Origin of the sequence: Myroides sp. ZB35 (genome assembly GCF_001865835.1) — a bacterium.
GTDB lineage: Bacteria > Bacteroidota > Bacteroidia > Flavobacteriales > Flavobacteriaceae > Flavobacterium > Flavobacterium odoratimimum.
This window is the reverse complement of the sequence record NZ_CP017769.1, coordinates 403,701-461,371: the sequence shown is the minus strand read 5'-3', so window position 1 is coordinate 461,371 and position 57,671 is coordinate 403,701. Positions and strand designations below refer to the sequence as shown.

The window sequence follows — 57,671 nt, the reverse complement described above, 5'->3', positions numbered from 1 at the left end:
TCAAAGCTTTAGAAATAGCATAACCTTTTTTCTCATAATAAATACAACTGTATAGCAGAAGAATAGCATTCTTTATCAACTTAGAATAAAGAATGCTATCCTAGCTAATACGTTTTAGTACCTTATTTATTGCATCGCTTATTGATTTGTGACTTTAGCTGCTTTATATCATTTTTGGATTAACTCTATAGGTGCGTGATATACACTAGTACTATGCATAGCACGATTAGCAGATTTCCACACACTCCAGAAGTGAATAGTACCCGTCTGCCAATTAGCAGGAAGCTCAAAATGAGTGTATTTATCGGCTCTTTTGCCGATATTCTCAGCGATATAGAAGGTGTTTAGCTCATCGTTAAAAGCAATCATCGTCAATTGATCATCAGTGTTCGTCAACGAATTAATGAATGAATCATCCCATTTGACTTTTACCTTATTATCTTTTAAAAAACTAATCTTCTGTATCGCTGCAGGAGTTAGTACCCCTATGGATAGCAATACACGCTGAGGAATAATATGAATCATATTATCAATCAGCAATACTCCGTTCTTCATAATCTCAGATCGAATCTGATCATAGCCCGTTTTAGTCTTATCCTCTGTCTCCAAAACAGGGTAATGCATATTGACGAAGCCCTTTATCTCTTTCAAGAATTTGACCACTACCGTTAATTTACTTCGCTGTATAATTTGTTTCTCGCTAGCCTCCTTTTTACTTTTTGGCGCTAAGCTCCTGATTATATTCTTTCCTCTGTACTTATACCCAACTACTGTACCTACCTTACCCTGTACACCACCTAGGATACCTTCTTTAATTTCTGCCATAATTATCGTTTTTTAGTTTTATACAAGGTATAGATAATCAGTTGTTTATAAAATAAAGAAATCAAATATATTATCTGTAAATAAGGAGGATATATCGCTTTAAAAATTTGATTTGTGATACTATCGTATGTGTAGAAAACTTCTTATTTCTTCAACACTTCGTCAATACTTCCTCAAGATTCCTTCAACAAACTACCTCTCTCCTAGAGCAATCTTGGGGTATTGTTGAAGAAGTGTTGAAGAACTTCACTTAAAGCTAGATACACTCTGCCTTCATCTATACATAACTGCTTAGTATAAAAGAACGTATTATTTATGTAATATTTTGATATGGTGAAAGGTAGGGTGTTTTTTTGAAGAATAAAATAGGGTGTAATTTTTGAATGGGTGGGAGGGAGTTGATGTTGGTTATAGTTTTTATAGGTAGTTAGTGTTGATAATTGATATGCTTTTTTATAGTGATTACGGAAAACCGTATTAGGTAGATTTAGAGATTGGTTATATTTGTGTAGATTACAAAATCATGAGGACAAACTTATTTGAATTACAATTTTTTGAGACATATTATTATGCTAATATTATTTCTAACATTTTACATAATACAGAGCCATATCTTAGAGGGTTAGATAATTTCTGTATGACTGATAACTTTTGTGTTCCATTTCCTAAAGAATCTTATTTTAAGAGCTTTATAGTATTTATTATAGATTATATCGTTTTTGAGGATTTAGAAAACATAGATGTTAAAAATGTTTTAAGTCAAAATAAAAAATTGTGGATTGAGTTTGCTTTTGATGATTATGGATTACCATACACATCTTTTCAAAATTGGGTAAAAGAACAAGAAATAGAAAAAGATAGTGAACATGTATTGGATGATAGTTTATATAGATATTTTGAAGAATTGTTTTTTTATGGTTCTTATCAAGAATTACTAGATAAAATGTCAGATGAGATTTTCTTTATATTATTTAATAACCTAGACGTTCTTTTTAAATTTAATTATGTAATTTCAAATAGTATAAATTTTAGTAAAATACAATATCATGAGGTAGAAAATCAGGGATATTTCAAGAAGGATGGAGTACTAAAGAGAAAAACTATACCAAAGTGGGTAAGAAAAAGTGTTTTCTTTCGTGATAGAGGAAAATGTCGCTGTTGTAATAAAGATTTAAGCGGCTTACTTAGTCTTGATAATACAGAGAATTTTGATCATATTATTCCTTTGTATGAAGGAGGTATAAATGATGTTACTAATATTCAATTATTATGTGAAATTTGTAACAAAAAGAAAGGTAAAAAGGTTATAAAATATAATTATAAGTATGAAAAGTGGTTTTAACTTTTAAAAGTTTAAATAATATGGATGATAGTAATAATATAGAAGCAAGTACAATAAAAGATGGTTTTTATAAAATAAGACCTGCAGCAAGAATTGTTCATACAATAGGAGGGGATTTAATAGGAGACTCATATTCAGCATTAATAGAATTGGTGAAAAACTCTTATGATGCTGATGCAGAAAATGTTAAAATTATATTCGATTATAGTGAGGGAATTAATAATCTAAAGATAACGGTTAGCGATGATGGTCATGGGATGAGTTTTGATACAATTGTAAATAAATGGCTTGTACCTGCGACTAATGATAAATTAGAAAGAAAATATAGTATATATAAAAAGCGACCTTTACAAGGAAGAAAAGGTATAGGAAGATTTGCAGCTTCTATTTTAGGACAAGAAATGACAATGACTTCCGTTAGTAAGGATAAAGAAAAATCAACTATTGTTATAGACTGGAGACTTTTTAATTCAAATGACTATTTAGAAAATATTGATTTACTTGTAGAGTCAAGGTTTACTGATGAAATGAGTGGGACTACATTAATCATGTCTGCAGTTAATGATATTGATGATCTTAAAGTATCTGTGTGGGATCAGACAACAATTAAGCTGTTACTTCAAGAGCTGAGTAAATTATTATCTCCATTTGAAAAATTTACGGATGATAAGTTTGAAATTGTTGTAGATTTTATTAGTAGCCCTTTTCAAGATTTTACTCAAGAAATGAAAATATTATCATCTTCTATAATAGACTTTTATGATTATAGGATAAGTGGAGTTGTTGATAATATAGGGAGAATGAAGTTGGAGTTTATAGATAATACAAATCCAGATGCACAACAAGTTGAGAAAATTGAAAAGCAGATAGTATTACAAGAGAATGGTAAATATTGTGGAAATATAACTTTTGATTATCGTGTTTTTGATAGAGAACCTGATGCTATAGAAAATTTAATTAGTAAAGGACTTATTGATAGAAATACTGGAAGAGGTATAGGTAAGCAGGAAGCTCGCAGACTATTAAATGAAATTTATGGTGTTAATATATATAAGAATTCTTTTAGAATTAGACCTTATGGTAACAAAGGAGTGGATTGGTTAGATCTTGATAAAGATAGAATTCAAAATATGACACAAAAATTGAGTAATAATCAAGTTGTCGGATTTGTAATTATTGAATCAGAAGAATTATCTGGATTGGAAGAAAAAAGTGCACGTGATGGATTGAAAGAAAATAAGAATTATCAAGGATTAAAAGAAATTTCTAAAAAAGTATTGGCAGAATTAGAGATCAGAAGATTTAGTATAAGAACTAAAAGTAAAAAAAGTAGAAATACCAATGTTAATGATAAAATTAAAGATTTATTTAGTTTAAATGATGTAAAGACCACAATAGGGGCTAAATTAAAAGAATTAAACGTTTCAAAAGAGACAATAGATGAGATTAATACAATTCTTGATAATGAAGAGCAATCAAAAGAAAAACTTAGACAAGAAGTAGAGAATATTGTAGCGATTTATCAAGGACAAGCAACTTTAGGAAAGATTGTAACATTTATCATACATGAGGGAAGAAAACCATTACAGTTTTTTAATTCAGAGTATAAAAATATTGATACTTTAATTAACTATTTTAAAAAGACTAAAGACGATAGTGTTTTAGATCGTTTAGTTGTTAGTGTTAATAATTTTAAAGTTAATAGTAAAAGAATTAGTAATCTTTTTAATAGAGTAAGTCCTTTAGCAAGATATAAAAGAGGTGTAAATCAAAACTTTAAAGTGATAAGTATTATTGAGGACGCGATCTCAATTTTTCATAATTCTTTGGACGAATCTAAGATCAAAGTTAATATTAGTTGTGATGCATCTTTAGAGTTATTTGGGCAAAGTGAAGATCTATTTATAGCTTTAACAAATTTATTGGAGAATAGTTTGTATTGGTTAGGGGTAAGTACCCAGTCTGAAAAATTTATTATTATAGATGTATTTGAGAAAGAGGGTAGTATTGTTATTGATTATAAAGATAATGGACCAGGTTTAACAAAAGATGAAGTAAAAAGTAATATAATTTTTGAACCCGGGTATACTAAAAAACTAAATGGTACTGGATTAGGACTTGCTATTTCAGGAGAAGCAGTTGATAGGTTAAATGGTAAGTTGATAGCAATAAATAATGATTTAGGAGTTTATTTTAGAATCGAAATAAAAGTAAAAAATGAGTAGTCAAAAGAAGTGTTTAGATTTGTTAATCGTAGAGGATGACATCACAGTTCAAGATGTTTATAAACAAAGGATAGAATATTTTAATCAGTATGGAGAGTCAAATATAGAAATAAATCTTACAATAGAGTCGGATAAAGATAATGCGTTAAATCTACTAAGTAATACTAATAGAATTTTTGATGGAGCAATAGTTGATTTAGATTTGAAAAATTCAGGTGGAAATGATTCTTCAGGTAATGAGGTTATTAGAGAAATTAAACAAAATTTACGTTTTCCTATATTTGTAATATCAGGGACTACTCATAATCTTGATTCGGATTTGCATGGAGATACTGCTTTTTTTAAGGTTCGAAAAAGAGATGATGATGAATTTGATTTTTGCGAAGAATTTGTTAACATATATAATACAGGTATTACTAATATTTTGAATAGAAAAGGAATGATAGAGCAACATATCAATAAAATATTTTGGAATCATTTATCAAATTCAATGGATTTATGGATTGGTGACACTAAAAGAACTCCTGAACAAAAGCAGAATACATTGTTACGTTTCTTTTTATTACATGTCCAAGAGTATTTAGAATTAACTACAGAATCGGATTTTGAAAAATATCATGCAGCAGAATTCTATATAACTCCTCCAATAAAGGGTAAGGTTTATACTGGAGATGTAATAATAGAAAAGGGAACAGAAAAACGATATATAGTTTTAACACCATCGTGTGATTTAGCTCAGTCAAAGGCAAAAGAAGTTTTGTTAGCAGAAATTGAGTCTAAAGATAAGGACGGTATTTTGAAGAACTTTATTAATATTATACACAAAGATGATAAAATAGATTCTCTATATTTAAATGCAGAGGCAGATTTAAAAAAAATAATTTCTAATTCCTATTCTAATAAATATCATTATTTACCAAAATATCAAGATATTTGCGATGGGCTTATTAATTTTCAAAAATTGAAAACAGTAAAAAATAAAGATTTTTGTGAAGGTACTTTATTATTTGAACGAATAGCGTCAGTAAATAGCAGTTTTACTAAAGATATTGTAGCAAGGTTTTCATATTATTATTCAAGACAAGGATCTCCTGATTTTGATGTTGATGAAATTTATGAGTCTTTAATTGATAAGTAATTTTTTATGAATTATATTGATTTGTTTGCTGGCGCAGGGGGACTCTCAGAAGGATTTATGAGAAAGGGGTTTGTACCTATAGCTCATGTTGAAATGAATAAAGACGCTTCTGATACATTAAAGACAAGAGCAGCATATTATTATTTGCGAAGAGTTGGTAATGAAGCTTTGTATAGAAAGTATTTATTAGATGAAAATAGAGTAAAGGAAGAGTTTTGGAATGAGATTCCTGATGAAGTTATTGATTCTGTTATTAATAAGGAGATCTCAAAAGATAGTTTAGAATATATTTACGAGAAGATAGATAAAAGATTAGAATGGTTAAACATTACTGAAGTAGATGTAGTTATAGGAGGACCTCCTTGTCAGGCTTATTCTGTTGCTGGAAGAGCAAGAGATCCAGAAAAGATGAAGAAAGATCCACGTAATTTTCTTTATAAATACTATGTTGAGTTTTTGAAAAGATATAAACCAAAGATGTTTGTTTTTGAGAATGTACCAGGTATATTATCTGCTAAAAATGGTATTCATTTAGAGAATATTATTAAAGCGATAGAGAAAGCAGGTTATAAGTGGGATATGCCACAGAATGATAAAAAAGTTCTAAACTCCAAAGATTTTGGTGTATTACAAGATCGAAAGAGAGTTATTATTATTGGTTGGAGAGAAGATTTACCATTTAAGTATCCTGATTTTGATTCTAATGAATATTCTTATGAAGTATTAAAAGACTTGTTTCAAGACTTACCTATAATGAGTCAAGGAAAAGGAACTATGAATGCTGTAAAATATAAGAGTGAAGCGACAGATTATTTACATTGGGCTAAGATTAGAAACAAAGAATGGGATATTTTAACTCATCATTTGGTTCGCCCAAATAATAAAATAGATTTGGAAATCTATCAGACGGCCGTTAGTTTGTGGAATAAAGGAAAAAGACTAAATTATACAGAGTTACCTGAAAGATTGATAACACATAAGAATTTAAAGTCTTTTACAAATCGCTTTCAAGTTGTAAATGGTAAAGGTATATCTCATACAGTTGTTGCACATATAGCAATGGATGGACATTATTATATTCACCCGGATATAAAACAAAATAGGTCTCTTAGTGTTAGGGAGGCAGCAAGAATACAATCATTTCCTGATGATTATTTTTTTGAAGGAAGTAGAACAGCTATTTTTAAACAGATAGGTAATGCAGTCCCTCCTTTAATGGCAGAATGCATAGCTGAAAAGATATATGCGATGATTGATTCGGTTGAAAAGAAAGATTGATTAGAAGGTAAAAAGTAGATAATGGCGAATAAGTATGTCAGTTTTGTTTCAGATGAGCATTTATTAGGTTGTATAGCAGCATTACATCAGGCGTATGTTAAGGCAAAGGGCAATGTGTCTAAGCAGAGTTTTTATAAGAATAAGGTAGATACTTTTAAGTTGACTTTTGACGCACACTTTAATGAGATGAATGAAGTAGACCTAATACAGTCAGAGATATTGCGTCAGGTAGATAAGTCTATTAATAATTCTATCGGTACATTTCACGAGCAAGTATTGGGTGGAATAAAGGGGTATCAAGTAGGGAAGTTAAGTGGTTTTGATATAAAAGCAGATGACGATACGCTATTCGCAGATATAAAGAATAAACACAATACGATGAATAGTAGCTCTTCTGAGGCGCTATTTCAGAAGTTGGCACGATATGCAGATGATTATAAAAAGGCGAACTGTTATTGGGTACAGATATTAGCTAAAGACAGCTTTAATGAACACTGGAAAGGAGATATTAATGGTAAAGAATACAGTCACAGTAGAGTGTATAAAATATCGGGAGATCAGTTCTATGCTTTATTAACTGGAGAAGAAGATGCTTTGTATCAATTATATACTGCTTTGCCTCGTGTGATTAAAGATTATAAAAATTCGCTAAGTGTAGCTGATAACGATGAGTCTAATTCTGCTTTAGAGGAAATAAAGAAAGATATTAAGGAAAGTAAGCGAAGTATCTTAGATCAGATTACTTCAGATAACTATAAGTATTACAACGGTTTTGATAAACTATAAAACAAAAGAGAGGAATTAATTCCTCTCTTTTGTTTTATAGTATCTGTTTAAGAAATTGATGATAGAGTATCCTACCTCTTTTGCTAAGTTGACAGGTACTGCATTACCGATTTGTTTGTACTGCTGTGCCATAGAGCCTGCGAATTGCCATTCGTCAGGGAAGGTTTGGATTCGGGCATACTCACGTACTGTGAATGGTCTAGTCTCATCAGGATGACAGCGTTCTGTTTGTTTCTGAGCTGGACTACACGTTAGCGTAAGACAAGGTTCGTCCCATCCGATACGTCTTGCCATACCTGTTTTACCTCCACCAAGGTAGAAACTACCTCCCATATATTCCTTTTGAATCTCTAAAGGCAGATCACGCCAGTACCCTTTAGGAGGTACTAAGTCTAATACTTCTTTTTTGCTTTGTGGATATTTTACTCCATTAGAAGTAGGAACATCTGTATCGAATAGTTCTCCCTTCTTTAAAGCATCCGTTAAAGTATATATTTTCTTAGAGGCTGTTGGGTAGTGATAGGGCAGAGGGATATCTTTGCGTATTCCGACTAAGATTAGGCGTTCTCTCTTTTGAGGAACGTTGTAGTGAATAGCTTTTAATACCTCAACAGGGACAACATTATACCCTATCTCGTCTAAGATAGACATCATGCCTTCAAGGGTTTTTCCTTTGTCATGATTTAATAAGCCTTTTACATTCTCCCCAATGCAGATAGCAGGTTGTACTTCTTGTACTGCACGTGCAAACTCATAGAATAGTGTTCCTCTTGCATCTTCTAAACCAAGACGTTTACCTGCATAGCTAAATGCCTGGCATGGAAACCCACCAGTGACTACATCTACTTGACCTTGGTATGCTGCAAAAGAAAAGTTTTTGATATCTCCTTCTAATACATTCCAGTGTGGTCTGTTTAAACGTAAAGTCTGACAAGCATATTTGTCTATTTCGTTTAAAGCAACGCATTTAAAACCTGCTTTCTCCATGCCGATAGCTAAACCACCTGCACCTGCAAATAGTTCTAATACTTTGTAGGTGTGATCAGGCTCTACTTGATTTAGGTTGGTAGTATCTGTCTCTGATATAAAATCTCCAAAAAGAGTAAGTATATCCGATTTTTTATATACGCGATAGTCAGTGATAGGTTCTCTAACGGCTTCTAACTTGCCATCTCTATCCCAACGTCTTAATGTTTCTTTACTCTTACCCAAAAGCTCTGCAGCTTCTGCTAATGATATATATTCTTCTGTAACCATCTTATACAACCTTATACATTGGTTACAAAAATACATTGTTTTTATCGTTAAAACCTAATGAAATCGATAAGTTGCTATGATTTATAGCATGAGGTTTAATAGCTTATTTTTTCTCAGAATATTATCTAAATAGTATACTACATGATTTTTTAGGATGAGGGATAATTCTTAACTTCGCCTGCCGAAAAGAAACAGTTCATAAGAAGGTTGTTTTGTAGTAAACAATAGGACTTAGAGGGCTGTTTAGCTATTTGTATTTTGTGATAGATAAAGGGTGTGAGATTAGAAATAGCAAGGTTGTATATGCTGAGTTTTATAAGGTAAATAGAATCAGGTATATAGATTTAAATTAATCAGTGAAGATGACTTATACAGAGGTAAAAATAAAGATAGATAACTTACAGCAACAGGTAGAGGCACTAGGAGGATTGAATAGTGAGCAATTTGTAACGCTGTCAGAGAAGTATAGATTAGAGTGTAACTATTACTCTAACGGTACAGAGGGAAATATACTGACTAAAGAAGAGATACGCAGCATGATTGCGGGAATGGTGAATGTGGAGAATAAGCCTCTTCGTGATTTGATGGAAATAAAGAAGCATGATGAGGTCTTAAAAGATATGTTAGGTGGAGGGTTAGTAGAGGTGCATCTGTCTGAGAAGTATATCAAAGAGCTTCACGCTAAGCTGATGTATGAAGAAGATGCAGAGAAGAAACTAACGACAGGGCAATGGAAACAATTTCCTAATGAGATGGTTACTTATAAGGGGGATAAATATCTTTATACGGGAGTGGCAGAGGTCAAAGCTGAGATGAAGGAGCTGATCAATCGTACGAATGAGGCTATCGATTACATACTGAAAGGAAAGAAATATGCACCGCACCCTATCGATGTGGCATTAAACTTTCATGTTGATTTCTTAAAGATTAGTCCTTTTGATAGAGGGAATAGAATTATCGCACGTATGCTGAGTAATCAGATTTTGATTGCATTCGTATATACTCCGTTTTGGATTACAGATAAGGAGAACAAAGCGTATGAACAATACCTTGCAGATGTATTATGCTATGAGGGAGCTAAAGATGATTTGTTTGGTCATATCGGTCAACAAATTCTTCGTTCGCAACAGATGGTGGTAGATATTCAAGAAGGGAAGTCTATTGAAGAATCTGAGAAGTTCTACAACCAAATAGAGATGCTTAAGCGTCAATTAAAAGCGAAAGAGGAAGAACAGAGTAAGGTGAAATCAGCTGCCTGGTTAGAGTCTATATTTACGCATTCGATACGTCCTTTATTTACAGAAGTAGAAAATAATGTAACGGAGAGTTTTGGAGACTTATTTGATGAGATCATAGGACAGTATACTTTAGATGTTTCAGAAGAGGAGTTAGAAGAATTAGTGGAGGAAGAATTACTTTCTGATACTATAGAGCACCAAGAAGATGAGTCTATGACTACTGAAGAGGAAGTAGTAGTGGAAGAGTCTATGACTAGTGAGAAAGAAGAAAGCGTTACTACTGAAGAAGAAACTAATGAGGATGAGTTATCTACAGAAGAGGATGAAGTAGAAGAAGAAAGTTCTAATGAAATAGATTTAGATAACCCAAATATTGTATGGGATAGAGCTGAAGGAATACAATCTATTATCCGTTTAGATGGATTCAAACTAATAGAAGGAGCAGAAGCTATAGAAGTAGGTTTAGCTTGTGTGTTTACTGAATTGACTTATATGATAGACTTAGGTAATGGTACAGTATTCGAAAAAGAGTATGATCAACAATTAGAAACTAAGGATATTAAAGCAATTAGCGATTATACATGTGAGTTGATTGTCAAAAAAATCAATGAGATATAAGCATTTTAAAAGATATACTAGAAGAGAAGCACTGTTTATGACAGTGCTTTTTTTGTGGATAAAAGATAATTATTTTGATATTATTCATTGATTTGGAATGTTCTTTGATGATGAATAAGTGTTTAGTTTTAAAATACTTAGTTATGGATATAGAAGCTCACTTACATCCTAATTATAGGATTTGTAGTATGTCTCCAGTGGAGATCAAAAAAGAATTGTCTACGTGGACAAGAGAAGAAATGATTGCATGGCTGTGTTGGAGTAGTCCTACAGGAATTTTTATAGATAGTGAGGCTATCGTAGAGTATGGAGATATTATCTGGAGAAATGAAGCGATAGATTTGATTATGTATAAGATAGAAATCATGCAGAAAGAAGAATAAGTAGTTAAACCCAGATTAAGCATTAGCCAAATACTACAAAGCAATTCTACTTTATATCTCTTTCATTAGCTCTAAAATCATACTATAGTATGCTTTTATCACTAATTCAGACCTCTTTTGTATAATTCCTTTTCGTTTATATGTCTATCGCTCATTCTGGGTTAAAAAAGAGTATCTTTAAATAACTAATTTATATGTAGATAGTTATGAAATACCCTTTTATTGTTTTTGGATTATTTGTATTAGTAGGATGTCAATCATCTAAAGAGAAGAATAAATATATTGAAGAACGCCAAATTAGTGAGGCGCAAGCAATAAAACAGGATAGTATTATAGCCCAATATGCTACTAATGGAGCCCATCAGTATAATTACTACTTAGATATGAATAAGTGGCAAACCAATTTAAATGAAGGGCTGAAGCAGGATAGCACAATAGCTTATCTATGGCAACAGAAAGCAATGCCTTATTTTAAAAATAGGAAGTATGAGGTAGGTATGGAATATTTAGATAAAGCTGTACGCTATGATGTGAAGCGTTATTTGCCGTATAGGGCTTTTATTAAGTGTGTATTTCTTAAGACTTATAAAGATGCAATTGCAGATTTTGAAGAATGTCTAACTCGTTGGGGAGATAGGTATGAAATGGATCATACATATACCTTTTATATCGGATTGTCCTATTTACAATTGAATGAGTTCGACACAGCAGAACAATACTTTTTAAGAGCAGTAGAGAAGCAGAAAGAAGTATTTCAAGATATACATCATGTTGATTTGTTTTATCTAGGGATTGTCAAGTATGAACAAGAATTGTATCAAGATGCAATTAACTATTTTGATATGGCGATTAAGGAGTATAAAGAGTTCTCTGATGCATACTTCTATAAGACTCTTTGTCAAGATAAGTTGAATGATAAAGGAGCAGATGCAACTTTTAAACTATTCAAGAAGTATAATAAGAAGGGATACTCTATCAATGAAGCGAATGCTATCTATGAACTATATCCTTATCAGATAAAACGACAGTATGCAAATTAGTTGTTTATAGGGATGCTGTTTAGTTGTAATAATATCTACATTTGCTGAAAATATAGAAGGTATGAAAAGAGCATTAATACTGATATGTATAGTAGCTATAACGATGAGTTGCAAACAGAATAATACAACTGAGGAGAAAGCTGTAGAACAGGCTGGTACGGAGACGACCGTATCTGTTTCTGAAAGCGAGCTAGTAAAACAGTTACAAAGTGAGTTATTGGTTCCTATGGAGATTAGTGATAAAGAGGCTAAAGAAGTGACTAAGAAGTATGGATTAGAGTTTGGAGGTAGTTGCTACGCTTGCGATGTTGCTAATATTATTATAGACGGAGAGATGATAAACTTGATGAATGCATGTGATTTGCAAACACAAATCTCTTATAAGATTACTAAAATAGAAGAGAAGGATAAAACGATAACCATATATACTCCATTAAATGAGTTCGTTTTTGAAAGAGTAGATGATTATCCTGTGTATCAATTAACTGTAAAAGGACAGGTAATCGATCAAGAACTGTATAGACCTGCAGGCTTTTATACATTAAAGAGCTTATTAGAGTCTTTTGATATTCACGATTGTGGTGATTTTGAGGGATAGGGGTAGGTTTGCAGTGTACTGTTAACAGTTCACAGTGACTAATAAAAAGATATAAAAAAAAGTCGAAGTTAGTGCTTCGACTTTTTTGTTACTGTATCGATTTAAAGAAGTTTTCGAATAAACTGATTTGGTGACTAAGTGATTTACTCCAATAAGCAGGTATATGATCGCCTGGTGATTCTGTATAGAGGTGGTAGATATGACGGTCAGTTAGGTGTTGGTGAAAGTCTCTATTCATTTCTATCATTTGCTCATCTTCTGTACCACAGTCTAAGATTAACATCTGATGTGTAGTAGCTAATACATCAATCTTGTTAAAGGTAAAATAAGCTTGATTTAATGTGTTTAATTCACCTAATACTTGATCAACTTGGTAGCCTTTATACCCTGTTCCAAAGCGGTTAAAATCTAAAGCGCCACAGCTACTACCGATAATAGAGAAGGTATTAGGGTAATGTGTGCCAATGTGAATAGCGCCATAACCTCCCATACTCCAACCTAATATTCCTCTACTGTTCTTGTCTTTAATAGTAGGGTAGTGAGCGTCTATATAGGTTACAAGTTCTTCACCAATAAAAGTTTGATATTGAGAGTCTTTTTTTAATGGGCTATCAACATACCAACTGTTGTAATTCCCATTGACTAAGATATAGATTGTATTATTCTCTATAGCTTTTTGTTGAAGATTAGGAATATCCTGTTGATAGGTACGTGTAGGATTACCACTATAACCATGAAGGATATAGACGCTTTTATACGTTTTGCTTTTCTCTACGATAGGTGTGATAATGACAGTTTCAATCTCTTTTTGCATTTTAGCGCTAAAGATATTTTCTTTTTTGAGTTGCTGCGCTTGACTATTAATAAAAGTGATTAGTAAAAATAGGTTAGATAATATTGTTGTTTTCATCTTCTTTGTTGTTTAAATAACTTTACAAAGTTGCTGTACAAAAAGATGAAAAACATTTACATATGTTGATGTTTACTAAAAATTAAGTTCTTTTCGAATACGACTCAGTTGGGTAGGTGTGATACCTAAATAAGATGCTATCTGGTGTTGTTTAAGACGATTGTATAATCTCTGGTTCTCGTATAACTTTATATAACGTTGTTTAGCAGATTCCCATTTAAGGTTTATCTCTAGAGGTTCTTTTTTAACTACCCAATTGCGTTCTAAATAATTAATTTGAAATAAAGCTAGGTCGTGATATTGGTGTACTAAATCTCTAAATTCTTGAGCTGGATAAATGATAAGGGCTGTATCCTCTAATGCAACAATGCTAAAATCACTAGGCTTATGCTCTATAATAGCTGAGGTGGAGGCAACAAAAGATTTTTCTTCAAAGAAGATTTTATAAATCGTATTGCCCTGCTCATCTATGCTGTAGTACCCTAATAGTCCTTCTCTGATATAGTAATAATATCGAGCTAAATCACCCGCTCTAAGGACGAGGTCATTCTTCTTATAATGCACAATCTTACAGATACTCAATAGTGCTTTTTGAGTTTCTTCAGAGATAGAATAGTAACTGTGAATTTGTTTTAAGAAGTCTTGCATAGAATATGTTGTAATAATGAATAAGCAATTTAAATGATTTAGTTTAATTGCTTAAAATAAATCAATAAATGTTGTTATAAAGTGTTGAATAGAATTACTTATCTTAGAGATATAATTAAAAGTATATGCTAGTTCTAGTAGGTTATTTAGTAAATATTCGTTTTAGAAAATATGTGTCTAAAGGAGACTATGTAGCTATGACGTTGATATGTGGACTCTATATAAGTACTGCTGTATTAGCCTATTTTAATTACGCTATAGTAAAAGGGATGTTTTATTTTGTGTTTTTAGATGTTATTCTGTACCACTCTAGTAGAACAGATATAGAATTATTAAAAGTATATAAACATTATCGGATAGTATTGTGGTTTGAATATCTGTTGTATAGTTTTCCTTTTTTAGTTGTGCTGATAGCGAACCGAGAGTATGTGGGAATGGGGAGTGTAGTCGTGTTATATTACCTCTTATCTTTTATCCCCAAGAAACAGTCAACTGTGGTTAAGTATCCTTTTTCTTTAGTTGATCCTTTTTGGAGGATTAGTTTTAGGAAGTTTAAATTGTTATGGATATTACCTCTGGTGATCTTGTTTAGTATAATGGGAGTGAGATACAGCAATGAAAACTTGGTTATAGGGAGTTTTGTCTTGGCAGGAATCTTAACAATGATACCAACTTTTGAAAGAGAAAGGGAAACAGAGATTATGACAAGTGTGTTAAGTGGTAGAGAGTATATGGAAGAGCAGGTAAAAGGACAGATGTTTAATTCTTTACTAGTTATAATGCCTGTTTTACTATTGGTGTTAGCAATGTCTTTTGATTGGAACTATGTGTTTTGGGGAGTATTAGTTTTAATTTTACCAATGTGTAATACAATACTAAAGTATCGTTTTTATAGAAGTGAATTAAAACATCAATTGTTTATAGCAAGTTGTCTTATAGGAATTGGCTTGCCATTATTAGCGATGCCTTTTTTGTATAAACGAGCAATTCGTCAATTAAATCAGATAAAGAATGTTGAAAGTAAATATTAAAGAAAAGAGCTATGGTAATCATCTTGTTCTAAAAGACATTCAATTTACTATAGATAAGCCTGGTATTTATGGGGTAATGGGGAAAAATGGAGAGGGAAAGACTACGCTGTTTAAATGCATGCTTGGTTTAGAAAAATATAAAGGTACTGTTGAATTAAAAGACAAGGTTCTTTCTCTGCAAGAAGTAGGCTGGTGCAGTGCCGAACCTGCTGTATATGATGAGTTAACAGCAGAGGAGTTTTATACTTTTTACCAACATTTAATACAACAAAAAGGACTGGGGAATCAATTGTTGTTTGACTTGCCTTCTGATAAGTTAATCAAGGAATTCTCTACAGGGATGAGGAAAAAGGTCTATCTCAATGCTGTACTTCAGAAAGAGTATAAGATGTATATACTAGACGAACCTTTTAATGGGCTAGATATAGAGGCTAATTATTATTTGATGAAGTATCTAGAGCATTTGTCTCAAGAGAGTATCGTGTTTATCTCTTCACATATAGCGGATGTGCTATACAAACATTGTCAAGCTATTTTTATGATAAAGGATAAAACTATTAAATGCTATGAGCAAGAGGAGTTTACTGAAATAGAAGAAGAATTTTTTAAATAGAAAGAAATGATAAAATATAGTTATACCATTATGTATGTGGTAGATGTAGAGACTACTGTAAAGTTTTATGAAGAGGCATTTGGGTTTGTGCGTAAGTTCATCACTCCAGAGGCTGATTATGCAGAGCTTGTGTCAGGAGATACTACGATTGCTTTTGCACAAGTAGGGTTGGCAAGTAGTAATTTGAGTAAAGGGTATCAACAGGTGAGTAAAGAGAAACCTTTTGGGATCGAGTTAGGCTTTGTTGTGGATGATGTACCCTTAGCTATCCAAAAGGTAGAACAAGCGGGAGGCACAGTATATGAGCCTGTAACAGTAAAGCCTTGGGGACAGACGGTAGGGTATGTTTTAGATCATAATGGTTTCTTAATAGAGTTGTGTACAACGATATAAAGTATCCAAAAGGGATAAAGTTGTTTTGTGATTTTGCTATACATTTGCACTCTAATTCAGTTGTTTAAGAGTGTTTTACTATCGAGATAACGGATTGGATAATGTGTTTAATTGCAAATAGATTTTTATGATAGTGTGGGCAGGAAGGGGAATATTAGCCTTGTTATTTCCCTTATTAAGTTTAGGAATTGGTTTTCTAATTCCTCTACATGAGTATAGAGCGGAGATACTTCCTTTGAGTATTTCATTAGGAGGGCTGCTTACTTGGTACTTAGGAAGTAAATGGAATAAGATAGAGATATATTTTGATCCAGAAGACCAACAGTATTATAAGAGAGAAAATGATCATACACTATATTGGATTCCGATGCATTATATTGGTTTAGGAATTATGTTTATAGGAGCTACATCTCTTTTAGGAATTAATCTATGGGTAGGTATCCCTTTAGTATTAATCTATATTTATATAGTGGGATATGATTATTTTAAGAAAAAAGGGCTGGGAATACCTAGAGCTAAAATAAACCAACGTCCGATGAGTAGACAGGAGGCAGAGAGGAATATACCTCCAGCACTTCCTTCGAATAATTGGGAAAGTCGTAGATAGGTAATCTTCTCTGTATGTGACAGAAAAATACAAAAGAGAATAAGGTTGCGATTAGTTCTTTTATTACAGGATAATGTATGGTGTAAACTAGATTGTATTATGGTTGTGATGTATAGTATAAAGTAAGTAAATGATGGTGTATCAAGGTGTTTATACTCATAAGAATAAGAGTGTTCCTATAGAAATACATTACGATGGAGAATATCTCTCTGTAGAAATAGAAGGATTACTGTTTAAAGGGAGAGAGTTTACTGATTTATGTTATCAAGGAGATTTAGAAGAAGGAACCATTGATAGTACATGGATAACTCTTGCCTCAGATCTAGATCACTGTTTGACAGATTGTCAATTTGAATTTACTGTATCTCAGTATTTATTGTCATCAGATGGGATTACAGAGCTTGCAGAATTAATGATGTGCTTTAGTCATGGTAGCTATAAAGAATCCGATAATGCAAGTTTCTATGAAGAAGTTAGGACTGAATTGACATGGAAGGAAGAGGTTTTTGTAGGGAAGAGTGGATTTGTTGAGGTAGCGTTTGACCAATTAAAGAAACAATTGCCTCAAGGGTATTCAATTAAGAATTGTTATGGTTGTCTATATGGTGATTATAGTATTTATGGAAATAGCTCTTTTGGAACAATGATGTGCTTTAAGCATATGAAGCAAAAGTATACTGAAGTAGGTAATAAAGAAGATTATAGTGATTTATGTGTAGATGAAAGTGATCTTATCGAATGGGTACAAGAGATAAATTGTTGTGATGAGTTTGAGGTAAGAGGGAATGGTGGAGCTTATAGATAGATGAGGTGATTGAATAGAAAATAATATTACACTAATACTGCAGAATGAAAAAGGAGTAGGAGTAAAAGGGAAGAGTTGTTTATTTAATAGGTTAAGTTAGAGGAACAAGTTTAAGTTTTTGATAATGATGTATCTGTTGTTGATTGTTTTGATTATAGGAGGTCTAGTTTTTTATAAAAAAAACGCAGATAAGAAACGTATACCTATCAAAGAGTATACTTTAGTTTCGGAAGAATTAATTACAGTTTCTTTAAATAATGCAGAAGTAAGCCAACACCGTTATCATTATGATTCTACTAAAGATAAAATTGCTTTTTTAAATAAAGACTTTAGATACAGTCTTGCTGAACAACGTGCTGGAATTGATAATATTTGGTTTCAAAAGAAACATACTACTGAATATGACCTAAAGCAAAATAGAATAAACTATATTGAAAGTTTAGAATTAAATGAAGTACGTATACCGCTGTTGTTTGATGGTAAAGAGATGCAAGCTGTTGCTGCAATGGATATAGATCGATCTACTCTAGAGATACATTTATTTAATGAGAAAGAAGTCAAGGTATTGGCTCAGAAATACGAAACAAAATCAGGAGAAGTGAAGTATGATTGTGTTTTTGGTTTTGATTTTCTCTTAAGTGATAGCAAGTATGGAGAGATGTACTATACTACCTATATGCTTTATAGTAATATAAGGTAAGTAAGAGATTAATAGTCTTTATCTATCTAGATATAAATAAATGATGAGGAATTAATATGTAAGTATGAGTCTGTTTAAGGATATTTGTTTTTATAAAAAAGAATAGAAGATGTATATAGTAAATTTAGATATAGAGACAAACCAATTAGAAGAAACAAAAGCGTTTTATACAGAGGTATTGGATTTTGATATTATTGAAGAGTCAAAAGGTAGTTTTGCTGTACAGGCAGGAGAGACGATTCTTACATTTAAAGAAGTAAATACGCCTATCAATGTATATCACTTTGCTTTTAACATTCCTTCTAATCAGATAGAAGAAGCATTAATCTGGTCAAGAGAGCATGTTGATTTAATAGAGAATGTAGAAGGTAATTTGGTTACTCATTTTGAAGCATGGAAGGCGAAGTCTATTTATTTTACAGATAACAACGGGAATATCTTAGAGTTTATAGCAAGAGAAGATATTTTACTTTCATTGAAAGGACCTTTTGATCCTGTACAAATTACTTGTATTAGTGAGATAGGTGTAGTGGTAGAGAAACCAATAGTCGAGGCAGAGAAGTTAATTCAAGAATATAATCTAAGCTATTTTAAAAAGGCAGAGCCTACAGAGCAATTCTTAGCTTTAGGTGATGATCAAGGTTTGATTATTATGGTGACACCTGATCGCAATTGGTATCCTACTAATATCCCTGCTAAGTTTACCAACTCAGAAATGATCGTAGAGAATAATGAAATGATGATTTCTTTAAAGAGTAAAGATTTGTATTAATAAAATATAAAAGAGACTATTCGGTAGTCTCTTTTTCTTTTAATAAGGTTTCGCCCCAAGTATTTAGTTTCCATAAAACTTCTACTAATTGTTCTCCTAGTGGGGTAAGGAAATATTCTACTCTAGGAGGAAGTTCATTATAACTTACTTTGTACAAGACTCCGTCTTGTTCTAATTCTTTTAGTTGTTGGTTAAGTACACGACGGTCTACTTTCATGATTCCTTTTAGCATTTCGCTTGGTCGTTTATGACCTTGATTGATTTGCCAAACGATGGGAATTTTCCACTTTCCACTGATGGCATTCACTGCAAATTCAAGTGGACAAATTTTTTCTTCTATTGCTCGTGCTTTTGTATTCATAAAAGTGACTTTTTTATCCCTATGGGGTAAATATATGCGGTATTGTATGATAATAAAGTGATTATCATCTTTGCAAAAATAAGATTTTAATATGAAAGAAATAAAACAAGCATTAGATACAATTACTCAAGGAATGCAATCACAAGTACCAGTGGAAATTCTAAACGCTTTTGGAAATTCTATTGCAGATTTGCAAACAAAAAGTTTTGGCACAAAGTCAGAAGTAGGAATGATGTTTTCTTCTATAGAAGTGATAAATGAAAATAATCAGAAGGTTTCTATTGACAAGTTGTTTCAAGGGAAAAAGACCTTAGTGAGTTTTGTACGAGGAAATTGGTGTCCTTTTTGTAATATAGAGATGGCTCATTTAATGAGTTATTATCCAATGTTACAAGAAAAAGGAGTTGAGGTAATTGTGGTATCTCCAATGAATATAGAGCAACTTAGAGAATGGAAGAGAGAACTTCAAATGCCCTTTTCGGTTGTTCAGGATGAGGACTTAACATTAGGTGAGGCATTAGATATCAAATTTGAACTGCAGGATTTCGTACAGCCTCATTATGAAATGCTTGGAATAGATCTAAAGCATCTGAATCAAACAGAAAAAGCGGAGTTAAATATACCTGCTGTCTATTTAGTAGATGAAGAGGGAAGAATTAGCTTTAGATATATGGATGTGAATTATGGTAATCGATTAGAATTGAAAGAGGTAATTAATGTTTTGTAACATTTAGACTGTATATTTATCTTTACAGTAGAGTCCTAATATTATATAGATAAAGAATAAAGCTCGTAAGAGCTTTATTTTGTTTTAAGAATGTTCATTATGGAGAATAGAAAAGGAGCAAGGTCAATTAAAGATATTCCTGAAGATGTTTTAGCGATGTTAAATAAAGGTGAGTTGTCAAGTGTGAATTTGACAGAATGGCTAGCTATTGATCAGAGGTTGTTGGTACAGCATGTATTATCAGATTTAAAAAAAGACACTTATATAGACATAGTATTAGATGCTATAGAGAGTATAAAAAAGCCAACAGTGAATTCTATTAATCAGTGTATAGGATATACTCTGTTTTGTTTAACAAAAGAAAATGAAGATGAAGAATTGTTTGAGCTACTGAAAAAGCATAAAAGTGATTTAGTACGCTGTTGGGCGACCTATTTCATAGGTTATGATGAAACATTAAGTATCAGTGAAAAGCTAGAAGAGATTAAATACTTTGCGGCGGATGCTCATTTTGGTGTTAGAGAAATTTGTTGGATGGCGGTACGTGCTGATATCACAGATAATCTAGAGGAAAGTATACAACTACTACTTGACTGGACTAGTGATAAAAATGAATACATAAGAAGGTTTGCGACAGAGTCAACTCGACCTAGAGGAGTGTGGTGTAAACATATTGACAAACTAAAAGAGGATCCTGAAATGGGACTTCCTTTATTAGAAGCTTTGAAAGGAGATACTTCTAAGTATGTGAAGGATAGTGTCGGTAATTGGTTAAATGATGCATCTAAAACAAGGCCTGATTTTGTTATAGGAATTTGTAATCAATGGGAAAACGAAAGCACTTCTAAGGATATTTTATACATCATAAAGAAAGCAACAAGAAGCTTGTAAATAAAAAAAATATGTGTTTTTAATAAAAAATATCTTGTTTCGCGCTTTTATGAGATTTTCACAATGTCAATGATTGACGTAATGTGAATTGTTAGTGTTGTTTTTTACTTTTTTGTTGAACTGTTTTAATAGTTTTTGTTTGGATATATTTTTAATATTGAAATTTCGTTGTTTTATTAATTTCAATATTGTTTGAAATTAAGGTTATATTTATATTATATGTTTATTTTTTGTTTTTTTGATAAAAATGAGTGTTTGACTTTTTTAAAACGTATTTGTATATATTAAAAAAATACAAATAATTTGAATTGTTTAAGATATAATTGGTTTTTATATTATTTTTTATCAAAAAAAATAGGTTATAGTGTCTCAAAGTTTCTTAAAAATGGATAGTAATTTAAAAATAATATATAATGTTGTGAGAACTAATGTTTTAGTATCTTTATCAATGAAAAGAAAATTAAATTTTGTTGTTTTATGAAAGCAGAAGTACAATTCAATGACTTCACAGGAAGTATTGCGGCTGATATATCAGATATCATCGCAGCAAAAAAAGGGAATTACATCAGTAGTATTGGGGAGTACTTTGATGTAGATCAAGAAAGATTTAAAGTTGTAGGAATATCTTTGACAGGTATTAGTGACTTTAAAGCAACTCTAATCTGTGTAGATAAACAAAAAAGCACAGAAAGTAAAGAGCACATTGTAAAAATGACCTTAGAGTTGGATGAAGAAGGACAGAAAGAAATGTTGAATTTATTATTTAAACGTTTAAATCTTGTTCTATTTGATGCTGGTGAGAAGCATTATTCAACTTTAGAATGTGATGAAGAAATTGCATTTAACGATCATCATGTATATGACTACTATGATGTAAACTAAATCTTTTAGTCTATTAAAAACTTAATAAACCTCTAGTTGTAAGACTAGAGGTTTTTTTATTAATATTGTTTTGAGATAATTAATTGTCAGTTATAGTGAGGTATTTAATAGTATTAGTATTTTTTTCGTTGTCAATGTCTGTTGTTGCACAGGTTGATTCTACTTATGTAAGAGATCATATAAAGTCTTATGGTGTTAAGTTTGCTTTTGGTAAGGATGTATTAGCGTTAGACTATACTTTAGAAGATAAAAAAAGCACACAGACTTTTGAGTCTAATAAACCTGTGAGTATAGGGGTAGGTTTTTTATGGGGGAGTTCTTCTTTTAGTTTTAGTCATGGTTTTTCTTTTATGAGAGAAAAAGAAAAAGGGAAAACAAAAGCAACAGATTTTCAATATCATCATTATGGAGATAAATTTCTGATTGATTTATATTACAAACGAAATAAAGGATTTTATCGTTATACAGGAGATCATAAAGATGATACCCCAACAGAGGATGATATATTTCCAGATTTTAAAATTCATATGTATGGAGCCTTGTTTCAATACGTATGGAATAATGAAAAGTATTCTTTAGGTGCTGCTTACGACTTTAATAAAGTACAAGTAAAATCTGCAGGTTCTTTATTATTAGGAGGAGGGGTGTTTTATTCATCACTACGGAATATTCCGGTTTTTTCTGAAGAGTTGCAAGATTATGATAAACGTACATATCATTTTGGTCCTAATATAGGGTATGGGTATAACTGGGTACCGTATAAAAAAGTATTGGTAGCAGGCGCATTTACATTTGGTGTGAATGGAGCAATAGAAGAAAACTTATTAACGAATAAAAGAATTTTTACAGTTAATCCTTCTGTAGTAGGGCGTTTTTCTCTTGGTTATATTGGGGAAGAATGGATAATTAGTGCATCTGCTATAGCGAATGGTTTATTTCTAAATATGAAAAAGGATTATCAAACAGGACTATTGACAAGTACATTTAATCTTACTGTTATCAAACGATTTGATTTAAAGAGAGAAATCAGCTTTCTAAAAAAGGATTACAATTGGAAAGAAGCCATATTTGGAAGTAAAAGTAATGATGTGAACAATACCATAAATGAAGAATAACATCAATACACTTCTGAAATAAAAACTTTTTGCTTAGAGTTTAGATATTATGAAGAAAGTAGAGTTGTGTTTTAATATGTTTTTTATATCTTGAATCTCAAACTTTAGATGAGTAAATATGGAATTTAATAGTAATGATTTTAGGTTTTACCACCCATTAGAAATAAGATGGAGTGATATGGATGCCTTAGGACACGTTAATAATGTAATCTATATAGACTACTTTCAAATCGGTAGAGGGTATTATATGAATCAGGCAAGTAAAACATGGGACTGGTTTAAGCATATGTTTGTTATTGCTAACATTTCGTGTAATTATGTTAAAGAGATTAAGCTAGATGTAAAACACCCGAGAATTGGTGTAAGGATATCAAAAATGGGAGGTAAGAGTTTTGAGATTGAATACGCTATTGTTAGTGAAGGGGAGAATAGAGATCTGATCTTGCATGCGATAGGTACGAGTACACAAGTGATGATCGATATTAAAGAGAAGAAAACAATAGAAATTCCGATTTGGTTAAGAGAGGAAGTGTCTGGTTATGAACCAAGTTTATAAATATTTAGAAAAGATAATATAGGAGCTATTTTTAATAGTATTTGATAACGGTAGTTTTTAAAATAGGTGGTAATAAACAGAGAGGAACTATTCATTGAATAGTTCCTCTCTGTTTATTAGATATTATAATAGTCTAGCTTATTTTACACTTAGTAGAAAACCTTTTGATTCCTTGAAGGCTATATAATATTAATAACGTTCATTTTTCCATAAAGCAATATCTGCTAATATACGTTGAGTATCGGCATTTACTTCTTTTAAATGATTAGAAGTATATAATGTATATCGGGCTTTGTCTAACTGTAACCTTACTTCATAATCACTAATAATTTTTACAGTAATTTGTTTAGTCTTATCTGTGAATTCCTGAAATCTAGTGTTTTCTTTATTTTCTCTTAGTGTTAAATATACAGGCTCTGTCTTTTCATTTAGTTTAGCATCTTGTTGATATACTAAAGTAGCTTCACCGTTCTCATAGGTGAAAAAGTAATTTTTAAACATAAAGGTTTTAGCAGAATAGACTACTGTTTTTTCATTCTTTAGTTTATAGGGTGAAGATACTATTGTTTCTGTGGTGTGACAACTTGTACAAATTATCGCTAAAGAGAAAGAGATAAGAAGAGAATAAATTGTTTTCATAGTATTTTATCGTTGTTGGTTATAGCCAAAATAGAGTAAATATTTAATAAAACAAAATAAATATTATGTGATGTTTGTTTTTCGATAGTTATTTTTAAGTTTATGGTTGATTTAAGGGTTTAAAGTTGAATAAATAGTAAAACCAGAAGTAGTGGTGTAAGGTGATATATGTCATTCTTCTTCTTCTTTATACTAAGTAACTTGATATCATAAATCAAAGTAGTATTAAATATGAAAAAGCATCTAGTTTTATTGACTGTATTATTGGCATTTGTCAGTTGTAAAAAGGAACAAACAAGTAGTTCAGATCATAAAGAAGAAAACAAATCAGAATTATTAACTAAAGCCTCAGCTTATTTTCAACCTATTTCTTCTGTAGAGAATACAAATTTAGATCCAGAGAAAGTAGCCTTAGGAAAATATTTATATTTTGATACGAATCTTTCTAAAGATGGAAATATCAGCTGTAATTCATGCCATAATTTAAATACCTATGGGGTAGATAATTTAGCCTTTTCTCCTGGAGATGATGGGTCTTTAGGGGGGCGTAATTCACCTACTGTTTTTCATGCAGCTTTACATAGTATGCAATTTTGGGATGGGAGAGCAAAAGATGTTGAAGAGCAGGCTGGAGGGCCTATTCTAAATCCAGTAGAGCACAATATTAAAAATGAAAAAGAATTAGAAGATAGGTTGCGTAAAATCGATATGTATAAGGAGAAGTTTGCAGCTGTATATAAATCGGATAAAGAACCTATCACATTTAAAAATATTACTAATGCCATTGGTGCATTTGAACGTACATTAATGCCAGAGAGTAGATTTGATAAGTTCTTAGATGGAGATGTAGCTGCATTAACAGCACAAGAGCAAAAAGGATTAGAAACATTTATTTCTGTGGGATGTATTACTTGTCATAATGGAGTAGCGTTAGGAGGGCAGATGTTCCAAAAATTCGGAGTGTACGGTGATTATTGGCAAGAAACTAAATCAGCTAAGATAGATAATGGGCTAGCTGATTTAAGTAAAAAAGATACAGAGAAATATTTATTTAAAGTACCTGGATTGAGAAATATAGAGCATACAGGGCCTTATTTTCACGATGGTTCTGTGAAGGATTTGAAAGAGGCTGTGCGTATTATGGCCAGTTTACAAACTAATGTAAAATTAAGTCAAGAGCAAATAGATGATATTACAGTGTTCTTAGGAAGTTTGTCTAGTGATATAGATGACGAGGTGAAAAAATCACCTTTTGAGTCATAGATTTGGTTAGATATGTTATTTTAAATGTTTTATTTAAAGGCTATTCTGTTTAAGAATAGCCTTTATTATTTGTGATAATTGTTATATATTCATGAAGATAATAAAAAGTAAATATGTCGATATTAGTTATTAATGTTAAAAAAGTTAGTATTGGTTTTTAATATGCTAAAGTTTACATTTATTATATTTGTAATTAAATAAAAATAGAATAATGGAGTTGAAATTACATAGACCAATTTGTTTCTTTGATTTAGAGACAACAGGTATAGACGTAGCAAGAGACAGAGTTGTAGAAATATCGATATTAAAAGTGTTTCCAAATGGAAATAAAGAAAGCAAGACTTGGTTAGTAAATCCAGAGAGAGCCATACCAGCACAGTCTACAGCTATACACGGTATTACTGATGAGAAGGTAGCGAATGAGCCAACGTTTAAAGAATTAGCTCCGCTAGTGTACAATATGATTAAAGATTCTGACTTAGCAGGGTTTAATTCAGATCGTTTTGATATCCCACTATTAGCAGAAGAATTATTGAGAGCAGGAGTAGATTTTGAAATGGGAAATAGGGTGTCTGTAGATATCCAAACAATCTTCCATAAAAAGGAAGAGCGTACACTAAGTGCTGCTTATCGCTTTTATTGTAATGAAAGTTTAGATAATGCTCATTCAGCAGAAGCAGACACAAATGCGACTTACGAAATTTTAAAAGCGCAGTTAGATAGATATGAGGACTTAGAGAATGATATGAAGTCATTATCTGAGTTTACTACTCGTAAGAAAAGTGTGGACTTCGCAGGGTTTATTGCACTAAATGAAGAAGGTAAAGAAATATTTACTTTTGGAAAGCACAAAGGAGCATTAGTAGATGATGTTTTGGAGAATGAACCTGGGTACTATGGTTGGATTCAGAATGCAGACTTTCCATTGTATACTAAGAAAGTATTGACAGGTCTAAAATTGCGAAAATTAAATAATAAGTTGTAACATCTTTATGAAAATAGTTTGTATAGGAAGAAATTATGTAGAGCATATTGAAGAGCTTAATAATGAAAGACCTTCAGAGCCTGTATTATTTATTAAACCAGATTCTGCTTTATTAGGTAGAGAGTGTCCATTTGCTATTCCTGAGTTTTCTGATGATATTCATTATGAAGTAGAAGTAGTGGTAAAAATTACTAAAGTAGGTAAGCATATTGAACCTAAGTTTGCTCATAAATATTATGATGAGGTTACTGTAGGAATTGATTTTACTGCTAGAGATATGCAGAGTAAATTAAAAGAAAAAGGATTGCCTTGGGAGAAGGCAAAAGCTTTTGATGGATCTGCTATGTTAGGAGAGTTTATTGATAAGCAAGAATTAGAAAACCTTTATGATACTACATTCTCATTAATACAAAACGGCAATACAGTTCAGGAGGCTAGTACTGCACAGATGATTTGGAACATAGATGAGACTATAGCAGAAGTGTCTAAATATTTTACTCTGAAGAAAGGAGATTTAATCTTCACAGGTACTCCAAAAGGAGTAGGGAAAGTAAATGAAGGAGATGTGCTAGAAGGAACTCTAGCAGGTAAAAAGTTATTCCGTTTAAATGTAAAATAAGCGTATGGCACTTCATTATGATTTAGGACCTATATTACAGACTTATAACGATGACCAAGCGTTAGTGAAAGCTGGCTTAATCGTTTTTGTTGAAGAATCTAAAGATTTGGTCAAAAAAATAAAGCTTGGAATCAATGATAAGAACTATGGCAATGTAGCAGAAAGTATGAATATATTGATGCCTTCATTAGAGTTTTTAGGAATGGAACAGGCTATCGAAGAGGCTTCTCTAATAGAAGAATGGACTAAAGAAAAAGGAAAGACTAAAGCTGTAAAGGAGACTTTTAAAATCTTTAAAGAGAGAGTAAAGAAAGCTCGTAAAGAGATACAGAAAGACTTTAGCTTATAGAAAATAGTATGAAAGCAAGTATAATCACTATAGGAGATGAGATTCTCATCGGTCAGATTGTAGATACTAATTCTGTGTATTTAGCAAAGGAACTTGATTTGTTAGGATTCGAAGTATCAGAAATTATAACTATTTCTGATAAAAAAGAATCAATAGAGAAGGCTATGTCTTCTCAAATGGGACAGGTGGATTTAGTTATAATGACAGGAGGATTAGGACCGACTAAGGATGATGTGACTAAAAAAGTGTTTTGTGACTTTTTTGAGGATCATCTAGTCATAGATGAGCAAGTTTTAGCTCATGTGACGACACTTATAGAGAATTACTTTAAAAGGCCTATTTCAGAGGTTAATAAACAGCAAGCTTTAGTGCCTTCTACTTCTACTGTTTTATTTAATACTGTAGGGACTGCTCCAGGTATGTTAATGCAAAAAAACAACACTACTTTTGTTTCTTTTCCAGGAGTTCCTCTTGAAATGAAAACAATATTTAGTGAGCAATTAGTTCCTTATATTAAAGATCACTTTAAGGGGGTATTTAATATCCATAAAACGATAATTACTTATGGTATTGGAGAAAGTTTGTTAGCAGAATATCTTGAAGATTGGGAGAATAATTTACCGTCAGATATAAAATTAGCTTATTTACCAAGCCCTGGTAAAGTAAGATTACGTCTGTCAAGTAGAGGTTCTAATCAAGATTTCTTGTCTCAAAGCATTGAGATGCAAATTGATAGAATGCCTGAGTCTGTGAAAGCATATATTCGAGCTTATGAGGATATTGACTTTCCTGAAATTATTATAAAAGAGTTGCAAATTAGAAATAAAACTATTTCTTTTGCAGAAAGTTGTACAGGTGGACGGTTAGCTGTTATGTTTAATGCTAAACCAGGCTCTTCTGCTTACTTTAAAGGAGGAATGGTATGTTATGCAACCGAGAGTAAAGTAAATATACTAGGAGTTAATCAAGATACAATAAATAAATATACAGTAGTTAGTGAAGAAGTAGCTATGGAAATGGCTGAGCAAGCACGATTAAAATTTAATAGTGACTATGCAATTGCTACTACTGGGAATGCTGGACCATCTAAGGGAGATTCTGATGTCGAGGTAGGAACTGTATGTATAGGAATCGCAACGCCTACAGGAGTGTTTACAAAAAAATATGAATTAGGCCAACCAAGAGAAAAGGTTATAAACAGTGCTATAGCAAAGGGTTTAGAATTGATATATAATGAAATATTAAAAAAATAACCTAAAAGAATTTGTAAGATAATTTTCTTTTTCGTTACTTTGCACCCTGATTTTGAATATTGAAATAAAAGATAAGAAATAATGTCAAGAGTTTGTGAAATTACTGGTAAAAGAGCAATGGTTGGAAACAACGTTTCTCACGCGATGAATAAAACTAAGAGAAAGTTTTCTGTGAACTTAGTTAAAAAACGTTTCTACATTGCTGAAGAAGACAGATGGGTAACATTGAAATTATCAACGTCTGCATTAAAAACAATTAACAAAAAAGGTATTACTGCTGTATTGAAAGATGCAAAAGCAAAAGGATTAGTAAAATAATTCATACCATTAAAAAATAGAATACGATGGCAAAGAAAGGGAACAGAATTCAAGTAATCTTAGAATGTACTGAACACAAAGCATCTGGTTTACCAGGAACTTCAAGATACATCACGACTAAGAATAAGAAAAACACACCTGATAGATTAGAGATTAAGAAATTTAATCCTATCATGAAGAAAGTAACAGTTCACAAAGAAATTAAATAATTATTAGTCATGGCAAAGAAAACCGTAGCGACTTTAAGAACATCTTCTAAAAAGTTGACGAAAGCAATTAAAATGGTTAAATCTCCTAAAACTGGAGCTTACACATTCGTTGAAGCTGTTATGGCTCCTGACTTTGTGGATGATTTCTTAAACAAGAAGTAATTTTACCATTATAAAGATCTTGAAAAGCTGTCTATTATAGGCAGCTTTTTTTGTGTATATATTTATGATACCAAGTTTTATTTGAAAGCACCTTTTATGGATGCTTTTTTCATTTATAATAAAAAGAACAAAAGTTGTTTATTTTTTTATCCTGTGATTTGGGTAAATTGATTCACTTTTTATTCTTTATATTTGCAGTAGTTAATAAAAGTAATATGAGTTTTTTTAAGAAGTTATTTTCTTCGGAAAAGAAGGAAACTTTAGATAAAGGTTTAGAAAAGTCTAAATCTTCTTTTTTCTCAAAACTGACTAAAGCAGTTGCTGGTAAGTCAAAAGTAGATGATGATGTACTTGATAATCTAGAAGAAATACTTGTGTCATCTGATGTAGGTGTTAATACTACATTGAAAATTATTGAGCGTATTGAAGAGCGTGTTTCGAGAGATAAATATGTTGGAACAGATGAGTTAAATCAGATTCTTAGAGATGAGATAGCAGGGCTGTTATCAGAGACTCAATCTGGTGAAGCAACAGAGTTTGAAATTCCAAAAGATAAAAAGCCTTATGTATTGATGGTAGTAGGAGTAAATGGTGCTGGAAAGACAACAACGATAGGAAAGTTAGCTTATCAATTTAAGAAAGCAGGATTGAATGTTGTATTAGGTGCTGCAGATACATTTAGAGCAGCTGCTATTGATCAATTACAAGTGTGGGCAGATAGAGTAGGTGTGCCAATTGTAAGACAACAAATGGGAAGTGATCCAGCTTCTGTTGCTTTTGATACTTTGCAGTCTGCAGTAACTCAGAACGCTGATGTTGTAATTATAGATACAGCCGGTCGTTTACATAATAAAGTAAACTTAATGAATGAGCTTACTAAAGTTAAACGTGTTATGCAGAAAGTTATTCCAGATGCTCCTCATGATGTGATGTTGGTATTAGATGGTTCTACAGGACAAAATGCCTTTGAACAAGCTAAGCAATTCACAGCAGCAACAGAAGTAAACTGTTTGGCTGTAACTAAATTAGATGGAACTGCTAAAGGTGGTGTAGTTATTGGTATATCTGATCAATTCCAAATACCTGTTAAGTATATAGGTGTAGGAGAAGGAATCGAAGATTTGCAAGTGTTTAATAAATTTGAATTTGTTGATTCATTTTTTAAATAGAAGTAATAGTTATGAGTAGATTATATAAAGTGTTTTTCATAGGTATACTTTTTTTAGTAGCAAGCTGTGGGAAAGAATTTACACCTGAGGACTTAAAGGTAATTAATGGTTATTGGGAAATAGAGAAAGCAAAATTGCCAGATGGTGAGGTGAAAGATTATACCATTAATTCTTCTATTGATTTCTTTGAGATAAATGATAAAGGAGTTGGTTTTCGTCAGAAAGTAATGCCACAGGTGAATGGTGAGTATTTAACGAATGAGGTGCAAGAAAACCTAACTATAGTTAATGAGGCAGGTAAGACTTGGTTAATGTATAAGACTGAGTTTGCTGAATGGAAGGAAGAGTTAGTAGAATTGGATGAGGATGAGTTTGTTGTAAAAAACGAAAATGATATTATCTACTATTATAAAAAGGCGGTACCTTTTACTTTAAAATAATTTAGGCATTGAAGAAGTATGATGTAAATAAACGATTACGAGAAGAGAGTAGTATTCAGGATCTTTTAAAAATATTTATAAAAGAGAATAACCTTGATAAGGGAATTGATAATCTTGATGTTCGTGCTGCTTGGAAGAATCTATTAGGACCAGGAATAGCTAATTATACATTAGATATACTCTTAAAACGTGATGTACTTTATGTAGCTTTATCTTCTCCTATCGTACGTGAGGAATTAACTTATGGAAAGAGTAAGATAATTAGAATGATAAATGAAGAATTAGGGAGAGAGGTAATAAAAGAAATAATTTTTAGATAAGTTATAATTATCTATATGAAGCAATATTAGTTCAATAGACTGATATTGCTTTTTTATTTTATATATAAAGGACTTTATTGTCTTTTATATGTAGAATTGTTTTATATTTGTACTATTAAAATAAATGATATGTTTTCTAAAGCTTGTGAATACGCTATTCGTTCAGTTGTTTTTATCTCAGTATCTTCACTGAAAGGGGAGCGTGTAGGCTTTAAAGAAATAGCAAAAGAGATAGATGCTCCAGAAGCTTTTACAGCTAAGATACTTCAAAAGCTATCTAAGAGTGGAGTGATTGAATCAGTTAAGGGAGTAGGAGGAGGATTTGAAATTCCGATAGCAAACTTAGACAATATTAAGCTATGTGAGGTGGTGAATGTGATCGATGGTGATTCTATCTACAAGGGATGTGGATTAGGGTTAGCTCAGTGTTCTGAGACGCACCCATGTCCTGTTCACTTTAAATTTAAAGCAATCCGAGAAGGGTTGAGAAATATGTTAGAAACTACTACTTTGCGAGAGTTAGCCAATGGTACCAAGTCTGGTGATACTTTCTTGAAGTTGTAATTATACGTGGGAAGTAACTTCCCTTTTTTTACAAAACAATAAAGGATAAAAAAGTCTTCTATTTAAAAGTATGAAAAATAGACAAAGAAAGTTATGGATAGCATTTACGATAGTAATGTTATTCTCATTTGGGGTACTCGGTTATTTCGGTATTGAAATTTATCAAGAAGCACCACCAGTACCCATCGAAGTTAGAACAACTAATGGTGAAATTGTATTAACTGCTAGTGATATAAAAGACGGTCAGAATGTCTGGCAGAGTATAGGAGGACAAGAAGTTGGCTCTGTATGGGGACATGGAGCTTATGTTGCTCCTGATTGGACTGCTGATTTTCTGCATAGAGAAGCATTGTATTTATTGGAGTATTATGCTCAAGAGAAGTATAATAAGTCTTATGAAAATAGTTCATTAGAAGAACAGGCTTATTTAAAAGCACATTTACAAGCTAATATTAGAGCTAATACTTATGACAAAGTAACTGGTGTTTTGACGATTACAGAGGAACGAAATAAAGCTCGTTTACATCTTCAGGAGTATTATACTAAATTGTTTACAGATGATCCCGAATTTACGCAACTGCGTAAAGATTATGCAATACCTAATAATGCGCTAACTGATCCAACAAGATTGAAACAAATGAATGCTTTCTTCTTTTGGGCAACATGGGCTACTGTAACTAATAGACCAGATAATGATGTTAGTTATACACATAACTGGCCTGCGGAAGAGTTAGTAGGTAACGTAGCTACTACACCTCTTATTGCTTGGTCTGGAGTGAGTGTTATCTTATTGATTTTTGCTGTAGGGGTATTAGTTTATTATCACGTAGCCTCTAAGCAAGAGGAAGAAGATATGGTGCCAATGGAAGATCCAGTATCAAATGGAACTGTAACTAAGAGTATGACTATCTTGAAGAAATATTTCTGGGTAGTATGTTTATTGATGCTATTACAAGTAGGATTAGGAATTATAACAGCTCACTATGGAGTAGAAGGACAAGGTTTATATGGTATTCCATTAGATCAGATTTTACCTTACTCTGTTACGCGTACATGGCATACCCAATTGGCTATTTTTTGGATAGCTACTGCTTGGTTAGGAACCGGATTATATATCGCACCTGCAGTAGGAGGTAAGGATCCTAAGTTTCAAGTATTCGGAGTGAACTTCCTATTTATAGCCTTATTGATTATTGTACTGGGGTCTATGATTGGTCAGTGGTTTGGTATTATGCAAAAACTAAACTTAGTACAGAACTTCTGGTTTGGACATCAAGGGTATGAATATGTAGACTTAGGGCGTTTCTGGCAGATCTTCTTATTTGTAGGCTTATTTGTATGGTTAGCTTTAATGATTAGACCATTGTTACCTGTATTGAAAGAAAAAGGAAGCCATCGCAATTTGATTATACTTTTCTTAATCTCATGTGGAGCAATTGCTTTATTCTATGGAGCAGGGTTAATGTGGGGAAGACAAACTAACTTGGCAATAGCAGAATATTGGAGATGGTGGGTAGTACATTTATGGGTAGAGGGCTTCTTTGAAGTGTTTGCAACTGTTGTTTTAGCGTTCTTATTCGTACGAATGGGGTTGATTAAAACCAAGACAGCTACTAATGGCGCATTGTTCTCTACTATTGTATTTATGTCTGGAGGGATTATAGGAACATTTCATCACTTATATTTCTCTGGAACGCCGACTGCAGTAATGGCATTAGGAGCAACATTCAGTGCTTTAGAAGTGGTGCCTTTAACTCTGATAGGTTATGAAGCTTATGAGAACTATAAAATATCTACACATAAAGGATGGTTACAGGATTATAAATGGCCTATATACTTTATGATAGCAGTGGCATTCTGGAACTTCTTAGGAGCAGGTGTATTTGGCTTTATTATTAACCCACCGATCGCACTGTATTATGTACAAGGACTTAATACAACTCCTCTTCACGCACATACTGCTTTATTTGGGGTATATGGAATGTTGGGAATTGGACTTATGCTATTCGTATTAAGAAGTATATATAGAGATATTAAATGGAATGAGAAGTTATTGAAAATAGGCTTCTGGGGATTGAACTTAGGGTTATTATTAATGGCACTTTTAAGTTTATTACCTATCGGTATTTGGCAAGCGATTGAAAGTATTCAACACGGTATGTGGTATGCGCGTTCTAGCGAACTTATGCAGCTACCAGCTATGAATACGCTGAAATGGCTACGTACCATCGGTGACGTAATCTTTACAGTAGGTATTTTCGCTATCGTCTTATTTGTATTCAAATTAACATTAAAAAAAAGCAATCATGATAAATAGAACAGTAGGCTCATTTGTAGCAGAAGATTTTAGAACAGCAGCAATATTCAATAGATACGGAATTGATTTTTGTTGTAAAGGAGGACGTACTATTGAAGAGGTATGTGAAAAGAAATCAGTCAATAGAGAAGAGTTAATCGGAGAGTTAGAACGCTTATTGACACAACAAGCAGAGAACAATATCGATTTTAGACATTGGCCTTTAGATTTGTTAGCTGATTATATTGAGAAGACACACCATCGATATGTAGAGGAGAAGATCCCAGTATTATTACAATTTTTAAATAAACTGAGTAGAGTACATGGAGATAGACACCCAGAGTTAATTGAAATAAATGAATTGTTTATTGGATGTGCAGCGGAGCTAAGCCAACACTTAAAAAAAGAAGAGCTTGTTCTGTTTCCATTTATTCGTAAGATGGTATCTTCAACTATCTCAGGACAATCTTTAGAAACACCTCATTTTGGTACAGTACAAAATCCAGTAGCTATGATGATGCATGAACATGATGGGGAAGGTGAGCGTTTCCGAAAAATAGCTGAGTTGTCTAATAATTATACACCACCAGCAGATGGATGTAATACATATAAGGTTACTTACGCTATGCTAAAAGAGTTCGAAGATGACCTGCATAAACACATTCACTTAGAAAATAATATTTTGTTCCCAAGTGCAATAGTATTAGAACAAAAATTCGAGTAATCTTTTTCAAATTTCATAGAAGTGCCTTACCTTTAAGTTTAAGGCACTTCTTGTATAACAGCTTATGAAACCGGTCTATTATATCATTCCTTTGGTCAACTTTCTTACAGCAGCCCTATTAGGACTTTTGCTAAGAAGTATGTTCGTTTACCCGATAGAAGGAGTGACGTTTTTGTATATTTTACATACACACTCTCATATTGCTTTATTAGGATGGTTGTATTTATTGGTTTATGTATTGTTTGTTCAGCAGTTTGGAATAAAAACGCCTAAAGAAGAAAAGTTTTATGCCCGACTTTTTTGGATGACTCAATTAGCAGTGCTTGGAATGGCACTGACATTTCCTTTTATGGGATATGCCGCAGCATCTATTGCTTTTTCTACTTTACACATTATTTGTTCTTATGTATTTGTCATTCATTTATGGAAGAACAACACTGCCTCAGGAACACAGCAAGGAGTTTTACTAAAAACCTCTTTGTTTTTTATGGCATTTTCTACCTTTGGGGTTTGGTGCTTAGGGCCAGCAGTAGGCATGATGGGGAAGGCTAGTGCCTTCTATCAGATATGTATACAGTTTTTCTTACATTTTCAGTTTGATGGATGGTTCTTAACTGCCTTTTTAGCCTTATTGTTTGCCATTGTGTTTAAGGGGTATTCTTTATCTAAGTTTAAACCTTTCTATTACACTTGGATAGTATCTGTAATACTCACTTATGCTCTACCCGTGAGTTGGTATGTAGAATTACCTATACTTCATTACTTAAATGCAGTAGGTGTTTTATTGCAATTGTATTCAGTGGGATATTTAATAAAACCCTTTTTCAAGATATTTAAGCAACGAAATAATAATGAAAGCATCTTTGTGTGGCTTTTATTAGTATTAGCAGGAATATGCCTTATAATGCGAATAGGTACACAGTTATTAGCTATATCAGAATCAATAGCGATTCAGTTACAAGCTTTGCGCAGTTGGATCATAGGTTTTATCCATTTGAATATGTTAGGAGTCTTGAGTGGTTTTGGAGTTTGGTTAATGGTTCAAGAAAAAAGAATAGTTGTAAATACTTGGTTAAAGATAGGAATACTATTCTTAGTAGTAGGTTTTGTATTGACAGAAATAATTTTGTTTATACAAGGATTACAAGGTTTTATAGGAGTTGTTTGGGTAGTTAATACACCTGTACTCTTATTTTGGGCATCTGTATTACTTCCTATCAGTATCTTATTTTTATTATTCTCATACCTTAAAATTAGAAAGTCATGAATGAATTACACCTTTTATTAATATTACACCTATTAGGGGCTACTATATGGGTAGGAGGACATATCTTATTAAGTGTGGTGATATTACCTCAAGTATGGAAAGAGAAGTCAGTAGAGAAGCTATTTAACTTTGAGAGTAGATATGAGTGGTTCGGTATGCCAGCTTTATTTGTGATGTTGCTAACAGGTGTGCGTATGGCTTATATTTACAATGTAAAGTTAGCGAGTTGGTTTGCTTTTGAAACTCCAATAGAACGTGTTGTTTCTTTAAAATTAGCATGTCTATTCACTATCGCATTATTTGCACTAAGTGCTCAGTTTTACGTATTGCCTCGTCTAAAGACTGATATTAAGAAACTTCCTTTAATGACATTCCATATTTTATCAGTAACGACTATTAGTATCGTGATGCTTATACTAGGTAGCTTTATTAGATATGGAGGGGTATAAAGAGGAATGAATTTATAAGTGAAAGGTATTGAATAGTTTATTTGCTTAACTATTAAAATACCTGTTAGTATTATTATATATAAAGCTATTGTTTGATTGTACTTTTGAAGTGATCATGTAATAGCTTTTTATTATTGGAACTATTTTATATTCTTAAATAAGTAACTAGAATTAAAGGCACTTTATGTACAAAAAAAATACTGCTCTACTTCTATTATGAAGCAGAGCAGTATATTATCAAACTAATAACTAACTTTCTTATTTAATTAAAGCGAGTTGTCGCTCTATTTCTTTTACAGTAGGGGCATAGTCTATACCAAGTCCCTCTTGTTGATAATCCAATTCTCCTTTGGTATTAAACACACTAATGATATTAGAGTGAGAGAAGTCTATTGGAGATATCTTTTTGTAATTTACAGCAAGAGTAGCCGCAAATTCTCTTGTGTCTTCTTCAGTAGAGCGTAAGAATACCCATTGAGGGCCATCCATTTGATTCTCTTTAGCAAATGCTTTTAGACGTTCAGGAGTATCTACTTGTGGGTCAATGCTGACTAATACATATTTTACCTTATCTGCGTTTTTACCTTTTACTCTCTCCTCGATATTACGCATATCAGCTACTAATCGAGGACATGCAGCTTTACAAGAAGTATAAATCATGACCATGACTAGTACATTGCCCTGTAAGTCTTTTAACTCAATATCCTTACCATCTTGTGTAGTCCAGGTAGAAGGTAGATTGTAAATAGACAAATCAGAAATCTCTTGTGACTCTGTTGTCTGTTCTGTAGCTTGAGGTTGTTCTTCTGTAGCTTTAGTCTCTTTACAACTAGTTAGTAGTAAAGTAGAGCAGCTTAGTAATGCTATCAATGTCTTTTTCATAATGATGTTCTTTTTTTTTAAGGGTTTTGTGCACATCTAAAACCTAAGTTTTTTGTTGTAAAGTTAGCTCTAAGACTACCTCTAAAACCGTATCGCATAAAGGCAGCATAGTCCATCAGGTCAGAAGCATTAATAGAAGCACTTCCACAGAATAAGTTCTCGTCATTGCCCTTGTCTTTGCGACTTTCTCCAGACAAAAAGATTGAATTATAGTCTGCTACCCACTCCCATATTAAGCCATGCATATCATATACACCCCAGTAATTTTTAAAGGTGCTCCCTACAGGATTGACATAAGTCTTAGGTGTCTCGTACCAAGCGAGGATATACTTATTGTATTCTTCTTTTTGGCGAGCATCCATATTCTTAGCATCAGCCATAGCTACATATTCCCATTCATCCATAGTAGGTAATCTTTTGTCTTGTAGTTCACAGTATTTTTTAGCTGCGAACCAAGATACATTGGTCACAGGAGCATTAGGTTTTAAATCGCCATAGTCTAAATCACTTTTCCAATGAGACAAATAACTTTTATTAGCGAATAACGCTTTGATTTGTGAGCGTTGGTAATTTGGGTTTTTCTTTAAGAACTCTACATACTGTTCATTGGTCACAGCGTATTGATCCATTTTGAAAGAAGCTACTTTTACATAGCCTTCTTCTGTACTACCGTAAAGTGGAACAAAAGTTCCACTTTTGATAGTGACCATCGGTGTCGTTTTCTGAGCATATATTCCTGTTAAGGATACTATGCTCAGAAGACACACAATGAAGTTTGATTTATCAAGAAAAAACATTTTATCTATTTTTTTGAACCATTTGAGGGCTCACTACAGTTTTATTATTTCCCCAACTATTGTACACATAAGTCAGTACGTCAGCTATCTCTTGGTCACTTAAGTTTTGACTCGTCATGATAGAGTTATATTTTACCTTGTTAACTGTAATCTCTCCTTGTAGTCCGTTTATAACTGTTTTTATCGCTCTATTCACATCTGCATTTAAGTAATCAGATTTTGCTAGAGGAGGGAATATTTTCTCTATACCTTGTCCTTCAGATTGGTGACAAGCAAAACATGTTCTAGTAAACACACTTTTACCATCAGCTATTTGTTGGGCAAGCGTTTTGTTTTCCACTACCTCTTTTTTAGCTGGTTCTTTAGGCATATTTTGTATAGTACCTCCTTCAGGTAAGTATATTCCTTCTTTTATTTTACCTGCAAATACTTTCTGGTTTTCGTCTCCTTCTACTTTCAGCATTCCCAGTGCTCCTTTATTAAAGGCTCTAAAGATAGAGTGGTCTACTAATACAAATGTACCAGGTGTATTTACTTTAAATTCTACTATCGCTGCACCTCCTGCTGGTATAAGTGTAGTCTGTACGTTTTCGTTGATTAGATCAGCACCTTCTACATGTACTCTATCGAAGATCTCTCCGATTACGTGGAAAGAACTCACCAAGTTAGGCCCACCATTACCTACGTATAACCTTACTGTTTCTCCTACTTTAGCAGTGATTGCATTTTCATTGACTAGTCCGTTTACATGCCCATTGAATACTACATAATCAGGTTGTTCTTTTAATGCTTTATTCATGTCGAATGGTTGTAGTCCTTTCTCTCCATAGTTCCCTTTTGTATAGAAGTCCCCTTGCATCACATAGTATTCTTTGTCTACAGGAGGTAGTCCACCTTCAGGCTCTACTAAGATTAGACCATACATCCCGTTAGCGATATGCATCCCTACAGGAGCAGTAGCACAGTGGTATACATATAAACCAGGATGTAGTGTTTTAAAAGAGAACGTTACCTCGTGTCCAGGCGCTACTAGTGATGATGCAGCTCCTCCTCCAGGACCTGTCACAGCGTGAAGGTCAATATTGTGAGGAAGTTTATTGTCAGGGTGATTTTTAAGCGTGAACTCTACTTCATCACCTACACGGGTACGGATAAAGCTACCAGGTACAGTACCACCGAAGGTCCAATACATATATTTTACCCCATCTACCATTTCACCTTCTTGTTCTAAAATCTCTAGATTAACAATTAGTTTCGTTGCATCCCTTTTTCCTACAGGTTTAGGTACTAGGGGAGGTGCAGTTAGTTCAGCTTCAGCTTCTCCTTTGACTACTATTTGTTCAGCCATCTCTGGAGTCATCTTTGTAGGAGTCTTGTCCTTCTGTTGACAGCCTCCGATTGTTAGTAAACCTAGAGATAATAGTAGTACTCCAAGTTTGGTTTTTAGTGTTTGTACCTTTGTATTCATAACTGTGTTCTTTTGTTCATTTTTGTATACCAAAGATAAAAGACCTTATTGTCTTTTATTGTGATAAATATCAGTTTTTAAAAATTGAATGAACTTTTTTTACTCGTTATAAAATAATTATAAGATTGGAATTATTTTAGCTAAATAGCTGGATATTATAGAAGTGTATTGCTAATCTTGCATGTGAAATAAAGGATGGTAAATAAAAATAATACTAATATTTTTAAAGTCACTTCACGTACTGTGATTATTAGAAGCGAAAATCTATACCTAATTATAGGGTATTATAGTTTGTGAAGATTAGATAGAGAAGTTTTGATCTATCTGTTTAAGGATAATCTCTGCTAATAGTTTTTTAGCACGCATAATTTTTACCTTGACATTGTTTAAAGGCTCATTTAAGGCTTCTGCGATTTCGTTATAAGACATTTCTTGAAAGAAGCGCATATCTATTACCTCTTGATAATGAGGTTTAAGTAAGTTGATATAACTTTTAAAGATCACTAGATTCTGTTCTTGTATCAGTTCATCTTCTTTGTTCATTGTATCATCTATGATATCGTGATACTGTTGATTCTCCTCGTCATTGATATCTAAGAAAGACATATTCTTGCGCTTTCTGATCATATCGATATGCACATTTTTAGCAATGCTGATCAGCCAAGTATTAAAGGCATAAGTAGGGTCGTACTTACTGATATTGGTAAATGCCTTCGAAAAAGTTTCAATAGTAATATCTTCAGCATCCACTTCGTTTGCTGTTCTTTTAAGCATAAAGTTATATACTTCAGACCAATAATGGTTTAGCAAGAAGGTAAACGCTATCTGGTCTCCCTTTTGAGCTGCTTGGATATTTTCTTGAACTAAGTTTTTCAAATTTTTTTACGTGTAATAAAATGTACTATTGAGTAATACGTAGTGATAAAAATATGAATAATTTCTAAGAATGGCAGTGTCCACACCAAATCTTTATCATCAAATACTTTAAATAACTTATAGTTATAGATGTATATAATCAAATAACGGAATACAAATAACCCCAGTACAATCTCCCAGTTAAAAAGAAAACTGATCAGCGTAGTGAATAGCCCGAAGAATAGAAGGTGACATAGACTAAAGAATCTAATCTTAAATTGTGTAAAGATAGATGAGGTTCTAAGGAGTAAGTCGTACTTCTTTATATTACCTGTCCATGTACTAGTCTTGCTTTCCACTTGTAAGCATACGAAGCTGTCGCGATCATGTGCGGTTGTTGTATTACTACTTGTTCCTATTTGATTGATGAAGGCATACTCATCTCCATAAGGAGTTTTCATATGGTCTATAAACCCGTTTACTTTAAAGAACAACTCTTTATTATATCCTTGGTTATAAGCATTTCCGTGGATAGGTCTGCCATACGACACCCATGAGAATAGGTTTATCGTCTTATATGTATTTTGGAAACGGATTAATTGATTGATAAAAGACCTTTTCTTTTTTTCGATTTTAGTATGTCCTAGTATTACTTTCTTAGTAGAAGAGAATCCTTTGCTTATCGCTAGTAACCATTTATCTGATATAGGAGTGACAGCAGGTTCTGTAAAGATGAAGCGCTCATACTTAGCTACCTTCATCCCTAGAGTTAAGGCATACTTCTTATTGCCCCAGAAGGCCTCTATATTTTCTACATTGACTAGTCTAGTATTAGGATAAGTTAAACAGAATTTCTCTAAGATATCTAGGCTTTCGTCATCAGATGCACTATAGACTAGTATAACTTCGTATTCAGGATAATCTTGTTGTATAAGCACAGATAGAAAGTTCTCTAACTTCTCTTGTTGGTCTTTTACATAAGCAATGACAGAGATAGGTTCTAGGTCAGCATATCGTTTAGTCGGAAGACTACTAGACATAGCTAGTGGTCCATAGATGATAATATACTGTAATATTTCTATAACTATAACAGCAATGAAAATGTAAAATAAAAGTGTTAGCATAGTGAATATCTATTCCCGTAAGGTCTGCAAATGTACGATTAATCTGTTAAAAGAATATAGATGCTTGTTTAAAAATAGTTTATATATTTTGATTATACTGCTTTTGGGTTACATCTGTATTGTATTTTATTAGATAGATATATTTATCTAAAAGAAAATATGCAGTAATTCACCTCAAATAGGTGTATATATTTACTTATAAAAGTATTTTAAACAAGCTAAATATATTTTTAAAAGATATTGACTTCTGCATGAATAGAAATGCCAAATAGCTTAAAAACTTCTCGCTGTACAGTCTCTGCTAGTTTCTTGATTTGCTCGCCTTCTGCTTTTCCGTAATTAACTAGCACTAGAGCTTGCTTCTCATGTACACCAGCATCACCTAGTCGGTATCCCTTAAAGCCACTGGTCTCGATCAGCCATCCTGCAGGTATTTTTACCTCCTGTTCATTGATGATATAATGAGGCATGTTAGGATATCCTCTGTGCAGTCTATCGAAGGTGTCTCTGTCTACGATAGGGTTTTTAAAGAAGCTACCACTATTACCGATTTCTTTAGGATCAGGTAGCTTGCTCTGTCTGATAGAGATCACAGCATTACTAATATCTCTAATAGTAGGAGGAGTAATGTTATCAGCGTCTAATTGACTTTTTATCGCGCCGTATTCTATCTTTAGATTGTGATTTTGTTTAGTTAGTTTATAGGTAGCAGATAGAATGACGTATTGATTCTTTAGCGCATTTTTAAACACACTTTCTCTGTAGTCAAACTCACATTCAGCATTCGTGAAGTCTCTTATTTCTAATGTCTCCATATTAAGAGCCTTACAGCTGTGTAGCACATCCTTAATCTCTACTCCATAAGCACCAATATTCTGGATAGGCGTAGTCCCTACATTACCTGGTATAAGAGATAAGTTCTCCAAACCTCCATAGTTGTGCTCGATACACCATAGGACGAACTCATGCCAATTCTCCCCAGCTTCAGCCTCTACATATACATAGTCGTCGTCCTCGTTGATGATATTGATTCCTTTTAGATCTAGCTTGATGACGATCTTATTGATGTCTTGTGTTAGTAGCATATTACTACCTCCTCCTAAGATGAATAGCTTGTCACTTTTATTAGCCTTGACTATTTCTTTTAGATCATTTATCTGTTTTATTTCAATAAAATATTTAGCCTTTACATCTAATCCAAACGTATTATATGGTTTTAGCGATACATTCTCGTGAATATTCATTGTCTTAGGGGTATTATTAGTTTATTCTTCGTTTTGTTGAATTTTAAAAATCTCGTAACCTTGGTTTACACTATTTAACAAGTTTTCTGTTCGATCAGCGTGTGTATCCGAAATAAAGAGTTGACCAAAGGTATCTAAATTAACTAGCTCTAAAATCTTGCGAACTCTATTCTCGTCTAATTTGTCAAAGATATCGTCAAATAAGAGGATAGGAGCTACGCCTCGCTGTGTTTTTAAAAACTCAAATTGAGCCAATTTTAATGCGATTAAGAATGACTTTTGCTGTCCTTGTGAACCAAACTTTTTAATAGGATGTCCTGTCAGTTCGAATGCCAAGTCATCTTTATGTATCCCGACAGAGGTGTACTGTAGCATACGGTCTTTGGCAAGATTCTCTGCGAATAGGTCTAACATAGATTTATCATCTAACTGCGTCTCATATTCTAGAGATACATCATCTTTATTCTCTGTGATCAGACTGTGATAATGAGAGAATATAGGAGTGAATTCTTTGATGAAATCTCTTCTTTTCTCGTGAATAGGGTGTGCCAATTCTGCAATCTGCTCATTATAGACTGCCAACGTCTCTCCGTCGAAATAGTGATTCTGAACGAAGCTCTTAAGAAGCGCATTACGCTGACTGATTAGCTTCTGGTATTGTATAAGCAGTTGTAGATAGTTGCCATCCATCTGAGAGATCACACTATCGATAAACTTACGTCTAGTCTCACTTCCTTCTGTAATTAAGTCGCTGTCAGAAGGAGAGATAATCACTAAGGGAATAAAGCCAAAGTGATCAGAGAATCGTTCGTAGTTTTTATTGTTTCTCTTCAGGATTTTTTTCTGTCCTTTTTTTAGGCTACATACGATGTGCTCTTCCTTTTCATCTCTAATGAATGTACCATCGATTACAAAAAAATCTTCGTTGTGTTTGATATTCTGTACGGCTATAGGGTTGAAGTAACTCTTCCCGTAAGCCATATAATATATAGCATCTAAGATATTGGTTTTACCAACTCCATTTAACCCAATAAAACAGTTTATTTTCTGGTCAAAAGAGAAAGTATTATCGCTAATATTCTTGAAATTTAATATGTTTAATTTTTTTAAATACACGTGGTTACTAGTTATTTTAACGTTTTAGAGAGTGCTTTATCAAATTTTGGTGCAAATTATCAAAAATATAGATAGAAAGCACTTTTATATTACAATAAAAATCCTATTTTTGCGACTCATTAAACTTTGTATAAATGGCAACTTATAATAAAAGAGGTTATAAAGCCCCTAAACCTGAACAAGAAAAAGAAGATAATGAGTTTGAACAATATAACAATATTGATTCATCTAACAGTAAGACAGCTGAGGTATTTAACTCTTTAGATCAAGGAGCAAATAGAATGGAAAGCTGGGTAGTGCGCAATCAAAAAGTAATTTTTGGTATCGTAGGTGCTGTTGCTTTGGCTACTTTGGGGTATGTTGGTTATGACAAATTTGTTGTTGAGCCAAAAAATGATGACGCTGCGAACGAAATGTTTCAGGCACAGAGTTATTATAACGATGCTTTAATGAATGGTACTGCTAAAGACTCTTTATTTAACTTAGCACTTAATGGTGGAGAAGGTAAACTAGGATTCTTAGGAATTATAGAAAATTACGGTGGTACACAGTCTGCAGATTTAGCAAACTACTATGCGGGTACAGCATATTTACATAAAGGTGATTTCCCTAAAGCAATCGAGCATTTAGAGAAATTCAAAGGAAATGATGCAGTATTAGCACCATTAGCTTTAGGAGCTATTGGAGATGCTTTCTCTGAATTAGGGCAACAAGAGCAAGCTTTAGAGTATTATCAAAAAGCAGCTGCTAAGCAGAAGAACGATTTTACTACACCTAGATATTTAAATAAAGCAGGTTTAGTTGCTTTAGAATTAGGTAAAAAAGAAGAAGCGCTTAAGAGCTTCAACGAGATTAAAAATAACTACCAAGGTTCTGTAGAATACAGAGGAGTAGATGCCTTGATAGGTTTAGCACAATAAGTATGGCAACAGCAAATAAAAACTTATCTGAATACGATAAAACTACACTTCCTGACGGGAAAGATTTTAGAGTAGGTATCGTAGTTTCAGAATGGAATGACCAAATCACTAATGGATTGTATTCTGGTGCAGAAGCAGCCTTATTAGACTGTGGTCTATTAGCTGAAAACATAGTTCGCTGGAATGTACCAGGTAGCTTTGAATTAATTTTCGGAGCAAAAAAAATGATAGAAGTAGATGAGACCTTAGATGCAGTTATTGTAGTAGGGTGTGTGATTAAGGGAGAGACGATGCATTTCGACTTCGTATGCGAAGGAGTGACACATGGTATTAAAGACCTTAACTTAATCTCTGATATTCCTGTGATCTTCTGTCTACTGACAGATAACCATATCGAACAATCTATTGCTCGTAGTGGTGGAGAACACGGAAACAAAGGTACAGAAGCAGCTATCGCAGCTTTAAAAATGATAGATTTAAATAGAAAAGCGTAAGCACAATCTATTTATAGGATATAAGATAGAGGATTTCTAGCAATAGAAATCCTCTTTTTTTGTTTTATATTTTTCAGTAAGTGGGGATGTCTGACTATTAATACTGTTTAGCGGGTACCTCTTTTCTTTATATTTTTTCTTTTCTAAAATAATCTTTCTTCTTTTTTTAAAAAATGGATCTATTTCAGCACCTTTTTTAGGGGTTTAAAGAGAACTAATCCTACTTTTTTACTCTTTACCCTCTATTTTCCTTCTTTTGGGGCTTTAAATTAAAAAAAGTATATGCTTTTTTTTAGTATTGATTTTTAATTAAGTTATTGATTTATAGTTGTTTATTTGTTTTTAGGTCAAATTTGTTTTTTACTTGCATAGGCTTTAAGCCCTTATAAATAGGGGGTTCTGCTGAGATCTTTCGACAATACATGGACAATACTCCGTATTTAGTGGAGGAAAGCGTGTGTTTGTCCAAGGATGCTCCTTCTATTCTCAGAGCATTTTCCTCTAAACTACTAGGCTGACAAAGTCTGCGATGGCAGGGTATGTGAGAAGCATCTCACTAGTAACTCCACAAACATATAGGATGGGATTCTTCGCAGGCTCAGAAGGACATAGCAACTAGATATACTAACCACGACCAATGTCATGCTGACAAAGGAAGCATCTCACTAGTAACTCCACAAACATATAGGATGGAGGTTCTTCGCAGGCTCAGAATGAGAGTAGGAGTGGATATACTTACCTCTAACAATGTCATGCTGACAAAGGAAGCATCTCACTAGTAACTCCACAAACATATAGGATGGAGGTTCTTCGTAGGCTCAGAAGGACATAGCAACTGGATATACTAACAACGACCAATGTCATGCTGACAAAGGAAGCATCTCACTAGTAACTCCACAAACATATAGGATGGAGGTTCTTCGCAGGCTCAGAATGACATAGCAACGGGATATACTAACAACGACCAATGTCATGCTGACAAAGGAAGCATCTCACTAGTAACTCCACAAGCATATAGGAAGGGATTCTTCGCAGGCTCAGAATGACCAGAAGAGTGGATGTTTAGGATGGGATTCTTAGCAGGCTCAGAATGATAAGGGGGGGTGGATGTACTATCATCATAATTATTCTAGAACTTATCAGCAATGTTATTTACTAGATAAGTATTTAAAAAAAGGTTGTCATAGGATGAGGTGAGTAGTGTTTAATTCTATAATTCAGAAAGTGTCCTCTATATTTTAGAAATAAATTACAATAGAGAAATAGTAAAGGAATTTTTAATTCTTTAAATTTGTCCTTTAAGTGGAATTTATCTAAACAATTAGATTAATAATAGAGGAGCAAATAGATGTCAGATATTATTCGTTTACTACCAGATCACGTAGCGAATCAGATAGCAGCAGGGGAAGTAGTACAACGCCCTTCGTCTGTGGTTAAGGAATTGATAGAGAACTCTGTCGATGCTGGAGCTACAGAGATTAAGTTGATTCTAAAAGAAGCTGGTAAAACTTTAATACAGGTTATTGATAATGGAAAGGGTATGAGTGATGTCGATGCACGTATGTCATTCGAGCGTCATGCTACTTCTAAGATTTCCAAAGCAGAGGATTTATTTGCGCTAAGTACTAAAGGATTTAGAGGAGAGGCTTTGGCTTCTATCGCAGCGATTGCTCACGTGGAGTTAAAGACTCGTACACATGAGGCTGAGCTAGGTACCCATATCGTTATAGAAGGGACTAAACTAGTGAGTCAGGAAGTAGCTGTTACTCCTGCAGGGACTTCATTTTCAGTAAAGAATTTATTTTTTAATATACCCGCACGACGCAATTTCTTAAAGTCCGATAATGTAGAGTTTAGAAATATTATTGATGAGTTTGAGAGAATCGTATTAGTGCATCACAATATACATTTCTCTTTAATACACAATGGTAGCGAAGTGTTTAATCTATTGCCTACGAATGCTCGTCAGCGTATAGTCAATGTATTCGGTACTAGAACAAACGAAAAGTTAGTACCTATTAAAGAGAATACAGAGATTGTTGAAGTAACAGGATTTGTAGGGAAACCCGAGTTTGCTAAAAAGAGTAGAGGAGAGCAATTCTTCTTTGTGAATGATCGCTTTGTTAAAAGTGGTTATTTACACCATGCTATTATGGCGGCTTATGAAGGACTTTTAAAAGAAGGAACACATCCTAGCTATTTCATTTACTTTAATGTACCACCAGATAGTATAGATATCAATATACATCCAACGAAGACTGAGGTAAAGTTCGACGATGAACAGGCCTTATACAGTATTCTTCGCTCTATCATTAAGCATAGTCTTGGACAGTTTAATGTAGCGCCGGTATTAGATTTTCAGAGAGATGCTAGTTTAGATACTCCGTATGACTTCGAGGGAAAAGAAGCATCAACTCCTACTATAGAAGTAGATAGAAACTTTAACCCTTTTCACAGAGAGCTACTTACAGAGTCAGATAAGTTTGAATATAATCCATTTGATAATAATGCGGCTATGTTTATCGGAGCTACGGATAGTAGTATAGAGAACACTCGCTTTATAGATGATCTGGAGAATAATGAGACGTATGTATCCATGAATCCGTTCGGGGATAAGGTGACGAATAAGGGGAATGATATAGAGAATAACCGCTTTATAGATGTCCTAGAAAGTAAAAGTAATACGGAAGAAAATATTTCTTTAGGTGAGACGTTAGAGAGTAAAAGTAATCATAGCCCTTTAAGTTATACCGATGATCTAGGTGAAGTACTAGAGAGCAAAGGAAATAGTACCGTAGAGGATAGATATGAAGAGGAAATCACACTGGGATCTAAAGTAAATAGAGAATCAGATGTTATAGAATCTAAGTTTAATAAACCTTCTGTGAAGAAGAGTTCGTCATCCTCATTCTCTAAAGGAGCTTTGTCTTCTAAGAGTAATATAGAAGGATGGGAGAATCTCTATGAAGGACTTCGTTCTTCTGGGGAAGATCTAGATGTGTCTGGCATAAAATTAGAGAGTGATTTTGTGACAGGGAATCTGTTCGAAAATAAACAAGAGGAAATCACGGGAGTGAAACGCTTCCAGATTAATAGAAAATACATTGTCAGTCCGATAAAGTCAGGAATGGTAATCATCGATCAGGGGAGAGCGCATCAGCGTATATTGTATGAGAAGTTTATGGAGAGTATACAGAATCATACAGCTTCTTCTCAACAGCTATTATTTCCATTGACATTGTATTACTCTCCTTATGAGGTAGAAATACTAAGAGAGTTATACCCGATGTTACAACAGACTGGTTTTGGGTTTGAACACATGACACAAGATTATGTGGTTATCTCAGGACTGCCTGTTAATATATCAGAGAGTGAGGCTTCTATCGTATTAGAAGATTTGATTAGTGACTTCCAAGATGGAGTACCTAAGACAGCAATGGGACAGAGTGACCGCATTGCCAAATCATTAGCACATAGCTTATCTGTGAAGACAGGAACTGTGCTAAATGATGAAGAACAAGAGAATATTGTGAACTCATTATTCGCTTGTCAAGAACCAAGTGTATCACCTTTTATGAAACCTACTTTTGTAACGATGAAAGTAGAGGATATAGAAAAAAAATTCGCATTATAATGAGAATATCAGAGACAGTAAAACATTTAATTATAGTGAATGTAATCTTCTTCGGAGCTAGTATGTTTATACCAGCGATCAAAGAGTTATTCGCAATGTATTATTTTGAAAGTCCATCATTCTATGTTTGGCAACCTTTAACTCATATGTTCATGCATGGGAGTATCATGCATATTCTGTTTAATATGTTTGCTTTGTTCTCTTTTGGTAGTACGTTAGAGATGATGTGGGGAGGTAAGAAGTTTCTTACTTTTTACTTGCTATGTGGATTTGGAGCGGCTCTATTACATACAGGAGTGAATTATTTTAGTGTTCATTCTGCTTTGTCTACTCTTACAGATAATGGGTATAATGCTAGTGATGTAATGGCGCTACTAAAAGAAGGAAAGTATGATCTAAGATGGGGAGGTATATTAGGAGATGGTCAGTTGCATAATTTTCTATCTGCATATAATACGCCTGTCGTAGGGGCATCAGGTGCTGTGTATGGGTTGTTAGTGGCCTTTGCGTTTATGTTCCCTAATGCAGAGTTAATGATGATGTTTATTCCTGTGCCTATTAAAGCTAAATATTTTGTACCTGGTATTTTATTGATAGATTTATACGGAGGTGTAGCAGGTAGCTTCAGTCTATTCGGTGGAGGTGGTGGTATCGCTCACTTCGCTCATATAGGGGGAGCATTAATGGGGTATTTATTAATGATGTATTATAAGAAGACACAGTTTAACAATAACCGTTGGGATAGATAATGAGTAAGCTATTAGATGATTTGAAGTTCCAGTATAGAGCTGGTGGTATTGTGCAAAAGTTGATTTACTGGAATGTAGGTATTTCAGTAATCATTATGTTGTTGCAAGTATTCTTTTCTTCCTTTAGCGCTAGTTTATTATCTTGGTTAGCTCTTGGGAGCAACCCTATGTCACTATTGTATAAACCATGGACGTTATTGACATATTCATTCGTACATGCAGGAGTGATTCACCTTCTTTTTAATATGATTGTCTTGTTTTTTGTAGGAAGATTATTTGCTACTTTTTTTACAGACAAGCAGTTTTTAACTTTGTATCTATTAGGTGCTTTATTAGGTGGTGTGATCTTCTTGCTAGGAGGAACGTTTATGTCGACAGGGTCTATACTAGTAGGTGCTTCAGCAGCTACTATAGCTCCATTAGTAGGGGTGGCAGTGCATGCTCCTATGATGCAAGTGCGATTAGCTTTAATCGGAAATGTAAAGATGTGGCATATCGCTACTTTTATCATTATTTTAGATGTTATCCAGTTGAATACAAGTAACGTAGGGGGACATCTAGCTCACTTAGGTGGTGCGCTAATGGGACTGATCTATATTAAAATGTTAGAGGCAGGAACCGATTTAAGCATTATCTTTGATAAAATAAGTAACCTATTTAAACGAAATCAAGGAACTCGTTTTAAGAAGGTATATGTAAATAATAAAGAGAATCGCCGAGAAACAACAGTCAGTGAAAACAAGGATGAGAGACAACAGAAAATAGATAAAATATTAGATAAAATCAGTAAATCTGGATATGAAAGCCTTACTAAAGAAGAGAAAGACTTTCTGTTTAGAGCTGGAAAAGAGTAAAATATGAAGAACCTATCTTGGTTTAATAAGTTTGTATTTGGTATCAATATACTAATGGCGATTATGTCATTAGTAGGGTATTTTTTGCCTTTTTTAGCACCGAAGTTATTTCCTTTATTATCTGTGTTTACGCTAGTACTACCTTTCTTTTTGATTATTAATCTAGCGTTCTTTATCTATTGGTTAATTCAATTAAAAAGGCAAATATGGTTGTCTTCTTTAATTCTAGTACTTGGGATTACTTTCGCTAATAAGTTTTATAAGTTCTCAGGTAGAAATGTGGAAGTTGGAGAAAAGGAATTCACTTTAATGAGTTATAATGTTCGTCTTTTTAACTTGTTTAATTGGATTCCAGATGAGCATGTTCCTGATAAGATAAAAGAGTTCGTAGATCTACACGATCCTGATGTATTGTGCTTTCAAGAATATTCTAAGAATACAAATATAAAGTTCAGCCAATATCCTTATAAATTCATTACTTCACATGGGAATAAGATAAAAACAGGACAGGCTATTTATTCTAAGTTTAGAATTATAGATAAGGGAGAGATTAACTTACCTAGTTCTAATAACAATGTGATTTTTGCAGATATTCTAAAAGATCAAGATACAATAAGAGTGTATAGTATTCACTTGCAATCTATAAGTATTAGCCCTGATATCCACGAGAGTATTGATGAGGCTAAGTCTAAGCTAATCGTTAATCGTATAGCAAAGGCATTTAAAGAACAGCAGATGCAATCCGAGTTAATAGAATCTCATATGAATGATGTGTCTATCCCTAAGATTATCTGTGGAGATATGAATAATAGTGCATTCTCGTATGTGTATAGGAATATTAGAGGGAATTTAAATGATGCATTCGTAGAAGGGGGAACAGGATTTGGTAAGACGTATGACTTCGCTTATCCGATGCGTATTGACTATGTGTTCGTAGATCCTCGTATTCATGTCAAGTCATTTAAGACTTATCCAGAGTTTAAAAATTCGGATCACTTCCCGTTAATTACAAGATTGGAAATCGATAGCCAAGAAGATAAATAAAAAAGAGCTTAAATAATTATTTAAGCTCTTTTTTGTTATATTAAGTCTAAGGTTCTTTCTAGTGCTATCCCTCTTGATCCTTTAATCAAGATTAGCTTATTCTTAAATACTTCGTTAGAATGGTCAAGAATATGTTGTTTAAACAAGTCAAACGTTTCGAAGAAGTGTATGTCTTCTTGTGTGACATTAATAGATGCTTTAAAGAACTCTCTTCCTATAAAGTATGCTGTTTTATTTTTAACATCACTTAATCTAGTCACGATATCTTTGTGCTCTTTATAACCTTCTTTTCCTAGCTCAAGCATATCTCCTAAGACGAATACTTTATCGCGTTGATCATTTAGTTGATCAAAGTTAGTCAATACAGCGTCCATACTGCTAGGATTAGCATTATAAGCATCTAATAAGATCATAGAGTTATCTTTAGTAATCCACTGTGATCTATTATTAGTAGGGATATAGTGTTCTATGGCTTCTTTAATATCGTTTAAATCCACATTGAAGAATTGACCGATAGTTAATGCAGCAGCTATATTAGTCGCGTTATAGATTCCTGTAAGGTTAGAGTTAATTACCTCTCCTTTATAGTATACTGTAGCGTTAGGTTGAGCTTCTAATTGTTCAATAACGATATCAGCAGAGGAATCTGTACCAAAAGTATAACGGCTGAAGGTCATTGTTTTTGCATCTTGTCTAGGGTCATCTAAGTTGACAAAAGCTGTTTTATAGTTATCTTCTAAATAGTCATATAATTCGCTTTTAGCCTTAATAACCCCTTCAAACCCACCAAATCCATCTAAATGTGCTTTTCCAAAGTTAGTAATGTACCCAAAGTCAGGATCAGCTAACTCACATAAGAAAGCTATTTCTTGTTTGTGGTTAGCCCCCATTTCTATAATACCTAAGTCTGTCTCTTCTGTAAGTGAAAGTAATGTAAGCGGCACACCAATATGGTTGTTTAGGTTTCCTTTAGTAGCCGTTATTTTATATTTTTTGCTTAGTACTGTAGCGATAAGTTCTTTAGAAGTAGTCTTTCCATTACTACCTGTTAGCGCTATAATAGGTAAGCCTAGTTGTTGTCTATGGTGTTTAGCTAACTGTTGTAAAGCTCCTAAGGCATCTGGTACATAAAGCATTTTAGCTGGATCAGTAATCAGCTTTTTATTGTCCATAATCACAAAGGCAGCCCCTTTATTAAGTGCGTCTTGAGCAAACTCGTTAGCATCAAAGTTATCTCCTTTTAATGCGAAAAAAAGAGAGTTAGGATGTATGTTTCTAGTATCAGTAGATACACCATCACACTGTAAAAAACATTGGTAAATTTCAGTAATATCCATGAATCAAAAGTATAAAAAAAAGCCCTAATACAATTAGGGCTTTTGAAAAAAGAATATTTTAAAATATGTTAATTCTTCGTTTTTCGCTTATCTGATTTAGGACCTACTTTAGTCATTACTAATCTGAATCCAATATAATCTGTAGCTTGATCTTCTGGGAAGAATCTTCTAGTAGCAGGGTCTAACCAATATGCTCTATCTTTCCATGAACCTCCTTTTATAACACGAGATTTCTCATCATAAAGAGTAACTTTTTTAATTGGTTTAGGACCTTCTCCTTTTATTTTACCACCTAAACCTGTCTGGATATTGTCATCAAATATAGAAGGGTCTAATTCTTCTTGAGCAATTTGTCCAGGTAGATTGCGAACTCTTAATTTACCAGTGCTTAATGTATCAAACTTCACAGTTTCATTTGTTGTAATTTCGATTTTACCATCAGCACCTATTTTGTTTTTATAGTAAACATTTCCTTTATAGAAGTTGAAGTCAGTGTCGTTTAGATCAATAGTTGGGTCATAAACGTCAGCTACCCATTCAGCAACGTTACCAGACATGTCATATAAACCGAAATCATTAGGAGGGTATGATTTTACTGCATTAGTAATGTCTCCATTGTCAGTAGACCACCCCGCTATACCACCATAGTCACCACGACCTTGTTTATAGTTAGCATATTTAGTGTTCTGAACGATTGGTTTCCCTTTTTTGCGTTTGCTGCTTTTATCCCAAGGATATTTTTTACGTCCTTTATAGTTGTTGTACTCTCTGTTACCTACTAATCCTATAGCAGCGTATTCCCATTCAGCTTCTGTAGGAAGTCTAAACTGTGAGGTAAACAAACCAGAGTTTTGAGTAGCGTATAAGTTGCGATCACCTTCTTGTGCTTTGTTTCCTTTTCCTTTATAAGCGATATCGCTATTCCCTCCATAAACAGATTCTGGAGAGATAAGGTAAGTATCTGTGCTAAAGTGAGCATCAGATCCTGCTTCAAGAATTTTAGCATCTTTCTTTAAATAACCTGCTTTTTCTAGTGCTAATTCGTTAACACGATCAGTTCTCCATTTAGCATAATCATTTGCTTGTACCCAAGTAACACCCACTACAGGATAGTTAGCATAAGCAGGGTGTCTTAAGTAGCTAGTGATAAGTGATTCGTTGAACCCAGAAGGACCTCTCCATACTGTCGTATCAGGAATAGCACTTTTATAAATCTCTTGATATAATTCATTGTTTTGAGGATATACAGTACGCAACCAATATAAGTATTCATTATACATGATATTGGTAGTTTCTGTTTCATCCATATAAAACGATTGTACGTACATTTCTTTAGGATTGTTATTCCAATCAGCAAGGATATCCTCTTGTATACGTCCCATTGTAAATGTACCTCCTTCTACAGCAACCATTCCTTTAGGAGTACGTTGTTCGTATTTGGTGTTGTATTGAAAACCACCTTTACTATCATTGATTTTCCAACCAGTAGCCGTTGATACGTTGCTGTTTGAATTTCCACAACTCGTAATACTAGCAGCAACTAATATACCTGCCAGTAATCGAAAGTTTAAAAGTTCTTTAATCTTCATCTCGTTATAAATGGATATAAAATTGTACGCAATTTAATAATTAACGTTTAATTAGCAATGTGAATACTTTCATTTAATCGAAAAAGTATCAATAATTTTTATTTTTTAATAAGCAATTACACTTATAACGTCTAAAAGTATTTTGTATTGCTTAACAAAAAAATAATTGTTTTGTATAAAGTCATACTTTATACGCAGTGCAAATGTAGTTCGAATTACTTAAATGCCATACAAAATAATTGACAATATAAGGAGAAGATTGCTTGTTCTCTCTTGTGAATTTGCTTTTGTTTCTATGTTTAATTAAGTAATTATAATGCAAAAATGTACTGTAATAAGATTAATACCAAAAATTAGAAGTAGATTCTTTTAATAGTATAAAAATGGGGGTGAATATCTTTGAATTATACAAGGAATAGCCCTTAGTTTGAGTAAAAATAGTATTAAGTTTACTTTGTATAAGATACGTGAAAAAGAATTAAAATGTTGATGGTCAAAGTTTCTTGTAGAGTAAGGTATATATTTCGTTTATAATGAAGATCAAAATAATAATTGTTGTTTTTATAAGTTATAATAATAGCTAGAGTCAGATTTTAGTAATGTTAAAAAGATTATATTTGTGAATCTTAAAAAAATAAAGATGAAAAAAGTTACAGCCTTATTTCTTACTGTTTTAGCGGGGCAGTTTATATACGCTCAGAAAGTAGTAAGACCTATAACTACTGGAGTACCTTTCTTATTAATATCTGGAGATGCGAGATCATCAGGGATGGGAGACATCGGGGTTGCGACTTCTAGTGATGTGTTTTCTCAACAACACAATGCCGCGAAGTATGCATTTGCTACGCAAGCACAAGGATTTTCTGTAAATTATAGCCCTTATATGTCTAAAATTAGTAGCGATATGGCTTTAGGTCAATTAACCTATTTTAATAAATTCAATGAACGTAGTGCTATTGGAGCAAGTTTACGTTATTTTGGAATGGGTGAAATGGAGTTTAGAGATAGTTATCAATCGAGTTCAATTATAAAAAAGCCTAATGAGTTCGCTGTAGATATTTCTTATTCATTGAAATTAAGTGACCGCTTTGGTATGGCAGTAGTGGGACGTTTCATCAACTCTAATCTTAGAATGCCGGAACTAGATGGATCTAACTCTATGGCGAGTCAAGTAGCTGTAGATATAGCAGGTTTCTACGAATCAGATGTAATTAGATTTAGTACTTTCGATGGTAGATGGAGAGCTGGATTTAATATTCAAAACTTAGGGCCTAAGATAAAATATGAAGATGAGCAGTATGGATCTTTTCTTCCTGCTAACTTAAAGTTAGGAGGTAGTTTTGATTTTATTATTGATCAACAGAATACATTAACTATCTCAGGAGAACTTAATAAGTTATTAGTTCCGACACCACCAGAATATAGAAATGATCCAGAAGCGTTAATCGAGTATAATGATACTGGATGGCTTAAAGGAGTGTTTAAATCATTTGGAGATGCGCCTAATGGGTTTAGTGAAGAACTGAAAGAAGTAGCATGGTCTCTAGGAGCAGAATATTGGTATGACAATAAATTTGCTTTTAGAACAGGATACTTCCACGAAAGTCCAGAAAAAGGAGCTAGACAGTATGCAACTTTAGGAGCAGGTTTTAAATATAATATGATGGCTATAGACCTATCGTATTTATTTTCAACATCAAAAATAAATAACCCAATGGAGAATACACTGCGATTCTCATTAACATTCGATTTAGGTAGAAAAACTTATCGAAGAGGTTAAAAAAAATAGTATATTTGTATTGAATCCAAACCATCCCCAATAAGATGCGTTTGGATTTTTTATCTCTAATAGTCAAGGATTATGAAAAAAATTGAAATCGTAACAACGTTCTTAGAATATGATTCAATAGCAGAATTAGAACAAAAAGATCAAGAGTTAATGAATAGGGCTGTAGAAGTGAGAAAGAAGGCTTATGCTCCTTATTCTAAGTTTAGAGTAGGTGCAGCTATCTTATTAGAAGACGGAACTATCGTAGTGGGGTCTAATCAAGAGAATGCGGCTTTCCCATCAGGATTATGCGCTGAGCGTACAGCTATCTTTTATGTTGGGGCTAATTATCCAGATCAGAGAATCTTAAAGATAGCTATTTCTGCATCATCAGATTTAAAAGTTACGAGTACTCCAATCCCTCCATGTGGAGCGTGTAGACAAAGTATTTTGGAATATGAGACAAAACAAGACTCTGCTATAGAAATGTTCTTTATGGGAGCAGAAGGTAAAGTGTGTTACTCTCCTTCGTTAGTAAATATCTTGCCTTTTCATTTTGATAAAGACTCTATGTAAAAGATGTAAAAAAAGAGCTAATCGCATTTATTTTGTTAAGTGAGTTTCGATTTGTACTATAACATTAGTGCAAAGTTGACTATATTTATAAGCATTGTGATATTTTTTAAAAATTAGTAAATATTGATAGATACTGTGTCAATTAAATTATTAATTTTGATACGAGATTTATATCACAATGATATAAACCTTAAGCCATTAAAAAATATTTAACCATTGGCTTTTTTTAATTCTTAAAATGGATACATACGCCCAGATCATTACAATGTTGGCTGGTTCTAACATTGTACACGAAGAGATTTCAGTAGGTAAATTATTACTTACTTTATTTTTAGTTTTCTTAAACGGTTTTTTCGTTGCAGCAGAGTTTGCAATTGTGAAAGTTCGTACTTCTCAAATAGAAGTTCATCAAGAACTAAATTCTAAAGTAGCAGGTATTGCTAAGAATATTGTTT

At 33.0% G+C, this 57,671-nt stretch carries 61 protein-coding genes (1 of these 61 only partly in view); 46 read left to right on the top strand and 15 right to left on the bottom strand.

Annotation, left to right across the window (positions count from 1 at the left end):
* Positions 1 to 168: 168 nt before the first annotated feature.
* Positions 169 to 825: a DUF6266 family protein gene (locus BK054_RS02090; protein WP_006266992.1), complete on the bottom strand. Its 657-nt coding sequence runs from the start codon at positions 823 to 825 to the stop codon at positions 169 to 171.
* Between the two features lie 523 nt (positions 826 to 1,348).
* Between BK054_RS02090 and BK054_RS02085 the strand changes: the two genes are divergently transcribed.
* From BK054_RS02085 to BK054_RS02065, 5 genes are read left to right on the top strand one after another with little or no spacing between them, the layout of a single operon-like run.
* Positions 1,349 to 2,167, top strand: coding sequence for an HNH endonuclease (locus tag BK054_RS02085; protein ID WP_006266993.1), 819 nt, complete (start codon positions 1,349 to 1,351; stop codon positions 2,165 to 2,167).
* A gap of 20 nt (positions 2,168 to 2,187) precedes the next feature.
* Positions 2,188 to 4,392, top strand: a complete 2,205-nt coding sequence (locus tag BK054_RS02080; RefSeq protein ID WP_006266994.1) for a sensor histidine kinase — start codon at positions 2,188 to 2,190, stop codon at positions 4,390 to 4,392.
* Positions 4,385 to 5,530, top strand: a complete 1,146-nt coding sequence (locus tag BK054_RS02075) for a response regulator (protein ID WP_006266996.1) — start codon at positions 4,385 to 4,387, stop codon at positions 5,528 to 5,530. Before BK054_RS02080 ends, BK054_RS02075 begins: the two co-directional genes overlap by 8 nt.
* A 6-nt stretch (positions 5,531 to 5,536) precedes the next feature.
* Complete coding sequence (locus BK054_RS02070; protein WP_006266997.1) at positions 5,537 to 6,808, top strand: DNA cytosine methyltransferase; 1,272 nt, start codon at positions 5,537 to 5,539, stop codon at positions 6,806 to 6,808.
* A 21-nt stretch (positions 6,809 to 6,829) separates the two neighbouring features.
* On the top strand, positions 6,830 to 7,594 hold the full coding sequence (locus BK054_RS02065; RefSeq protein ID WP_006266998.1) for an Eco47II family restriction endonuclease: 765 nt from the start codon (positions 6,830 to 6,832) through the stop codon (positions 7,592 to 7,594).
* A gap of 15 nt (positions 7,595 to 7,609) precedes the next feature.
* On the opposite strand, the gene dcm is transcribed toward BK054_RS02065, so the two are convergent.
* Positions 7,610 to 8,851, bottom strand: coding sequence for a DNA (cytosine-5-)-methyltransferase (gene dcm, locus BK054_RS02060; RefSeq protein ID WP_006266999.1), 1,242 nt, complete (start codon positions 8,849 to 8,851; stop codon positions 7,610 to 7,612).
* Between the two features lie 362 nt (positions 8,852 to 9,213).
* Here dcm and BK054_RS02055 point away from each other — a divergent pair, with 362 nt between their 5' ends.
* The 4 genes from BK054_RS02055 to BK054_RS02040 all read left to right on the top strand — a co-directional run bounded on the left by BK054_RS02055 (position 9,214) and on the right by BK054_RS02040 (position 12,728).
* Positions 9,214 to 10,707: a Fic family protein gene (locus BK054_RS02055; protein ID WP_006267000.1), complete on the top strand. Its 1,494-nt coding sequence runs from the start codon at positions 9,214 to 9,216 to the stop codon at positions 10,705 to 10,707.
* A gap of 143 nt (positions 10,708 to 10,850) precedes the next feature.
* Positions 10,851 to 11,090, top strand: a complete 240-nt coding sequence (locus BK054_RS02050; RefSeq protein ID WP_006264452.1) for a hypothetical protein — start codon at positions 10,851 to 10,853, stop codon at positions 11,088 to 11,090.
* 206 nt (positions 11,091 to 11,296) lie between these two features.
* Complete coding sequence (locus BK054_RS02045) at positions 11,297 to 12,130, top strand: tetratricopeptide repeat protein (RefSeq protein WP_006267001.1); 834 nt, start codon at positions 11,297 to 11,299, stop codon at positions 12,128 to 12,130.
* A 61-nt stretch (positions 12,131 to 12,191) separates the two neighbouring features.
* Positions 12,192 to 12,728: a hypothetical protein gene (locus tag BK054_RS02040; protein WP_006267002.1), complete on the top strand. Its 537-nt coding sequence runs from the start codon at positions 12,192 to 12,194 to the stop codon at positions 12,726 to 12,728.
* Positions 12,729 to 12,816: 88 nt separating this feature from the next.
* Here BK054_RS02040 and BK054_RS02035 read toward each other — a convergent pair whose 3' ends face one another.
* The gene (locus BK054_RS02035) at positions 12,817 to 13,638 is read right to left on the bottom strand and encodes an alpha/beta hydrolase (RefSeq protein WP_006267003.1); all 822 of its coding nucleotides are present in this window, start codon (positions 13,636 to 13,638) and stop codon (positions 12,817 to 12,819) included.
* A gap of 75 nt (positions 13,639 to 13,713) precedes the next feature.
* Positions 13,714 to 14,286 (bottom strand): Crp/Fnr family transcriptional regulator, encoded by a 573-nt coding sequence (locus BK054_RS02030; protein ID WP_006267004.1) that lies wholly within the window; start codon positions 14,284 to 14,286, stop codon positions 13,714 to 13,716.
* A 125-nt stretch (positions 14,287 to 14,411) separates the two neighbouring features.
* On the opposite strand from BK054_RS02030, the gene BK054_RS02025 reads away from it, so the two are divergent.
* The 7 genes from BK054_RS02025 (at position 14,412) to BK054_RS01995 (ending at position 19,207) form a co-directional block, all read left to right on the top strand.
* The gene (locus BK054_RS02025) at positions 14,412 to 15,317 is read left to right on the top strand and encodes a hypothetical protein (protein WP_006267005.1); all 906 of its coding nucleotides are present in this window, start codon (positions 14,412 to 14,414) and stop codon (positions 15,315 to 15,317) included.
* Positions 15,298 to 15,930: an ATP-binding cassette domain-containing protein gene (locus tag BK054_RS02020; RefSeq protein WP_006260321.1), complete on the top strand. Its 633-nt coding sequence runs from the start codon at positions 15,298 to 15,300 to the stop codon at positions 15,928 to 15,930. Before BK054_RS02025 ends, BK054_RS02020 begins: the two co-directional genes overlap by 20 nt.
* A 30-nt stretch (positions 15,931 to 15,960) precedes the next feature.
* A complete protein-coding gene (locus BK054_RS02015; RefSeq protein WP_006267007.1) occupies positions 15,961 to 16,323 on the top strand; it encodes a VOC family protein in 363 nt (120 codons plus the stop codon).
* 127 nt (positions 16,324 to 16,450) lie between these two features.
* Positions 16,451 to 16,930, top strand: a complete 480-nt coding sequence (locus BK054_RS02010) for a hypothetical protein (protein WP_006262019.1) — start codon at positions 16,451 to 16,453, stop codon at positions 16,928 to 16,930.
* A 130-nt stretch (positions 16,931 to 17,060) separates the two neighbouring features.
* Positions 17,061 to 17,735, top strand: coding sequence for a DUF6304 family protein (locus BK054_RS02005; protein ID WP_232234331.1), 675 nt, complete (start codon positions 17,061 to 17,063; stop codon positions 17,733 to 17,735).
* Between the two features lie 124 nt (positions 17,736 to 17,859).
* On the top strand, positions 17,860 to 18,435 hold the full coding sequence (locus BK054_RS02000; protein WP_232234330.1) for a hypothetical protein: 576 nt from the start codon (positions 17,860 to 17,862) through the stop codon (positions 18,433 to 18,435).
* A gap of 109 nt (positions 18,436 to 18,544) precedes the next feature.
* A complete protein-coding gene (locus tag BK054_RS01995; protein WP_006260317.1) occupies positions 18,545 to 19,207 on the top strand; it encodes a VOC family protein in 663 nt (220 codons plus the stop codon).
* A gap of 16 nt (positions 19,208 to 19,223) precedes the next feature.
* Here BK054_RS01995 and BK054_RS01990 read toward each other — a convergent pair whose 3' ends face one another.
* On the bottom strand, positions 19,224 to 19,568 hold the full coding sequence (locus BK054_RS01990; protein ID WP_006260316.1) for a winged helix-turn-helix transcriptional regulator: 345 nt from the start codon (positions 19,566 to 19,568) through the stop codon (positions 19,224 to 19,226).
* 91 nt (positions 19,569 to 19,659) lie between these two features.
* Here BK054_RS01990 and BK054_RS01985 point away from each other — a divergent pair, with 91 nt between their 5' ends.
* From BK054_RS01985 to BK054_RS01965, 5 genes are all read left to right on the top strand, one after another.
* The gene (locus BK054_RS01985; protein WP_006262016.1) at positions 19,660 to 20,295 is read left to right on the top strand and encodes a peroxiredoxin-like family protein; all 636 of its coding nucleotides are present in this window, start codon (positions 19,660 to 19,662) and stop codon (positions 20,293 to 20,295) included.
* A gap of 99 nt (positions 20,296 to 20,394) precedes the next feature.
* Positions 20,395 to 21,186: a DNA alkylation repair protein gene (locus BK054_RS01980; protein ID WP_006262015.1), complete on the top strand. Its 792-nt coding sequence runs from the start codon at positions 20,395 to 20,397 to the stop codon at positions 21,184 to 21,186.
* A gap of 477 nt (positions 21,187 to 21,663) precedes the next feature.
* On the top strand, positions 21,664 to 22,068 hold the full coding sequence (locus BK054_RS01975; RefSeq protein ID WP_006267011.1) for a hypothetical protein: 405 nt from the start codon (positions 21,664 to 21,666) through the stop codon (positions 22,066 to 22,068).
* Positions 22,069 to 22,163: 95 nt separating this feature from the next.
* Complete coding sequence (locus BK054_RS01970) at positions 22,164 to 23,183, top strand: DUF4421 family protein (RefSeq protein WP_006260312.1); 1,020 nt, start codon at positions 22,164 to 22,166, stop codon at positions 23,181 to 23,183.
* Between the two features lie 118 nt (positions 23,184 to 23,301).
* Positions 23,302 to 23,739, top strand: coding sequence for an acyl-CoA thioesterase (locus tag BK054_RS01965; protein WP_156860082.1), 438 nt, complete (start codon positions 23,302 to 23,304; stop codon positions 23,737 to 23,739).
* A 189-nt stretch (positions 23,740 to 23,928) separates the two neighbouring features.
* Here the strand turns inward: BK054_RS01965 and BK054_RS01960 are convergent, their stop codons facing one another.
* On the bottom strand, positions 23,929 to 24,378 hold the full coding sequence (locus tag BK054_RS01960) for a hypothetical protein (protein ID WP_006262012.1): 450 nt from the start codon (positions 24,376 to 24,378) through the stop codon (positions 23,929 to 23,931).
* A 231-nt stretch (positions 24,379 to 24,609) separates the two neighbouring features.
* Here BK054_RS01960 and BK054_RS01955 point away from each other — a divergent pair, with 231 nt between their 5' ends.
* The 16 genes from BK054_RS01955 (at position 24,610) to BK054_RS01880 (ending at position 36,765) form a co-directional block, all read left to right on the top strand.
* A complete protein-coding gene (locus tag BK054_RS01955) occupies positions 24,610 to 25,641 on the top strand; it encodes a cytochrome-c peroxidase (protein ID WP_006264440.1) in 1,032 nt (343 codons plus the stop codon).
* A 211-nt stretch (positions 25,642 to 25,852) separates the two neighbouring features.
* Positions 25,853 to 26,626, top strand: a complete 774-nt coding sequence (locus BK054_RS01950) for a 3'-5' exonuclease (protein ID WP_006267014.1) — start codon at positions 25,853 to 25,855, stop codon at positions 26,624 to 26,626.
* Between the two features lie 7 nt (positions 26,627 to 26,633).
* Positions 26,634 to 27,245, top strand: a complete 612-nt coding sequence (locus BK054_RS01945; protein ID WP_006260307.1) for a fumarylacetoacetate hydrolase family protein — start codon at positions 26,634 to 26,636, stop codon at positions 27,243 to 27,245.
* 4 nt (positions 27,246 to 27,249) lie between these two features.
* Positions 27,250 to 27,594: a hypothetical protein gene (locus tag BK054_RS01940; RefSeq protein ID WP_006260306.1), complete on the top strand. Its 345-nt coding sequence runs from the start codon at positions 27,250 to 27,252 to the stop codon at positions 27,592 to 27,594.
* 8 nt (positions 27,595 to 27,602) lie between these two features.
* Positions 27,603 to 28,847, top strand: a complete 1,245-nt coding sequence (locus tag BK054_RS01935) for a CinA family nicotinamide mononucleotide deamidase-related protein (RefSeq protein ID WP_006264438.1) — start codon at positions 27,603 to 27,605, stop codon at positions 28,845 to 28,847.
* A gap of 81 nt (positions 28,848 to 28,928) precedes the next feature.
* On the top strand, positions 28,929 to 29,165 hold the full coding sequence (gene rpmB, locus BK054_RS01930) for a 50S ribosomal protein L28 (protein WP_006260304.1): 237 nt from the start codon (positions 28,929 to 28,931) through the stop codon (positions 29,163 to 29,165).
* A 26-nt stretch (positions 29,166 to 29,191) separates the two neighbouring features.
* On the top strand, positions 29,192 to 29,374 hold the full coding sequence (rpmG, locus tag BK054_RS01925) for a 50S ribosomal protein L33 (protein WP_006260303.1): 183 nt from the start codon (positions 29,192 to 29,194) through the stop codon (positions 29,372 to 29,374).
* Between the two features lie 9 nt (positions 29,375 to 29,383).
* Positions 29,384 to 29,536 (top strand): DUF4295 domain-containing protein, encoded by a 153-nt coding sequence (locus tag BK054_RS01920; protein WP_006260302.1) that lies wholly within the window; start codon positions 29,384 to 29,386, stop codon positions 29,534 to 29,536.
* A 215-nt stretch (positions 29,537 to 29,751) separates the two neighbouring features.
* The gene (gene ftsY, locus BK054_RS01915) at positions 29,752 to 30,705 is read left to right on the top strand and encodes a signal recognition particle-docking protein FtsY (protein WP_025124486.1); all 954 of its coding nucleotides are present in this window, start codon (positions 29,752 to 29,754) and stop codon (positions 30,703 to 30,705) included.
* A gap of 11 nt (positions 30,706 to 30,716) precedes the next feature.
* Positions 30,717 to 31,145 carry a hypothetical protein gene (locus BK054_RS01910; protein ID WP_006260300.1) on the top strand — a complete coding sequence of 143 codons (429 nt, stop codon included), beginning with the start codon at positions 30,717 to 30,719 and terminating at the stop codon, positions 31,143 to 31,145.
* An 8-nt stretch (positions 31,146 to 31,153) separates the two neighbouring features.
* Positions 31,154 to 31,465 carry a DUF721 domain-containing protein gene (locus BK054_RS01905; RefSeq protein WP_006260299.1) on the top strand — a complete coding sequence of 104 codons (312 nt, stop codon included), beginning with the start codon at positions 31,154 to 31,156 and terminating at the stop codon, positions 31,463 to 31,465.
* Between the two features lie 129 nt (positions 31,466 to 31,594).
* Positions 31,595 to 32,029 carry an RrF2 family transcriptional regulator gene (locus BK054_RS01900; protein WP_006260297.1) on the top strand — a complete coding sequence of 145 codons (435 nt, stop codon included), beginning with the start codon at positions 31,595 to 31,597 and terminating at the stop codon, positions 32,027 to 32,029.
* 70 nt (positions 32,030 to 32,099) lie between these two features.
* Entirely contained in the window at positions 32,100 to 34,346 is a 2,247-nt protein-coding gene (locus BK054_RS01895; RefSeq protein WP_006267016.1) for a nitric-oxide reductase large subunit, read from the top strand.
* Entirely contained in the window at positions 34,336 to 35,049 is a 714-nt protein-coding gene (gene ric, locus BK054_RS01890; RefSeq protein ID WP_006267017.1) for an iron-sulfur cluster repair di-iron protein, read from the top strand. The genes BK054_RS01895 and ric overlap by 11 nt, the downstream gene beginning before the upstream one ends.
* 64 nt (positions 35,050 to 35,113) lie before the next feature.
* Positions 35,114 to 36,316, top strand: coding sequence for a hypothetical protein (locus tag BK054_RS01885; protein WP_006267018.1), 1,203 nt, complete (start codon positions 35,114 to 35,116; stop codon positions 36,314 to 36,316).
* A complete protein-coding gene (locus BK054_RS01880; RefSeq protein WP_006267019.1) occupies positions 36,313 to 36,765 on the top strand; it encodes a CopD family protein in 453 nt (150 codons plus the stop codon). The genes BK054_RS01885 and BK054_RS01880 overlap by 4 nt, the downstream gene beginning before the upstream one ends.
* Before the next feature lie 258 nt (positions 36,766 to 37,023).
* Here the strand turns inward: BK054_RS01880 and BK054_RS01875 are convergent, their stop codons facing one another.
* The 7 genes from BK054_RS01875 to recF all read right to left on the bottom strand — a co-directional run bounded on the left by BK054_RS01875 (position 37,024) and on the right by recF (position 44,251).
* A complete protein-coding gene (locus BK054_RS01875; protein ID WP_006260292.1) occupies positions 37,024 to 37,647 on the bottom strand; it encodes an SCO family protein in 624 nt (207 codons plus the stop codon).
* A 17-nt stretch (positions 37,648 to 37,664) separates the two neighbouring features.
* Entirely contained in the window at positions 37,665 to 38,444 is a 780-nt protein-coding gene (locus BK054_RS01870) for a formylglycine-generating enzyme family protein (protein WP_006267020.1), read from the bottom strand.
* 1 nt (position 38,445) lies between these two features.
* Entirely contained in the window at positions 38,446 to 39,945 is a 1,500-nt protein-coding gene (gene nirK, locus BK054_RS01865; RefSeq protein ID WP_006267021.1) for a copper-containing nitrite reductase, read from the bottom strand.
* Positions 39,946 to 40,212: 267 nt separating this feature from the next.
* Positions 40,213 to 40,788 carry an RNA polymerase sigma factor gene (locus BK054_RS01860; RefSeq protein WP_006267022.1) on the bottom strand — a complete coding sequence of 192 codons (576 nt, stop codon included), beginning with the start codon at positions 40,786 to 40,788 and terminating at the stop codon, positions 40,213 to 40,215.
* The gene (locus BK054_RS01855; protein ID WP_006267023.1) at positions 40,785 to 41,891 is read right to left on the bottom strand and encodes a glycosyltransferase family 2 protein; all 1,107 of its coding nucleotides are present in this window, start codon (positions 41,889 to 41,891) and stop codon (positions 40,785 to 40,787) included. The genes BK054_RS01860 and BK054_RS01855 overlap by 4 nt, the downstream gene beginning before the upstream one ends.
* Positions 41,892 to 42,121: 230 nt before the next feature.
* The gene (gene murB / locus BK054_RS01850; RefSeq protein ID WP_006267024.1) at positions 42,122 to 43,135 is read right to left on the bottom strand and encodes a UDP-N-acetylmuramate dehydrogenase; all 1,014 of its coding nucleotides are present in this window, start codon (positions 43,133 to 43,135) and stop codon (positions 42,122 to 42,124) included.
* 21 nt (positions 43,136 to 43,156) lie between these two features.
* Entirely contained in the window at positions 43,157 to 44,251 is a 1,095-nt protein-coding gene (gene recF, locus BK054_RS01845; protein ID WP_006267025.1) for a DNA replication/repair protein RecF, read from the bottom strand.
* A 134-nt stretch (positions 44,252 to 44,385) separates the two neighbouring features.
* Here recF and BK054_RS01840 point away from each other — a divergent pair, with 134 nt between their 5' ends.
* The 6 genes from BK054_RS01840 to BK054_RS01815 all read left to right on the top strand — a co-directional run bounded on the left by BK054_RS01840 (position 44,386) and on the right by BK054_RS01815 (position 51,946).
* Positions 44,386 to 45,171 (top strand): YfgM family protein, encoded by a 786-nt coding sequence (locus BK054_RS01840; protein WP_006260285.1) that lies wholly within the window; start codon positions 44,386 to 44,388, stop codon positions 45,169 to 45,171.
* Positions 45,172 to 45,173: 2 nt separating this feature from the next.
* On the top strand, positions 45,174 to 45,665 hold the full coding sequence (gene ribH, locus BK054_RS01835) for a 6,7-dimethyl-8-ribityllumazine synthase (RefSeq protein WP_006260284.1): 492 nt from the start codon (positions 45,174 to 45,176) through the stop codon (positions 45,663 to 45,665).
* Positions 45,666 to 47,013: 1,348 nt separating this feature from the next.
* On the top strand, positions 47,014 to 49,299 hold the full coding sequence (mutL, locus tag BK054_RS01830) for a DNA mismatch repair endonuclease MutL (protein WP_006267026.1): 2,286 nt from the start codon (positions 47,014 to 47,016) through the stop codon (positions 49,297 to 49,299).
* A complete protein-coding gene (locus BK054_RS01825) occupies positions 49,299 to 50,048 on the top strand; it encodes a rhomboid family intramembrane serine protease (protein ID WP_006267027.1) in 750 nt (249 codons plus the stop codon). The genes mutL and BK054_RS01825 overlap by 1 nt, the downstream gene beginning before the upstream one ends.
* A complete protein-coding gene (locus tag BK054_RS01820; protein WP_006267028.1) occupies positions 50,048 to 50,902 on the top strand; it encodes a rhomboid family intramembrane serine protease in 855 nt (284 codons plus the stop codon). Before BK054_RS01825 ends, BK054_RS01820 begins: the two co-directional genes overlap by 1 nt.
* Before the next feature lie 3 nt (positions 50,903 to 50,905).
* Positions 50,906 to 51,946, top strand: a complete 1,041-nt coding sequence (locus tag BK054_RS01815; RefSeq protein ID WP_071306888.1) for an endonuclease/exonuclease/phosphatase family protein — start codon at positions 50,906 to 50,908, stop codon at positions 51,944 to 51,946.
* 35 nt (positions 51,947 to 51,981) lie between these two features.
* Here BK054_RS01815 and BK054_RS01810 read toward each other — a convergent pair whose 3' ends face one another.
* Positions 51,982 to 53,283: a UDP-N-acetylmuramoyl-tripeptide--D-alanyl-D-alanine ligase gene (locus BK054_RS01810; protein WP_006267031.1), complete on the bottom strand. Its 1,302-nt coding sequence runs from the start codon at positions 53,281 to 53,283 to the stop codon at positions 51,982 to 51,984.
* A gap of 68 nt (positions 53,284 to 53,351) precedes the next feature.
* A complete protein-coding gene (gene gldJ / locus BK054_RS01805) occupies positions 53,352 to 54,872 on the bottom strand; it encodes a gliding motility lipoprotein GldJ (protein WP_006267032.1) in 1,521 nt (506 codons plus the stop codon).
* A 640-nt stretch (positions 54,873 to 55,512) separates the two neighbouring features.
* On the opposite strand from gldJ, the gene porV reads away from it, so the two are divergent.
* The 3 genes from porV to BK054_RS01790 form a co-directional block, all read left to right on the top strand.
* Positions 55,513 to 56,652, top strand: a complete 1,140-nt coding sequence (gene porV / locus BK054_RS01800; protein ID WP_006260274.1) for a type IX secretion system outer membrane channel protein PorV — start codon at positions 55,513 to 55,515, stop codon at positions 56,650 to 56,652.
* A gap of 81 nt (positions 56,653 to 56,733) precedes the next feature.
* A complete protein-coding gene (locus BK054_RS01795) occupies positions 56,734 to 57,216 on the top strand; it encodes a cytidine deaminase (protein ID WP_006260273.1) in 483 nt (160 codons plus the stop codon).
* A gap of 238 nt (positions 57,217 to 57,454) precedes the next feature.
* Positions 57,455 to 57,671, top strand: the 5' end (the start) of a protein-coding gene (locus tag BK054_RS01790; RefSeq protein ID WP_006260272.1) for a hemolysin family protein. The gene runs 1,181 nt beyond the window's last position; only the first 217 of its 1,398 coding nucleotides appear in the window; it begins with the start codon at positions 57,455 to 57,457; the stop codon falls past the right edge of the window.

Excerpts from the sequence above, each read along its gene's own strand:
- ribH (WP_006260284.1), top strand. The coding sequence starts at position 45,174 with ATGGCAACAGCAAATAAAAACTTATCTGAATACGATAAAACTACACTT.
- BK054_RS02055 (WP_006267000.1), top strand. The coding sequence starts at position 9,214 with ATGACTTATACAGAGGTAAAAATAAAGATAGATAACTTACAGCAACAG.
- BK054_RS01795 (WP_006260273.1), top strand. The coding sequence starts at position 56,734 with ATGAAAAAAATTGAAATCGTAACAACGTTCTTAGAATATGATTCAATA.
- BK054_RS01910 (WP_006260300.1), top strand. The coding sequence starts at position 30,717 with ATGAGTAGATTATATAAAGTGTTTTTCATAGGTATACTTTTTTTAGTA.
- BK054_RS01855 (WP_006267023.1), bottom strand. The coding sequence starts at position 41,891 with ATGCTAACACTTTTATTTTACATTTTCATTGCTGTTATAGTTATAGAA.
- dcm (WP_006266999.1), bottom strand. The coding sequence starts at position 8,851 with ATGGTTACAGAAGAATATATATCATTAGCAGAAGCTGCAGAGCTTTTG.
- BK054_RS01940 (WP_006260306.1), top strand. The coding sequence starts at position 27,250 with ATGGCACTTCATTATGATTTAGGACCTATATTACAGACTTATAACGAT.
- BK054_RS02010 (WP_006262019.1), top strand. The coding sequence starts at position 16,451 with ATGATAGTGTGGGCAGGAAGGGGAATATTAGCCTTGTTATTTCCCTTA.
- BK054_RS02050 (WP_006264452.1), top strand. The coding sequence starts at position 10,851 with ATGGATATAGAAGCTCACTTACATCCTAATTATAGGATTTGTAGTATG.
- BK054_RS01880 (WP_006267019.1), top strand. The coding sequence starts at position 36,313 with ATGAATGAATTACACCTTTTATTAATATTACACCTATTAGGGGCTACT.
- BK054_RS01985 (WP_006262016.1), top strand. The coding sequence starts at position 19,660 with ATGAAAGAAATAAAACAAGCATTAGATACAATTACTCAAGGAATGCAA.
- BK054_RS01825 (WP_006267027.1), top strand. The coding sequence starts at position 49,299 with ATGAGAATATCAGAGACAGTAAAACATTTAATTATAGTGAATGTAATC.
- BK054_RS01820 (WP_006267028.1), top strand. The coding sequence starts at position 50,048 with ATGAGTAAGCTATTAGATGATTTGAAGTTCCAGTATAGAGCTGGTGGT.
- BK054_RS01955 (WP_006264440.1), top strand. The coding sequence starts at position 24,610 with ATGAAAAAGCATCTAGTTTTATTGACTGTATTATTGGCATTTGTCAGT.
- BK054_RS01950 (WP_006267014.1), top strand. The coding sequence starts at position 25,853 with ATGGAGTTGAAATTACATAGACCAATTTGTTTCTTTGATTTAGAGACA.
- BK054_RS01960 (WP_006262012.1), bottom strand. The coding sequence starts at position 24,378 with ATGAAAACAATTTATTCTCTTCTTATCTCTTTCTCTTTAGCGATAATT.
- BK054_RS01810 (WP_006267031.1), bottom strand. The coding sequence starts at position 53,283 with ATGGATATTACTGAAATTTACCAATGTTTTTTACAGTGTGATGGTGTA.
- BK054_RS01975 (WP_006267011.1), top strand. The coding sequence starts at position 21,664 with ATGAAAGCAGAAGTACAATTCAATGACTTCACAGGAAGTATTGCGGCT.
- ric (WP_006267017.1), top strand. The coding sequence starts at position 34,336 with ATGATAAATAGAACAGTAGGCTCATTTGTAGCAGAAGATTTTAGAACA.
- BK054_RS02090 (WP_006266992.1), bottom strand. The coding sequence starts at position 825 with ATGGCAGAAATTAAAGAAGGTATCCTAGGTGGTGTACAGGGTAAGGTA.
- BK054_RS02065 (WP_006266998.1), top strand. The coding sequence starts at position 6,830 with ATGGCGAATAAGTATGTCAGTTTTGTTTCAGATGAGCATTTATTAGGT.
- BK054_RS02080 (WP_006266994.1), top strand. The coding sequence starts at position 2,188 with ATGGATGATAGTAATAATATAGAAGCAAGTACAATAAAAGATGGTTTT.
- BK054_RS01980 (WP_006262015.1), top strand. The coding sequence starts at position 20,395 with ATGGAGAATAGAAAAGGAGCAAGGTCAATTAAAGATATTCCTGAAGAT.
- BK054_RS01875 (WP_006260292.1), bottom strand. The coding sequence starts at position 37,647 with ATGAAAAAGACATTGATAGCATTACTAAGCTGCTCTACTTTACTACTA.
- rpmG (WP_006260303.1), top strand. The coding sequence starts at position 29,192 with ATGGCAAAGAAAGGGAACAGAATTCAAGTAATCTTAGAATGTACTGAA.
- BK054_RS02015 (WP_006267007.1), top strand. The coding sequence starts at position 15,961 with ATGTATGTGGTAGATGTAGAGACTACTGTAAAGTTTTATGAAGAGGCA.
- BK054_RS02030 (WP_006267004.1), bottom strand. The coding sequence starts at position 14,286 with ATGCAAGACTTCTTAAAACAAATTCACAGTTACTATTCTATCTCTGAA.
- mutL (WP_006267026.1), top strand. The coding sequence starts at position 47,014 with ATGTCAGATATTATTCGTTTACTACCAGATCACGTAGCGAATCAGATA.
- BK054_RS01945 (WP_006260307.1), top strand. The coding sequence starts at position 26,634 with ATGAAAATAGTTTGTATAGGAAGAAATTATGTAGAGCATATTGAAGAG.
- BK054_RS02075 (WP_006266996.1), top strand. The coding sequence starts at position 4,385 with ATGAGTAGTCAAAAGAAGTGTTTAGATTTGTTAATCGTAGAGGATGAC.
- ftsY (WP_025124486.1), top strand. The coding sequence starts at position 29,752 with ATGAGTTTTTTTAAGAAGTTATTTTCTTCGGAAAAGAAGGAAACTTTA.
- BK054_RS01885 (WP_006267018.1), top strand. The coding sequence starts at position 35,114 with ATGAAACCGGTCTATTATATCATTCCTTTGGTCAACTTTCTTACAGCA.
- BK054_RS01895 (WP_006267016.1), top strand. The coding sequence starts at position 32,100 with ATGAAAAATAGACAAAGAAAGTTATGGATAGCATTTACGATAGTAATG.
- BK054_RS01920 (WP_006260302.1), top strand. The coding sequence starts at position 29,384 with ATGGCAAAGAAAACCGTAGCGACTTTAAGAACATCTTCTAAAAAGTTG.
- BK054_RS01990 (WP_006260316.1), bottom strand. The coding sequence starts at position 19,568 with ATGAATACAAAAGCACGAGCAATAGAAGAAAAAATTTGTCCACTTGAA.
- BK054_RS02020 (WP_006260321.1), top strand. The coding sequence starts at position 15,298 with ATGTTGAAAGTAAATATTAAAGAAAAGAGCTATGGTAATCATCTTGTT.
- BK054_RS01935 (WP_006264438.1), top strand. The coding sequence starts at position 27,603 with ATGAAAGCAAGTATAATCACTATAGGAGATGAGATTCTCATCGGTCAG.
- BK054_RS02085 (WP_006266993.1), top strand. The coding sequence starts at position 1,349 with ATGAGGACAAACTTATTTGAATTACAATTTTTTGAGACATATTATTAT.
- BK054_RS02040 (WP_006267002.1), top strand. The coding sequence starts at position 12,192 with ATGAAAAGAGCATTAATACTGATATGTATAGTAGCTATAACGATGAGT.
- BK054_RS01900 (WP_006260297.1), top strand. The coding sequence starts at position 31,595 with ATGTTTTCTAAAGCTTGTGAATACGCTATTCGTTCAGTTGTTTTTATC.
- BK054_RS01995 (WP_006260317.1), top strand. The coding sequence starts at position 18,545 with ATGTATATAGTAAATTTAGATATAGAGACAAACCAATTAGAAGAAACA.
- gldJ (WP_006267032.1), bottom strand. The coding sequence starts at position 54,872 with ATGAAGATTAAAGAACTTTTAAACTTTCGATTACTGGCAGGTATATTA.
- BK054_RS01815 (WP_071306888.1), top strand. The coding sequence starts at position 50,906 with ATGAAGAACCTATCTTGGTTTAATAAGTTTGTATTTGGTATCAATATA.
- rpmB (WP_006260304.1), top strand. The coding sequence starts at position 28,929 with ATGTCAAGAGTTTGTGAAATTACTGGTAAAAGAGCAATGGTTGGAAAC.
- BK054_RS02000 (WP_232234330.1), top strand. The coding sequence starts at position 17,860 with ATGATGTATCTGTTGTTGATTGTTTTGATTATAGGAGGTCTAGTTTTT.
- porV (WP_006260274.1), top strand. The coding sequence starts at position 55,513 with ATGAAAAAAGTTACAGCCTTATTTCTTACTGTTTTAGCGGGGCAGTTT.
- murB (WP_006267024.1), bottom strand. The coding sequence starts at position 43,135 with ATGAATATTCACGAGAATGTATCGCTAAAACCATATAATACGTTTGGA.
- BK054_RS01870 (WP_006267020.1), bottom strand. The coding sequence starts at position 38,444 with ATGTTTTTTCTTGATAAATCAAACTTCATTGTGTGTCTTCTGAGCATA.
- BK054_RS02005 (WP_232234331.1), top strand. The coding sequence starts at position 17,061 with ATGATGGTGTATCAAGGTGTTTATACTCATAAGAATAAGAGTGTTCCT.
- BK054_RS02045 (WP_006267001.1), top strand. The coding sequence starts at position 11,297 with ATGAAATACCCTTTTATTGTTTTTGGATTATTTGTATTAGTAGGATGT.
- BK054_RS01840 (WP_006260285.1), top strand. The coding sequence starts at position 44,386 with ATGGCAACTTATAATAAAAGAGGTTATAAAGCCCCTAAACCTGAACAA.
- BK054_RS02070 (WP_006266997.1), top strand. The coding sequence starts at position 5,537 with ATGAATTATATTGATTTGTTTGCTGGCGCAGGGGGACTCTCAGAAGGA.
- BK054_RS02035 (WP_006267003.1), bottom strand. The coding sequence starts at position 13,638 with ATGAAAACAACAATATTATCTAACCTATTTTTACTAATCACTTTTATT.
- BK054_RS01965 (WP_156860082.1), top strand. The coding sequence starts at position 23,302 with ATGGAATTTAATAGTAATGATTTTAGGTTTTACCACCCATTAGAAATA.
- BK054_RS02025 (WP_006267005.1), top strand. The coding sequence starts at position 14,412 with ATGCTAGTTCTAGTAGGTTATTTAGTAAATATTCGTTTTAGAAAATAT.